The organism is Gilliamella sp. wkB112 (assembly GCF_001690685.1).
Lineage (GTDB): Bacteria > Pseudomonadota > Gammaproteobacteria > Enterobacterales > Orbaceae > Gilliamella > Gilliamella apicola_J.
This window is the reverse complement of record NZ_LZGL01000013.1, coordinates 57,672-115,342: the sequence shown is the minus strand read 5'-3', so window position 1 is coordinate 115,342 and position 57,671 is coordinate 57,672. Positions and strand designations below refer to the sequence as shown.

At 33.2% G+C, this 57,671-nt stretch carries 56 protein-coding genes and 1 pseudogene (2 of these 57 cut by a window edge); 8 read left to right on the top strand and 49 right to left on the bottom strand.

Annotation, left to right across the window (positions count from 1 at the left end; translation table 11 throughout):
* The 4 genes from pflB to A9G12_RS05370 form a co-directional block, all read right to left on the bottom strand.
* A protein-coding gene (pflB, locus tag A9G12_RS05385; RefSeq protein ID WP_065564846.1) for a formate C-acetyltransferase crosses the window boundary here: on the bottom strand, window positions 1–840 show its start. 1,443 nt of this gene lie to the left of the window's left edge; only the first 840 of its 2,283 coding nucleotides appear in the window; its start codon is at window positions 838–840; the stop codon falls past the left edge of the window.
* A gap of 66 nt (window positions 841–906) precedes the next feature.
* Entirely contained in the window at window positions 907–1,755 is an 849-nt protein-coding gene (focA, locus tag A9G12_RS05380; protein ID WP_081299670.1) for a formate transporter FocA, read from the bottom strand.
* Between the two features lie 202 nt (window positions 1,756–1,957).
* Window positions 1,958–3,028 carry a membrane-bound lytic murein transglycosylase MltC gene (gene mltC / locus A9G12_RS05375; RefSeq protein ID WP_065564845.1) on the bottom strand — a complete coding sequence of 357 codons (1,071 nt, stop codon included), beginning with the start codon at window positions 3,026–3,028 and terminating at the stop codon, window positions 1,958–1,960.
* A gap of 9 nt (window positions 3,029–3,037) precedes the next feature.
* Window positions 3,038–3,307 carry an oxidative damage protection protein gene (locus tag A9G12_RS05370; RefSeq protein ID WP_065564844.1) on the bottom strand — a complete coding sequence of 90 codons (270 nt, stop codon included), beginning with the start codon at window positions 3,305–3,307 and terminating at the stop codon, window positions 3,038–3,040.
* Between the two features lie 187 nt (window positions 3,308–3,494).
* Here A9G12_RS05370 and argD point away from each other — a divergent pair, with 187 nt between their 5' ends.
* From argD to A9G12_RS05355, 3 genes and pseudogenes are all read left to right on the top strand, one after another.
* Entirely contained in the window at window positions 3,495–4,706 is a 1,212-nt protein-coding gene (argD, locus tag A9G12_RS05365; protein WP_065564843.1) for a bifunctional acetylornithine/succinyldiaminopimelate transaminase, read from the top strand.
* A 68-nt stretch (window positions 4,707–4,774) separates the two neighbouring features.
* The gene (gene yihA, locus A9G12_RS05360; RefSeq protein WP_442903471.1) at window positions 4,775–5,386 is read left to right on the top strand and encodes a ribosome biogenesis GTP-binding protein YihA/YsxC; all 612 of its coding nucleotides are present in this window, start codon (window positions 4,775–4,777) and stop codon (window positions 5,384–5,386) included.
* Between the two features lie 111 nt (window positions 5,387–5,497).
* Window positions 5,498–6,483 (top strand): annotated as a pseudogene (locus A9G12_RS05355) (serine/threonine protein kinase).
* Between the two features lie 70 nt (window positions 6,484–6,553).
* Here the strand turns inward: A9G12_RS05355 and A9G12_RS05350 are convergent.
* The 9 genes from A9G12_RS05350 to A9G12_RS05305 all read right to left on the bottom strand — a co-directional run bounded on the left by A9G12_RS05350 (window position 6,554) and on the right by A9G12_RS05305 (window position 14,534).
* Complete coding sequence (locus A9G12_RS05350; protein ID WP_065564841.1) at window positions 6,554–6,847, bottom strand: GIY-YIG nuclease family protein; 294 nt, start codon at window positions 6,845–6,847, stop codon at window positions 6,554–6,556.
* A 124-nt stretch (window positions 6,848–6,971) separates the two neighbouring features.
* Window positions 6,972–7,610 (bottom strand): histidine phosphatase family protein, encoded by a 639-nt coding sequence (locus A9G12_RS05345; protein ID WP_065564840.1) that lies wholly within the window; start codon window positions 7,608–7,610, stop codon window positions 6,972–6,974.
* 465 nt (window positions 7,611–8,075) lie between these two features.
* Window positions 8,076–9,104, bottom strand: coding sequence for a zinc-dependent dehydrogenase (locus A9G12_RS05335; RefSeq protein ID WP_065564838.1), 1,029 nt, complete (start codon window positions 9,102–9,104; stop codon window positions 8,076–8,078).
* A gap of 1 nt (window position 9,105) precedes the next feature.
* Complete coding sequence (locus A9G12_RS05330) at window positions 9,106–10,614, bottom strand: FGGY-family carbohydrate kinase (protein ID WP_065564837.1); 1,509 nt, start codon at window positions 10,612–10,614, stop codon at window positions 9,106–9,108.
* 200 nt (window positions 10,615–10,814) lie between these two features.
* On the bottom strand, window positions 10,815–12,161 hold the full coding sequence (locus tag A9G12_RS05325) for a PTS galactitol transporter subunit IIC (protein WP_065564836.1): 1,347 nt from the start codon (window positions 12,159–12,161) through the stop codon (window positions 10,815–10,817).
* Window positions 12,162–12,163: 2 nt separating this feature from the next.
* Entirely contained in the window at window positions 12,164–12,451 is a 288-nt protein-coding gene (locus A9G12_RS05320) for a PTS sugar transporter subunit IIB (RefSeq protein WP_065564835.1), read from the bottom strand.
* Between the two features lie 11 nt (window positions 12,452–12,462).
* A complete protein-coding gene (locus tag A9G12_RS05315) occupies window positions 12,463–12,921 on the bottom strand; it encodes a PTS sugar transporter subunit IIA (RefSeq protein WP_065564834.1) in 459 nt (152 codons plus the stop codon).
* A gap of 20 nt (window positions 12,922–12,941) precedes the next feature.
* Window positions 12,942–13,790 (bottom strand): class II aldolase, encoded by an 849-nt coding sequence (locus A9G12_RS05310; RefSeq protein WP_065564833.1) that lies wholly within the window; start codon window positions 13,788–13,790, stop codon window positions 12,942–12,944.
* Window positions 13,791–13,799: 9 nt separating this feature from the next.
* Window positions 13,800–14,534, bottom strand: coding sequence for a GntR family transcriptional regulator (locus A9G12_RS05305; RefSeq protein ID WP_065564832.1), 735 nt, complete (start codon window positions 14,532–14,534; stop codon window positions 13,800–13,802).
* Between the two features lie 562 nt (window positions 14,535–15,096).
* Here A9G12_RS05305 and A9G12_RS05300 point away from each other — a divergent pair.
* Both A9G12_RS05300 and A9G12_RS05295 read left to right on the top strand, forming a co-directional pair.
* Window positions 15,097–15,801: a lipopolysaccharide core heptose(II) kinase RfaY gene (locus tag A9G12_RS05300; RefSeq protein ID WP_065564831.1), complete on the top strand. Its 705-nt coding sequence runs from the start codon at window positions 15,097–15,099 to the stop codon at window positions 15,799–15,801.
* Window positions 15,802–15,991: 190 nt separating this feature from the next.
* The gene (locus tag A9G12_RS05295; RefSeq protein WP_065564830.1) at window positions 15,992–16,576 is read left to right on the top strand and encodes a hypothetical protein; all 585 of its coding nucleotides are present in this window, start codon (window positions 15,992–15,994) and stop codon (window positions 16,574–16,576) included.
* A 773-nt stretch (window positions 16,577–17,349) separates the two neighbouring features.
* Here the strand turns inward: A9G12_RS05295 and agaF are convergent.
* The 4 genes from agaF to agaB are packed head-to-tail and all read right to left on the bottom strand — an operon-like array spanning window position 17,350 to window position 19,924.
* Window positions 17,350–17,787, bottom strand: a complete 438-nt coding sequence (gene agaF, locus A9G12_RS05290) for a PTS galactosamine/N-acetylgalactosamine transporter subunit IIA (protein ID WP_065564829.1) — start codon at window positions 17,785–17,787, stop codon at window positions 17,350–17,352.
* A gap of 54 nt (window positions 17,788–17,841) precedes the next feature.
* The gene (gene agaD / locus A9G12_RS05285) at window positions 17,842–18,645 is read right to left on the bottom strand and encodes a PTS galactosamine transporter subunit IID (protein WP_065564828.1); all 804 of its coding nucleotides are present in this window, start codon (window positions 18,643–18,645) and stop codon (window positions 17,842–17,844) included.
* Window positions 18,635–19,417, bottom strand: a complete 783-nt coding sequence (gene agaC, locus A9G12_RS05280; protein WP_065564827.1) for a PTS galactosamine transporter subunit IIC — start codon at window positions 19,415–19,417, stop codon at window positions 18,635–18,637. Before agaC ends, agaD begins: the two co-directional genes overlap by 11 nt.
* 15 nt (window positions 19,418–19,432) lie before the next feature.
* Window positions 19,433–19,924, bottom strand: coding sequence for a PTS galactosamine transporter subunit IIB (gene agaB / locus A9G12_RS05275; protein WP_065564826.1), 492 nt, complete (start codon window positions 19,922–19,924; stop codon window positions 19,433–19,435).
* Between the two features lie 745 nt (window positions 19,925–20,669).
* Here agaB and A9G12_RS05270 point away from each other — a divergent pair.
* Entirely contained in the window at window positions 20,670–21,266 is a 597-nt protein-coding gene (locus A9G12_RS05270) for a DUF799 domain-containing protein (protein ID WP_141674109.1), read from the top strand.
* Window positions 21,267–21,474: 208 nt separating this feature from the next.
* On the opposite strand, the gene yfbR is transcribed toward A9G12_RS05270, so the two are convergent.
* The 21 genes from yfbR to A9G12_RS05165 form a co-directional block, all read right to left on the bottom strand.
* Complete coding sequence (gene yfbR / locus A9G12_RS05265) at window positions 21,475–22,068, bottom strand: 5'-deoxynucleotidase (protein ID WP_065564825.1); 594 nt, start codon at window positions 22,066–22,068, stop codon at window positions 21,475–21,477.
* 87 nt (window positions 22,069–22,155) lie between these two features.
* Window positions 22,156–23,070 (bottom strand): UDP-3-O-acyl-N-acetylglucosamine deacetylase, encoded by a 915-nt coding sequence (gene lpxC / locus A9G12_RS05260; RefSeq protein WP_065564824.1) that lies wholly within the window; start codon window positions 23,068–23,070, stop codon window positions 22,156–22,158.
* 65 nt (window positions 23,071–23,135) lie between these two features.
* Window positions 23,136–24,275: a cell division protein FtsZ gene (gene ftsZ, locus A9G12_RS05255; protein WP_065564823.1), complete on the bottom strand. Its 1,140-nt coding sequence runs from the start codon at window positions 24,273–24,275 to the stop codon at window positions 23,136–23,138.
* Window positions 24,276–24,356: 81 nt separating this feature from the next.
* Window positions 24,357–25,610 (bottom strand): cell division protein FtsA, encoded by a 1,254-nt coding sequence (gene ftsA, locus A9G12_RS05250; RefSeq protein WP_065564822.1) that lies wholly within the window; start codon window positions 25,608–25,610, stop codon window positions 24,357–24,359.
* Between the two features lie 21 nt (window positions 25,611–25,631).
* The gene (locus tag A9G12_RS05245; protein ID WP_065564821.1) at window positions 25,632–26,465 is read right to left on the bottom strand and encodes an FtsQ-type POTRA domain-containing protein; all 834 of its coding nucleotides are present in this window, start codon (window positions 26,463–26,465) and stop codon (window positions 25,632–25,634) included.
* A 14-nt stretch (window positions 26,466–26,479) separates the two neighbouring features.
* Window positions 26,480–27,388, bottom strand: coding sequence for a D-alanine--D-alanine ligase (locus A9G12_RS05240; protein WP_065564820.1), 909 nt, complete (start codon window positions 27,386–27,388; stop codon window positions 26,480–26,482).
* Complete coding sequence (gene murC, locus A9G12_RS05235) at window positions 27,388–28,836, bottom strand: UDP-N-acetylmuramate--L-alanine ligase (RefSeq protein ID WP_065564819.1); 1,449 nt, start codon at window positions 28,834–28,836, stop codon at window positions 27,388–27,390. The genes A9G12_RS05240 and murC overlap by 1 nt, the downstream gene beginning before the upstream one ends.
* A 164-nt stretch (window positions 28,837–29,000) precedes the next feature.
* Window positions 29,001–30,053 carry an undecaprenyldiphospho-muramoylpentapeptide beta-N-acetylglucosaminyltransferase gene (gene murG, locus A9G12_RS05230; protein WP_065564818.1) on the bottom strand — a complete coding sequence of 351 codons (1,053 nt, stop codon included), beginning with the start codon at window positions 30,051–30,053 and terminating at the stop codon, window positions 29,001–29,003.
* Entirely contained in the window at window positions 30,053–31,204 is a 1,152-nt protein-coding gene (ftsW, locus tag A9G12_RS05225) for a cell division protein FtsW (protein ID WP_065564817.1), read from the bottom strand. The genes murG and ftsW overlap by 1 nt, the downstream gene beginning before the upstream one ends.
* Complete coding sequence (murD, locus tag A9G12_RS05220) at window positions 31,201–32,535, bottom strand: UDP-N-acetylmuramoyl-L-alanine--D-glutamate ligase (protein WP_065564816.1); 1,335 nt, start codon at window positions 32,533–32,535, stop codon at window positions 31,201–31,203. The genes ftsW and murD overlap by 4 nt, the downstream gene beginning before the upstream one ends.
* Before the next feature lie 24 nt (window positions 32,536–32,559).
* The gene (gene mraY, locus A9G12_RS05215) at window positions 32,560–33,642 is read right to left on the bottom strand and encodes a phospho-N-acetylmuramoyl-pentapeptide-transferase (protein WP_065564815.1); all 1,083 of its coding nucleotides are present in this window, start codon (window positions 33,640–33,642) and stop codon (window positions 32,560–32,562) included.
* Window positions 33,643–33,646: 4 nt separating this feature from the next.
* On the bottom strand, window positions 33,647–35,020 hold the full coding sequence (gene murF / locus A9G12_RS05210; RefSeq protein ID WP_065564814.1) for a UDP-N-acetylmuramoyl-tripeptide--D-alanyl-D-alanine ligase: 1,374 nt from the start codon (window positions 35,018–35,020) through the stop codon (window positions 33,647–33,649).
* Window positions 35,017–36,564 (bottom strand): UDP-N-acetylmuramoyl-L-alanyl-D-glutamate--2,6-diaminopimelate ligase, encoded by a 1,548-nt coding sequence (gene murE, locus A9G12_RS05205; protein ID WP_065564813.1) that lies wholly within the window; start codon window positions 36,562–36,564, stop codon window positions 35,017–35,019. The genes murF and murE overlap by 4 nt, the downstream gene beginning before the upstream one ends.
* 13 nt (window positions 36,565–36,577) lie before the next feature.
* On the bottom strand, window positions 36,578–38,359 hold the full coding sequence (gene ftsI / locus A9G12_RS05200; protein WP_081299668.1) for a peptidoglycan glycosyltransferase FtsI: 1,782 nt from the start codon (window positions 38,357–38,359) through the stop codon (window positions 36,578–36,580).
* Entirely contained in the window at window positions 38,359–38,742 is a 384-nt protein-coding gene (ftsL, locus tag A9G12_RS05195; protein ID WP_081299667.1) for a cell division protein FtsL, read from the bottom strand. The genes ftsI and ftsL overlap by 1 nt, the downstream gene beginning before the upstream one ends.
* A complete protein-coding gene (gene rsmH, locus A9G12_RS05190) occupies window positions 38,732–39,670 on the bottom strand; it encodes a 16S rRNA (cytosine(1402)-N(4))-methyltransferase RsmH (RefSeq protein WP_065564812.1) in 939 nt (312 codons plus the stop codon). The genes ftsL and rsmH overlap by 11 nt, the downstream gene beginning before the upstream one ends.
* A 16-nt stretch (window positions 39,671–39,686) precedes the next feature.
* Window positions 39,687–40,133 (bottom strand): division/cell wall cluster transcriptional repressor MraZ, encoded by a 447-nt coding sequence (gene mraZ, locus A9G12_RS05185; protein ID WP_065564811.1) that lies wholly within the window; start codon window positions 40,131–40,133, stop codon window positions 39,687–39,689.
* Window positions 40,134–40,463: 330 nt separating this feature from the next.
* Window positions 40,464–41,165, bottom strand: a complete 702-nt coding sequence (pgl, locus tag A9G12_RS05180; RefSeq protein WP_065564810.1) for a 6-phosphogluconolactonase — start codon at window positions 41,163–41,165, stop codon at window positions 40,464–40,466.
* 14 nt (window positions 41,166–41,179) lie between these two features.
* Entirely contained in the window at window positions 41,180–42,640 is a 1,461-nt protein-coding gene (gene zwf, locus A9G12_RS05175; RefSeq protein WP_065564809.1) for a glucose-6-phosphate dehydrogenase, read from the bottom strand.
* 198 nt (window positions 42,641–42,838) lie between these two features.
* Window positions 42,839–43,123, bottom strand: coding sequence for a 50S ribosomal protein L25 (gene rplY, locus A9G12_RS05170; RefSeq protein ID WP_065564808.1), 285 nt, complete (start codon window positions 43,121–43,123; stop codon window positions 42,839–42,841).
* 177 nt (window positions 43,124–43,300) lie between these two features.
* Complete coding sequence (locus A9G12_RS05165) at window positions 43,301–44,173, bottom strand: D-hexose-6-phosphate mutarotase (RefSeq protein WP_065564807.1); 873 nt, start codon at window positions 44,171–44,173, stop codon at window positions 43,301–43,303.
* A 201-nt stretch (window positions 44,174–44,374) separates the two neighbouring features.
* Between A9G12_RS05165 and hemW the strand changes: the two genes are divergently transcribed.
* Window positions 44,375–45,508 carry a radical SAM family heme chaperone HemW gene (gene hemW, locus A9G12_RS05160; RefSeq protein WP_065564806.1) on the top strand — a complete coding sequence of 378 codons (1,134 nt, stop codon included), beginning with the start codon at window positions 44,375–44,377 and terminating at the stop codon, window positions 45,506–45,508.
* 221 nt (window positions 45,509–45,729) lie between these two features.
* Here the strand turns inward: hemW and A9G12_RS05155 are convergent, their stop codons facing one another.
* From A9G12_RS05155 to nrdR, 4 genes are all read right to left on the bottom strand, one after another.
* On the bottom strand, window positions 45,730–46,701 hold the full coding sequence (locus tag A9G12_RS05155; RefSeq protein WP_065564805.1) for a sugar kinase: 972 nt from the start codon (window positions 46,699–46,701) through the stop codon (window positions 45,730–45,732).
* 1 nt (window position 46,702) lies between these two features.
* A complete protein-coding gene (locus tag A9G12_RS05150) occupies window positions 46,703–47,524 on the bottom strand; it encodes a DeoR/GlpR family DNA-binding transcription regulator (RefSeq protein ID WP_255306586.1) in 822 nt (273 codons plus the stop codon).
* 419 nt (window positions 47,525–47,943) lie between these two features.
* The gene (ribD, locus tag A9G12_RS05145; RefSeq protein WP_065564803.1) at window positions 47,944–49,050 is read right to left on the bottom strand and encodes a bifunctional diaminohydroxyphosphoribosylaminopyrimidine deaminase/5-amino-6-(5-phosphoribosylamino)uracil reductase RibD; all 1,107 of its coding nucleotides are present in this window, start codon (window positions 49,048–49,050) and stop codon (window positions 47,944–47,946) included.
* 14 nt (window positions 49,051–49,064) lie between these two features.
* The gene (gene nrdR / locus A9G12_RS05140; RefSeq protein ID WP_065564802.1) at window positions 49,065–49,517 is read right to left on the bottom strand and encodes a transcriptional regulator NrdR; all 453 of its coding nucleotides are present in this window, start codon (window positions 49,515–49,517) and stop codon (window positions 49,065–49,067) included.
* Between the two features lie 174 nt (window positions 49,518–49,691).
* On the opposite strand from nrdR, the gene A9G12_RS05135 reads away from it, so the two are divergent.
* Entirely contained in the window at window positions 49,692–50,108 is a 417-nt protein-coding gene (locus A9G12_RS05135) for a hypothetical protein (protein WP_065564801.1), read from the top strand.
* Between the two features lie 40 nt (window positions 50,109–50,148).
* Here the strand turns inward: A9G12_RS05135 and thrC are convergent, their stop codons facing one another.
* The 7 genes from thrC to pitA form a co-directional block, all read right to left on the bottom strand.
* Window positions 50,149–51,438, bottom strand: coding sequence for a threonine synthase (gene thrC / locus A9G12_RS05130; protein WP_065564800.1), 1,290 nt, complete (start codon window positions 51,436–51,438; stop codon window positions 50,149–50,151).
* Between the two features lie 90 nt (window positions 51,439–51,528).
* Window positions 51,529–52,467, bottom strand: a complete 939-nt coding sequence (gene thrB, locus A9G12_RS05125) for a homoserine kinase (protein ID WP_065564799.1) — start codon at window positions 52,465–52,467, stop codon at window positions 51,529–51,531.
* The gene (thrA, locus tag A9G12_RS05120) at window positions 52,468–54,924 is read right to left on the bottom strand and encodes a bifunctional aspartate kinase/homoserine dehydrogenase I (protein WP_065564798.1); all 2,457 of its coding nucleotides are present in this window, start codon (window positions 54,922–54,924) and stop codon (window positions 52,468–52,470) included.
* A gap of 350 nt (window positions 54,925–55,274) precedes the next feature.
* A complete protein-coding gene (locus tag A9G12_RS05115) occupies window positions 55,275–55,604 on the bottom strand; it encodes a hypothetical protein (RefSeq protein ID WP_065564797.1) in 330 nt (109 codons plus the stop codon).
* Window positions 55,605–55,757: 153 nt separating this feature from the next.
* The gene (locus A9G12_RS05110) at window positions 55,758–56,513 is read right to left on the bottom strand and encodes an SDR family NAD(P)-dependent oxidoreductase (RefSeq protein WP_065564796.1); all 756 of its coding nucleotides are present in this window, start codon (window positions 56,511–56,513) and stop codon (window positions 55,758–55,760) included.
* A 179-nt stretch (window positions 56,514–56,692) separates the two neighbouring features.
* Window positions 56,693–57,145, bottom strand: a complete 453-nt coding sequence (gene uspA, locus A9G12_RS05105) for a universal stress protein UspA (RefSeq protein ID WP_065564795.1) — start codon at window positions 57,143–57,145, stop codon at window positions 56,693–56,695.
* Window positions 57,146–57,210: 65 nt separating this feature from the next.
* A protein-coding gene (gene pitA / locus A9G12_RS05100) for an inorganic phosphate transporter PitA (protein WP_065564794.1) crosses the window boundary here: on the bottom strand, window positions 57,211–57,671 show its 3' portion. Its footprint extends 1,054 nt past the window's final position; only the last 461 of its 1,515 coding nucleotides appear in the window; the start codon falls outside the window, past its right edge — the gene reads right to left on this strand; it ends in the stop codon at window positions 57,211–57,213.

The window sequence follows — 57,671 nt, the reverse complement described above, 5'->3', positions numbered from 1 at the left end:
AGTACGACCTAATGACATTGCCGCACCATTTTGTGATTTAACAGCAGCTAAGTAACCAAAGTATGTCCATTGAACAGCTTCTTGTGCTGTTTTAGCTGGTTCAGAAATATCACAGCCATATTTTGCAGCCATTTCTTTGATTTGACCAAGTGCACGATGTTGTTCTGCAATTTCTTCTCGACGTTGCATAGTCATCGCTAAATCAACACCATTTTCAAAATCAGCTTGTAGTGAATTGAATTGTGCGAATTTATCTTTCATTAAATAGTCGATACCATAAAGCGCAACACGACGATAATCGCCAATAATACGACCACGACCATAAGCATCTGGAAGACCTGTGATAACACCAGATTTACGGCAACGAAGAATATCCGGAGTATAGATATCAAAAACACCTTGGTTATGGGTTTTACGATAATCAGTGAAGATTTTTTTAACTAATGGATCAAGTGTTCTGTTGTATGCTTTACAAGAGTTCTCGATCATTTTGATACCACCAAACGGGATAATAGCACGTTTTAATGGTTTTTCAGTTTGTAAACCAACAATCTTTTCTAAATCTTTTTCAATATAACCGGCATCATGAGCAGTGATAGTCGAAATAACACTGGTATCAAAATCTACAGGGGCGTGGGTAGCATTTTCAATTTTGATGCCTTCCATTACTTTTGCCCATAATTTAGTTGTAGCTTCTGTTGCACCAGCTAAAAAAGACTCATCACCCTCATAAGGTGTATAGTTTTTTTGAATGAAATCGCGAACATTGACATTATTTTGCCAATCACCATCTTTAAAGCCTTTCCAAGCAACTGCTTGTACTTCGTTTAAATTACTCATATTTTTTTACCTCAGGTTTTCAAAAATATATCTACCCTTCTTTAAATAAGGACAAATATCATAAAATCAATGGGGCTTGCGTAAATACAAAGCCCAATAAGGCAGTGCTACAGCTAAGCCACCTAGAATATTACCTATTGTTACGGGAATTAAATTATTAAATATAAAATGCTCTATCGTTAGAGCCTGAAATTGATCAGGTGAAACACCAACCGAGAGCCAAAATTCAGGTGACGCAAAATTATTTATTACTATACCCATTGGAATCATAAACATATTGGCAATACTATGTTCAAAACCACTAGCAACAAACATTGCAACAGGTAGAACCATGACCAGCATTTTATCCAATAAGCTACGCCCAGCATAACTCAACCAAGCAGCTAAACAAACCATTAAATTAGCCAGTAAACCAAGAAACACCGCTTCGATAAATGTATGGTGTAATTTATGATCAGCAGTTTGTAACACATTCAAACCCCATAATCCATTGGCTACCATATACTGACCAGAAAACCAAATAATTGTTACGAATAGTATAGCACCAATAAAGTTACCAATATATACTAAAATCCAATTACGAAACATTCTTAACCAGCTAACTTTGTGAGTCATTTTTGGTAAAATTGTTAAAACTGTAGAAGTGAATAAATCGGAACCACAACAAACCACCAGCATTAGCCCTAGGGAGAAACAAATTCCACCAACAAATTTTGCTAATCCAAACGCAACCGTAGCTGTGCCAGTTGTTACAGTAATATAAAACACAAAAGCGATAGAGATATAAACTCCGGCGAGTATAGCAGAAAGGATGGTACTACATGGATGTTTATTTACTTTGTAATTGCCGAGTTCTTCAGCAATTTGTGTCATTTGTGCAGGAGAAAATGAATCTACAATTTTATCGGTACTCAAAACTACATCCTCAAAAAAACTAGGGTTTTATGAGACAGATAGTATACTCAAAATTTGAAGTAGATCACCTTTTTTTTATTAAAAACTTTTAAAATTACGAAAAGTGATTACTTATTAGTAAAATAGTTCTATATTAACACCGTTAGTGATCATGCTTACATCACGTGATTAAGCTGCAAATGACTAATATCTAGATAGACTCTTATTTGTTATCTAATACTTTACTAACTTTAACCAAATAATTACGTGATTCTTGTGATACATGCGAAGTAACTAATTTACGATAGACTTGCTGCGGTGTCATAGAATTAATTATATTAATTGCTTCGTTGCGATCATTCGAAAAAGTCCTCAGAACACTACCTGCCCCACCATTATATGAAGTAATCATGGCGTATCTTAACGAAATTGGATTATTAATTCCGGCTAAATATTTAGTTTTTAATAATGACAAATAAGCAGTCCCCATATCCACATTATTACGAGGGTCGAGTAGGAATTGCCTACTAGGTTCTCCTGATTTACCTCGTAGTTTAAAAATATCACGCCCAGCTGTATGTTGTTGAACTTGCATTAATCCAAGGGCATCAGTACGACTCACAGCATACGGGTTAAATGCTGATTCAACTTCCATAATTGCCAAAATTAAGCGTTCATCAATAAAATAACGATTGGAAGCTGCAGTAACTAGTGGTAAAAATTTTCGAGCTCGTTGATTAATATGATTTGGGACAAGTTTAATTTCAACATAAGTAATACGATGGGAACCAGATGAGCGAGTTTTAATATTATTGGCAAGAACATAATCAGCAAAACTATTAGCCCTACCACTCCAGCGAATAGGTTGCCTCTCTTGATCTAGCACCTGATTATATAAAAAAGGTTCTTCGGATAAATTCTGGCCTATTTTGTCATGTTTTCGAATGATATCTACAGGTTCAGGCATTAATAACGTAGCAACTATAGCATCTTTTAAATTTTCTATTGGGGTATCAGACAAAGTTTCAACAGTAATTATTCCCGATACAAAATTGATATGTACTCGTGTTTGTAAATTATCTTCATATTGAACATAATCTTTCGGACCGGCGATAAGCACTTCTTTAGGTCCCCAGATTTTCTCAATATTATTAGCGTATTGGCCAATTAATATATTAAATGCATTGGTATCTTTTACATACCAATCATCGTTATCAAGAGATTTTTTGCTAGGACAACCAGTTAATATGCTAACTGCTATCAGTAGTGTAATAATTTTTTTATTATTCTTCATTTTGGATCTCTAACTTTCTGGTTTATATCCACCAATAACAATATCTTCACCCTCAAATAGAAATTTTACCATTTCGGTTTCAATTTTTTTACGATGTTCCGGGTTCATCATATTGAATTTATTTTCATTAATTAGCATAGTTTGTTTTTTCATCCATTCTTGCCAAGCAGGTTTGGAAATTTCATTAAAAATACGTTTGCCAAGTTCTCCAGGATAAAGCTGAAAGTCAAGACCGTCCGCCTCTTTTTTTAAATAATGGCAATAAATAATTCGACTCATATTTATCCTTTAATAGATTTAATAAATGATTAACTGCTTATTATACATCAAAATAATTAAAGAAAATAAAAAAATTATCGCTCATTTAAATTGAATATTAATTCATTTATAATGAATAATTATTTACTTTACTCTAGCAGTAATTAGCATAAAATAGATTAGAAATAATTACTATAAGGATCTGCAAATGAAATCACAAATTACGCGTGCGCTATTTGATAAAGTCATTTTACCTATTTATGCACCTGCCAATTTTATTCCTGTTAAAGGGAAAGGTAGCCGTGTTTGGGATCAAAATGGTGAAGAATATATCGACTTTGCTGGGGGTATTGCTGTAAATGCATTAGGTCATTGTCATCCTAAATTAATCCAAGCGTTGCAGGAACAAAGTGAAAAATTATGGCATGTAAGTAATGTTTTTACTAATGAGCCAGCATTACAACTAGCGCAAAAATTAATTGAGCATACCTTCGCCGACCGTGTCTTTTTTGCTAACTCAGGAGCCGAGGCCAACGAAGCCGCATTGAAGTTAGCACGTCACTATGCTATTGAAAAATATAGTCCTTATAAAACTAAAATTATTGCTTTTTATCAAGCTTTCCATGGACGTACTTTTTTTACTGTTTCAGTAGGCGGTCAAGCTAAATATTCTGATGGTTTTGGTCCTAAACCAGCCGACATTATTCATGTCCCTTTTAATGATCTAAATGCGCTTAAAGCAGTTATGGATGACCACACTTGTGCCGTTATACTTGAACCTGTACAAGGTGAAGGAGGATTAACATCAGCAACACCAGAGTTTTTACAAGGGGTACGCGAACTTTGTAATGACTATAATTCACTACTTATTTTCGACGAAGTCCAATGTGGAATGGGACGAACAGGTAGTTTATATACCTATCAACAATATAATGTAATTCCGGACATTTTAACATCAGCCAAAGCTCTGGGCGGTGGATTTCCAATCAGTGCAATGTTAACCACTGAAGAAATTGCTTTGGTTATGCATCCTGGCGTTCATGGTACAACTTATGGAGGTAACCCACTTGCTTGTGCCGTAGGTTGTGCTGCTTTTGATATTATTAACACTCCTGAGGTAATAGAAGGTATACAACAACGCCGTGCTATATTTATTGAACAACTTGAAAATATCAATGATAAATTTAAAGTGTTCCGAGAATATCGTGGTAAGGGGTTATTGCTTGGTGCCGAATTACAGCCTCAATTTCATAATAAAGCCCGTGATTTTTTAAATGTTGCTACTGATTTTAAAGTAATGATTTTAAATGCGGGGCCTAATGTACTACGCTTTACTCCTTCACTAATTATAACTGAAGATGAAATCAATGAAGGAATGATACGATTTACAAAAGCGGTGGAAAAAGTTGTCAATTCTTAAGTTTTTCTATACAGTAACGGCATTTTAACCGATTAAGTGCCGTTACTGCACTTAAAGGATAGCTATTTATGAATGATATTAGTCCTTTAAACTATGCCAAAACGCATTTTATTTTAAGTGCTCCTGATATTTCTCACCTCCCTGTTGACACAGGTGTTGAGGTTGCCTTTGCTGGGCGTTCTAACGCCGGCAAATCTAGTGCTCTTAATACTTTAACTAATCAAAAAAGTTTGGCCAGAACCAGTAAAACCCCTGGGCGAACCCAATTGATTAATCTTTTTGAAATCGAAGATAACTGCCGTTTAGTCGATTTACCCGGCTATGGTTATGCCCAAGTACCAGAAGCAATCAAACTTAAATGGCAAAAATCTTTAGGTGAATACTTACAAAAACGCGAAAGTCTTAAAGGATTGATTGTATTAATGGATATTAGACATCCCTTAAAAGATTTAGATCAACAAATGATTGAATGGGCAGTGTCTGTCAACATCCCGGTAATGTTATTACTTACTAAGGCCGACAAACTAGCATCGGGTGCACAAAAAAAACAAGTTAACATGGTAAAAGAAGCTATTTTACCTTTTCAAGGTGATATTACTGTTGCCCCATTTTCTTCACCAAAGCGAATCGGTCTTGAGCCATTAAAACAAAAATTAAATGAATGGTTTAATCTCCAATAATTTTTTTATTTTTGCTAACTAGCTTATATGCGTTAAATTGATATTTATTATTGGATGATAAATGATTGCTTTATCATAACTTAATATATAAACAAATTAGGTAAACATCTTATGCATAATTCAGCATTTGCATTCCATACTTTATCACCAGATCTTATTATTGACAGTCTAGCCTCAATTGGTCTTAATGTAGATTCTGGCTTAACTGTACTGAATAGTTATGAAAATCGTGTTTACCAATTTTTAGATGACGAACGTAAACGTTATGTTGTTAAATTTTACCGACCTCATCGTTGGAGTCGGGAACAAATTCTTGAAGAACATCAATTTGCTACCCAACTATTGGATGCCGAAATTCCTGTCATAGCACCACTAACCTTTAATAGTAGCACTCTACATAAGTACCAAGATTATCTATTTACAATTTACCCAAGCGTTGGGGGTCGGCAATACGAAATAGATAACCTTGAACAAATGGAATCGGTGGCTATGCAACTAGGTCGTATTCACCAAATTGGTGCTCAACAATCCTTCACCTACCGACCAACTATTGGACTTGATGAATATCTTTACCAACCACAAGAAACTTTATTTACTTGTAAATTTATTCCTAAAAAGGTTCAACCTGAACTTAAAACAACATTGAGTGCATTAATAACCACCGTGCAGCAACATTGGCATAATGACTGGCAAGCAATTCGTTTACATGGTGATTTTCATGCCGGTAATATTTTATGGCGAGATGAGGCTATGATTGTCGACTTTGATGATGCTCGCAATGGTCCAGCAATTCAGGACTTATGGCTACTTTTATATGGTGAACGCCAAGAACAACAGTTACAATTGAATATATTAATTGAAATATATCAAGAATTTTATGAATTCGATGTTAACCAACTAAAACTCATTGAACCTCTAAGAGCAATGAGGATGGTTCATCATCTAGCATGGATTATTCAACGCTGGCAAGATCCAGCCTTTCCTATTGCATTCCCTTGGTTAACTGATTTGGATTTTTGGCATCAACAATTAGCAACATTTAAAAAACAAATTCAAGCTATAAAAGCCCACCAGTGCAGTTAATGTCAGGAATGTGAAATAGAAATATCTAAGTAATCACTATTACTAATAGCTATTGTTTTTAAAAGAAACATTATCTATATTAAATTAATCTAATAATTTCAATAAAATAGGAAGTTCAGGATTTTGTGCAATCAGTTTTTCTTTTTGTTGTTTGCTAAGTTGCTTGATTTTGTATTCAAGTTTAAGTGCGGTCGAGCGATCACCCACCATAATTTGATAAACCACTGTCAGATCGCTATGGCCTTTTAAATGTTTAGCACCTTTATTATTCTGATGTTGATACAAACGCCTCGCTACATCAGTTGTAATACCAGTATATAGAGACTGTTTAGCCGTTCTAATAATATATAGAAACCATATTGATGTATTAGTTATCATAAACTCAACATATCAAAAGATATTAATTACTTATAAAAAATAAGGGAACAGAAATATATTTGTGTTTTGTAATCAAAGTTAACTCAAAGTATATCTAGAAAAATCATCTAAAAATAACAAAAAATTATTTTAAATGATCTTTTTGGTTCAATAATTCGAGTGTAAATTGACCATTTGAATTTAAATTATACTGTTTATAATTAATAATGCTGATACTTGTATTTTCTAATTTATTTGTGTTTTGAAGATGATCCTGCCATTTACCTCCAGAGAGAACATAAATAAGTTGTCTTAAAACTGAACCATGAGAAACAATTAATATATTACCTTCATTATGTTTTGTGATAATTTCATTGATTGCTTTTTTAGAACGATTAAATACATTTTCAAAACTTTCACCATGATTGTTGGCTGTAGAATAGAGTTCAGCGTTATTTTCCAAATAAACAAAATTAAGGTCGGTATAATAATCAGGTACGAATTTCCCTTCCCATTCTCCAAAGTGGATTTCTTTTAAGTCTTCATTAAGAAATAATGGAATATTCCTATTTCCAATAATATATTTAGCGGTATCAACCGCTCTTTTTTGAGGACTAGTATATGCTATATCAAAGTTAATTTTATTTAATGCTTTTCCTGCTAATTTAGCTTGGTTAATTCCTTGTGAGGTTAAAGGAGAATCAGATGAACCTTGAAATAGTTGCAATTTATTCCACTCTGTTTCACCATGTCGAATAAAATAAAAGTTAATATTTTTCTGCATAAATTAAGAACCTTTAGATATTTCATAACCAAAATATTTTTTTATATAATGTGATTTTGTAACATAAATAAAAAAAGAAAAATAAATCAAAAAATATGCGATATTTATTTTTGTACCCATCCCATTAGAAGATAAATAAATAATTTCCGCAATAGTCGTTATTAAACAAAGGATAAAATAATAAGACAAATAAATAGGGGTTTTTACATTCCTAGTAATAACAAAATAAATAAGCATTATAATAAATAACAATATTACACAGTATAAAAGTACTGAAAAAAAATCAATTTTGTATTGAGTAAAATTTAGAAATAAAGTGTAATTAATAGTCAAGAAATTAAAACCTAACACTAGTAAAATCAGTATAATCGGTAGTTTTTTCATCGAGCTAACCTTACTTTAAATTCCACTCAGTACCACATTAAACAAGACATTAAATCTATTTAGTATGTATCTTATTAAGATTCATGATTTAATAATAACCTTTAATACTGATTCTTTAGGATTTGTTGATAAATTAATAGCTTCACTTAATTTATCTAATGGAAAAACATGGGTAATCATTTCTTTAGTATTCAATTTTCTCTTTTCAAGTAAATCTAACGCTTCAGGAAACTCGTAAGGCGTAACAGAATAAGTACCAACTATAGTAATTTCATCTTTAAAAAAGCGACTAGCGTCAATTTCAACCAATTTATTATTATCAAATCCAGAAAATACTATTATTTTTCCAGCTCTCCTTACCAAATTCACAGCATCTGATAATAAAGAAGATACTCCCGCTGCAATAATAATTACATCAACACCTTGGTTATTTGTTATTCTCTTTATTTCATCAGCTAAATTCTTTTCTAAAATATTAATAGCATAATCACAACCTACTTTCAGTGCTTTTTGTAATTTGTGCTCTGAAATGTCACTAATAATAACTTTATTCGCCCCTTTAATTTTTGCTAGTTGTGCGTGCAATATACCTATAGTCCCAGCCCCCATGATTAATACACTATCATTAGCTCTAATATCAGCTTGTTTTAGCCCATGTAAACAACAAGCAATGGGTTCAATTAATGTGGCTTCTTCGTCAGATATATTATCAGACACTTTATGAGTTAAATGCTTTAAATGTAGCTCTGGAATACGTATAAACTCAGCAAATCCACCTGGATCTATGTTATTTGTCCTAAATTGTTCACAAATGGTATAATGACCTTTATTACAATAATGACAGGTAAAACAAGGGACATGTATTGCTGTAATAACTCTATCACCTAAATTAAATTTATTAACATTTTTCCCTTTTTTTATAATTTCTCCAACTACTTCATGACCCAATACTGTTGGTTTTTGTACCGAATCACCACGTATTTTTTGAATATCTGTACCACATAAACCACAAGCAAGCATTTTAATCAGCACTTCATTATCAGAAATTTCTGGAATGGGTAAATCTTCAGTTCTTAGGTCATTTTGTTTATAACAAACTGTTGCTTTCATTTTATTTATCCTTCTTATTATTGAATTCTAAATTCGTTTTTAAATCAAAAAATGGTTTGTAATATTGTTTAAAAATCTCATCATAATATTTTGTCAATTTTTGATTAGGTATATAAGTTGCTATTTGCATATCAGTTAAACAATCCGCTGATTTATCTAAATAATTGTTTTTATATCCTGCTAACACCACAGCCCCTTTACAAACGGCTTCTTGAATATTACAAGATAATATCTTCCTACCTAGAATATCTGCTTTTAGTTGTAACCACAGTGGGTTCTTTGCTGCGGCTCCGATAACCTTTATGATGCTATGATGTGTTAAAGTTAATTTTTCAATCGTTTCTAACGTATTTTTTAATTCAAAACATAATCCTTGAAAGATACTTAGCAAAATATCTTGTAGAGAACTATTTTCACCAAAACCATACCATAATCCTTTAGCAACAATATTCCTTTTAGGAGGACCACTACCACGTAAATGAGGAATGAACACATTTAAATTGTTTTTTATATAATCAATATTAGTCAATTTGGGAATTAATGATTCAATTAATAAATTAAAGTTTTCATCATTTACAGAAAATTTATTTTTAAACCATTCTATACAATAACCTGCAGATGGAAGCGAAGCATAAATTGTGTATAAATCATCAATGACATAACGACCATTAGATAAATTATTTTCTAAAAAAACTTTACTAAAATTTGCTTTTTTCTGTAATAAAAGAAGGCCTTCAGTTGTCCCTGTAGAATTAAGAATTTCTCCCTCCTGCAATTCTGCTGCAATGGAACCACACATATGATCATGCCCACCTATTGATACATAAATAGGATCCATAATATTTAATTTTTCAGCTAAATATGGTTTTATTTTTTCAAAATTTTTTCCTGATTCGACAAAATTAGCAAACAAATGACTAAGTGCAAATGTAGATTTAATCGCTTTAGACCAACAATTATTTTTTAAATCTAAAGCTAATGTTCTTGAAGCTAATGATAGCTCAGCTTTGCTTTTGTTGGTTAGTTTATAGGCTATATATTCAGCCAGACATAGCCACTTTACTTTTTGTAATTCAATATGACAATTGTCCCTTATCCATAAGATTTTTGTCAGACTATAATTACTATGAATGGGTATACCTGTAATAGAATATAACTCTTCATCTGTAAACTTCTTATTAATTTCATTCAAAGTAATTTTAGTCCTTGTATCGTACCATGTAATCGCAGGACCGACTGTATTCCCTTTTTCATCAATTAAGACGCCAGATTCTCCAACGCTAGCTATAACAATATTCTTTACTTTTTGAGGTTCAGCTAGAGATGTTATTGTCTTAATAATTCCGTGTTCTAATTGATTATATAAATCTATAACATCAAAATCATAACCATATTCAGAAGTGATTTTCGGAGTAACAAACGAATAACTGTCAACTAATAGTAATGATGGCAATTCAAAAACACACAATTTACAATTTGTTGTTCCGATATCAATCCCAATCGAATACATATTAATCTCCTTATTTACCATTTATTTATATCTTTCGATTAACAAAAATAGTATATACCCAAAATTAAATTAATATTATTCAATTACTTATATAAACAAAAGGGTCGTTCTATCCCTATTCCGATAATTACAATTATCAGTTAATTTATTTATAGGTTATTAATAGATTAAGTAATATTGAGTATATGTTTTTTTACTTTTTAAGTAAGATCCCACGTCTTCTTAGTATGTCGATATAATAGGAAACAAGTAACAAAAATAATTGGAATTAAAGCTAAGGCAATATAATTCCCTTCGAAAACTTTTACAGCCCAGAATCTATATGGATTACCACCATCTAAAAGACTTGAGAATTCACCATCAGTTTTTACCGGGAAATTAATACTTCTGGCAATATTTGTAATAATAGGAGCTACTGCAGATGCTACATAAAGATTAGCAATTAAGCATGGTATACCTATTATAAAAGATCTAACTATATTTCCTCTACAAGCTAACACAACCATAGAAATAGGAACCCAAATATTAGTCAAATCTCCTAATGGCAATAATCTATTTCCTGGTAAAAGAATTGATAACACCAGACCTACAGGAATAAGTAATAGTGCCGTAGATAATACGGAAGGATGTCCTACTGCAACAGCAATATCTAAACCAATATATAAGTTCTTTCTATTAGGAAATTTTTTACTTAAAAATTGTTTCACTGCATCTGATAAAGGTAATAAGCCTTCCATTAACAATTTAACCATTCTTGGCATAATTAACATTACTGCACCCAAGTTAATTGCTAAGTTAAGAATACCTTTTATATCATAGCCAGCAGCGATACCAATTGCTGCACCGATAACAAATCCAATCATCATTGGTTCACCAAATATACCAAATCTTTTCTGAATTGTTTCTGGATCAGCATGTAGCTTTTGTAAGCCTGGTATTTTATTTAATATAATATTGCCTAATACTCCTATTGGGAAAAATATAACTGAGGATAATGTTGGTAATGAAATTCCTGGAAGTTCAAAATATTTTTGAATCATAGGTGCACACCAATCGGCAAGTATAAATGTTATTACGGCAGTAACACCTGCAATAATTAACCCATACATAAAATTTCCTGTGCTGCTATAAACCAAAGCTCCTACAAAAGTAAAATGCCAGAAATTCCAAAGATCAATATCTACTGTTTTGGTCCAATTAACTGTTAACATAATAATGTTAATGATAATAGTCATTGGAATAACGAATGGAGCAATTGGAGATGCCCAAGCAATTGCAGCTAATGGAGGCCATCCAAGATCAATAACGGGTAAGTGAATTCCAGCGTGTTCAACTAAATCTGTAGTTGCACTTCCTAAACTAGTACCTAGTAAATCAAAAATAACAAATATACCTACAAATCCCATACCTATAGTTAATGATGAACGCAAAGCCCTACCAATTTTAACACCTAAACAAATTGCCATTATAAATATAACGACAGGTAACATAACAGTAGGACCAAAACCTAATATATATTGTACAACTTCAAGCAATTTATCGGCCATAATCAATTCCCTTTTAGAATATTAACAATTTGAGCTAAGACTTCTTCTTCGCCAATTGTTGTTATTAATGGTACACCATTAATAATAGGTGTTTTTTCTAGCTTATAACTTACTTTAGAAGTAACAATAACTAAATCAGCCATACCATCTTGAGATTGCACTGTTGCAACATCTGATTGAATATTATCAACTTCAATACCATGTGCTGCACAGTAATTTTTAACTTTTTCTGTTGCAATAGTTGAGGTTGCAATACCACTGGTACATGCAAAAATGATTCTTTTTTTCATGATATTTCTCCTTATTTTAAAATATCTTTTAAAATATTTTTGATTTCAACTTTGCTATTACTTTCAACTATTTTTTGTAAAATTTGGTCATTTCCAAATGATGATGCTAATTTCATTAAAAAGTTCAAATGAGTGTCTGATTGTTTAAGTAATAGTCCAAAAACGATTTGAACAAGAACATTTTCATCATTTTCCGCATTTTTGAATAAAATTCCTTTCTTACTAGTGATCAAAAACATTCCATTTTTTTTTACAAATTCAGAGTCAACATGTGGCATAGCTACATTTATTGTTTTTAACTTAAATCCTGTAGGATGGTTATTTTCTCTATAAATAACTTTTTCCAAATATTGTCCTGTAACATAACCATTTTTTAATAATTCATTACTGACAAATTGAAACATTTCATCTCGATCATAGAAACTTTGATTTAAAAATATTATGTTGTCATCCAAATGTTCTAATTCCATAATTACCACCTATTCCTTATTTAACGATGGATATTTAGTAAATTCATAGATAAAATCTTATTATAGACAACCTGTTGAACATCTCCTTTTGCCTTAAGCAAAACTTTAATTAGATTGTATTCACTATTATTAGCTTCATACTGTTTGCCAATTGAACGAATATAAGCTCTTCTTAAGTCGCCACCTATATTAAGTTTGACAACGTTATACTGACTAATTTTTTGCAAAGTTTTATCATCAATACCTGAACCACCATGAATAACTAATGAAACTGGAGAAATTTCAGATAATTTTCCTAATAAGTCAAAATCAATCTTAGGTTGTTGTTCAAAACCATGGACATTACCAACAGAAATAGCTAATGTTGCACACCCCGTTCTTTTGACAAATTCAAGTACTTGATTTGGATCAGTTTTGCGATCAGCCTCATTAACTTCATCATCTTCTTTACCAGTGATCGCACCTAATTCAGCTTCTACAGGAATATTATATCCTCCACAAAAATCAACCACTTCTTTAGTCAATTGAATATTTTCTTCAAAAGGTAAATGTGAGCCATCAATCATAATTGAAGTGAAACCAGCTTCTACGGCTTGTTTAACATCTTCAAATGTTTTCCCATGATCCAAGTGTAAACAAAAAGGTGTTTTCATAGCACTAGCTCGATTGCGAACCATATCGACAATATATTTGTAACCTGATAATACAATATTAGTTGGAGCAATCTGAATCATACTAGGGATATTGCTCTCCTCAATTGCATCTAAAATCGCTAGAGTTGTTTCTAAGTTTGTTGTATTAAATGCGCCGGCTAATGTCTTTTTCTTTTTTGCTTCGCGTAATAAAGTATACCCATTGACTAGTGCCATAAATAACCCCTATGTTCGTCTAAGTGTTGTTCCTAAATAGTTTACATTTGACTTTAACCATACATTACCAAACTCAATTGGAGAACCATCGTCAAGGTAAACTAATTGTTCTAAATGCAGAACGGGTGATATATCACTAATATTTAATATATCTGCTCGTTCTTTTCCGACCACTCGAGCCGAATATCGGCATTCTGAATGATCAATCTTTTTATTAGTAATTCTCTCTAATTCATTGAATAAACTATATTTATTAAAATCAATATATTGTATTTCTGGACACAACTCTAAATTAATCCTATTTTCAATAAACATAATTCTTTCGCTATTAACACTACGTACACGTTCCATATAAAAAATATTTGTATTGACCGGAACCTGTAATTTATTACTAATATATTCGTTTGCTTTTTCTACCCTTTTGGTAATTAGCTCCGTGGTAAACGAAACATGCTGCATTTCTAGTGATTCAGCAAATGACTGCAAACCATACCCTAACTGATAAGATATATTTTCAGATTTAACATAAGTACCTTTACCTTGAATCTGTTCTAATACAGATTCATTAATAAGTAATTCAACAGCTTTTCTAACAGTACCTCTGCTTACAGAAAGTATATTCATAATTTCATTTTCCGAAGGAATTCGATCTCCAGCTTTCAAATCTTTACGGTAAATTTGATTTCTTATCCATTCTTTTACCTGTACATACAGTGGGGTGCTAGAAAATTTATTTATATTCATTTGTTACCTCAAATATAAGTTAGGTTAACTATACATCTATAGACGATTATGTACAACTATAGACAACTATATTTTAATTAAAATGTGAGTAATATCACATTTTAATTTTATCTAATATTCTCTCAACCAGTAACTACATTAAATATTAAAGTTGATTCAAAAATTGAATTCATTGAATGATGCTTTTAAATTGTTGAATAAACTAAATAATTTTGCAAACAAAATATTAGGATTTTTACAAGTTTTTTTAACTAAATCTATTGTCAACGAATCAAAATTAATAATTCGGTAATGTATTAAAATAGAATTTTAATATTTATAAACATATTTTCTTTCAATGAAACGTCTATAAAGACTAATAATCTATTATTAGAACTAGATGGTAGGTAACTTTATAAAAATAAAAGCTATATTGAATAGGAATTAAAAAATCAACTTTTTATAGTTAAGCTGTATGGTTTACATTTTACAATAAGTGCTAACACTACTGTTCCGTTTACTTTGCAAGAGATAATGTTTAAGATAGATTAATTTTTTTTAAGGTATTTTGAGGTTATTAGTTTTGAATAATTTTGCAAAAATTATTGAAATGCAACGAGGCGATATTAAATTTGCTTACGTTCAAAATGATGAAATAAATTATCTTGGTCTGTTTGATCAATTTTTGGCTGAAGAAGGTCATCACGAAATACTAGATCCAAGTGATAAGATTGAAAGGTATACTTATTTGATCAATCACAATAACACCAAATTTATTTTTAAAATTGATGGTGGCGTTGAACACCGTTTAGAACGAAAAATTATTGCTAAAATTACTGGTGATTTTTATTTTAATTTAATTTATAAATTAGCCAAAATGTCACTGGACAAATGTGATGTTGCTTATGAACTTTATTTGGTTGCCTTTGATCAAAAAACCAAACGCCACTACATGATTTTTAACTTTATTGAAGGCCGTTCATTGAAATGGGAAGAAATGAAAACTTATGGCAATCAAATAAAAAATTGTGTTGAAAAACTTCATAGTTACAATTTAGTATCTAATGATATTCATGGTGGTAATTTTATTTTAACTCCTGATGGCAAAATCAAAGCAATTGATTTGACTAATTCTGGTTTTATTTGGCTCACCAAAGCTAACGATGCAATTGAGTTACGCGATCGGTTTAATATCAAAATTAAAGTTCCTTTTTTAGCTATGGCTTTTAAAGAATTTGCCCATGGATTTAAACGATTATCGCGTAAACTGCGTGGCAAAGAAGACTAGAATTCTAAAAAGATGAGGAATTAATTCCTCATCCTAATAATCCCGTTAATTAATAATAGTAACCCCATACCTTATTTAAGGTATAATAACTTTTCTAAGCTAATTAAATTTTCAGTTATCCCTTCCAAATACTAGCAAATCATTTAGTAAACAGATAGAATTAATTATATAAACCTAAAAAGGATGTGGTATGAGAAAGTTTATTGGGCTTGCTTTAGCATTTACAGTACTAACTGGTTGTGTATCTCAAAAAATGGCATCAATTTACCAGATGAAAAATATTGAAATAACTCAAAATTCATCAGGTACTGATATTATAAATAAATATAGTATTTCTCGTGCAATCACTACTCTACACTCTTCGTTATCACTTTGTATTGCCCAAGAACTTGACAACAGCCCGGTCGTACTTACTAGCGAAAATTATTTTGGGTCACGTTGGTGGTCCTACTATAGTATGCCTAGCCAACAAGCGATTACCGTGAATGGTGGTGAAACAATTAAATTAGTAGAAGGTAATAATGTAGTTGCTAATGCGGTAACGGACTATCAAAATTATTCGAAATATTTTATTAGTTATACTTTAACAGCAACGCGTAATCAAAATGATATTCGTTATTTATTTAGTAATATCAAACAAGCGCAGCAATATACCGGATCAGTGGTCAATGATGGTTTTGAAAACGTAAAAACCCTTCAAAGTGCTCATCCAGACTTAGTTATTGATACACTAAACAAAGAAGTTGATAAAATTCAAGCTTGTTTATTGCGATAAGAAATGGTTAAAAAGGTATAGCCACATATTGTAAAGATCTTTCAGGTCAGCTATATGTTTCAGTATATTATTTAAGAAAATAAACTAGTCATTATTTGATATTGACTAGTTTTATTTCAATAAATATGAAGTAACTATAACTTTTAAAAAACAACTTTTAAGCAATATTCTATAGTCAAATCTTAATCTGTTTCAAAAAATACAGCTAAATCAGGATATAACATATCATTATTAATGATATAACTACCATGATCATGGCCTGCAATAATGTAACTGGAACACAACAATATTTTATCTATAATATCGACAGCTTTACGATAATGAAACTGGTGATGATCATGTTATAGAGACACAAAAGTGATTAATAAATTAATTAATTGATCCAAAGTTTCAGCTTAAATTTAATCAAATTAAGGGTTCAATTCCAGCTTTTATTAATGAAACGTTGACTAATTTGATGTCTGTGCCATAAAATCATATTGAGCGTTTAAAACAGCGCATTCATTTAACCTTTTACGTCCAAGTATGGCGCATTTAATGGGGTTAACGTACCGGCTTTTAGAACTATTAATAACTTCTTTACTCATTCAAAATAGACACCAGAACAAGCTATCAAAGAGTTAAATATGAAATTATTAGTAGTTAAAAATTAGGTAATTTGATCGATAAATTCGCATAAATTAAACAAAGTAAAGTCCAATAATTAATTGGAATAAAGAAACGACAAATTGGGGGTTGTTGTTGTAAAAATAATGAAACTTTATTATTCTTTTTTATATCCCTTCACCCCCTTCTTGTCGTTGAGTATCGGCATTTTTTTTATGTTTAAAACTTAAAATGCCTTGTTTTCCCCATCCCAAAGCGACAGTAGCAAGTTCTGTTATCGTTTTATACTCATCTTTTTCCATCAGAACTTGCGTCAACATTTGTAAATTTGTACCGACAATTACCTCGCACCCTTTTCGCTGCATAGCTAATTCAACACTAGAACGAAATGGTGAACCACCTAATAAGTCGGTTAGGAATAAGATCTCACTCTCTTTTGGTAATTGATTAATCGCATGCTGTAATTGTTCACTAAGCTCATCAGTGCTCATTTCTTGAGTAAAATCGACAGTTTTGAAATTTTCCTGTGGACCAACAATCAGCTCGGCGGCACTGTATAAACCGAAAGCAAATTGACCATGCCCCGTCAAAATAATACTAATCATATTTCACTCCTTTGCTGACTATCCCGCCACTAATATGGCGGGCGTCACTGACAACTATAAAATACCTAACCAGGATAAAAAGATGGTTAAACCAAAGGTTGCTAAAATAAGCGTAACCGGATTCACTTTACGCATACGTAAAAAGTAGAACATCACTAAAGTATATGTTAATGGTAATAAATTAGGGAAGATTTTATCAAAAAATGCTTCCTGAAAGGACATAGTGTGTCCTTCAGTAATTGCAACTTGAGCAATCACATCCAAATGAACATAGGAAGCGATCAATCCACCCACTACTGTAATACCTAAAATAGTCGCTGAACGAGAGATGACCCCCGAACTACTGCGTATTTTATCAATGGCTTTAACCCCTAAGTTATAACCTAAATGGGTCCAGACAATACGTAGAAAGAAAATACCTAAATAGATAAGAAAAAATAAAATAGGTCCTAATAAACTACCTTGACTAGCCAATGAGGCGCACACACCGGCAACAATCGGCAGTAATGTAAACCAGAATATCGCATCGCCAATCCCTGCAAGTGGGCCAAATAACGCAACTTTAAGCCCTTTAATCAGATCTCGATTCTCTTTTCTCTCTTCCAGTGAAATCAATAATCCCATTAAGAAACCAACTGTGTTAGTATTGGTATTCATAAATTCCAGATTATCTTTTAACGCTGCCGATAACGCGGGTTTATCCTTACCATAAATCTTTTTTAACAAAGATGCTTGTGCTAAAGCAAAACCGATTGCCTGCATACGTTCATAGTTGAAGCCAGCTTGTAGTATGTTGGCTCTGAACCCTAACTTTGTAATATCACCTTTAGTAAGTTTTTTATCATCATTAGATTCCATCTTGAGTATCCTCCAGAGCAGGTGTCGATGTTGCTTTTCGTTGAGAGTTGAAATACTCGTAGATTGCAAATGCAGCCCCAATTAAAGCAACTGGTAACAAGTTTTGCATTGGAATAAAGGTTACGAATAAGAATCCCACAATAAAAAAAGGCACAAATTGTACTTTTAACATTACTTTTAACAATAGACCAAAACCAACTGCTGGCAATACTCCACCGGCAACTTCAAAACCATGAGTTAACCATTCTGGCATTGATGATACAAGAGTTTGCATCAAACCTTGAGCTAAATAAGCACATAAGAAGGTCACCAGTCCATAAGTAACAGCAACGATACCAGTTAATAAACAGCACAACCTAGTAAGTCCACCTATATTGGTTTCTTCTGCATAGCGGTCAGCTTTTTGCATAAAGAACGAGAACATAGAGTAGTAAAAAAGAATAATATATTGCATCAAAAAACTAAATGGTAAACCAAGACCAATAGCAGTTTTGGCATCAACACCTGTTGAGTGGGCGATTACAGTAGTCATAATCCCTGCCATAACCGGATTAGGTGGCTGGGTACCACCAATTGGAGTAAGCCCAGTAAATGCTAATTCGGTCAATGCGCCAGTAATTAAACCTGTTTGCACATCACCTAAAATAATACCGGTCAAGGTACAAACGATAAGTGGTCTAAAAATATAGAGGGTCTCTAACCAAAAATCGATACCGACTACCAAAGCCATAATCGATAACATTATGCCTTGTATCAACGTGATATCATTCATATAACAACCTCGCTGTTACTGATTTTTTAATAAACTCTCAAGGCTATCTTTTCTATCGCCCGGAGTATCTTGTACAAATATATCATTTACTTTTATCATAATGGCTTTAAAGTCGGTGACATCTTTATCATCAACATAAACTTTTTTAGTTAATGCTTTTTTACCTTCTGAAAAATGCATATTACCAACGTTAATACTGTGAATCGGTACACCACCTTCGACTAAGGTTCTGGCATCTTTTGGCGTTTTACACACAATAAAGATTTTTTGCGACGGTGAAGCTTTGGCAATAATGTCGATAGTTTTTTGTAAGGTAAAAAAACGAATTCCTACCCCAACAGATTCAGCAGTCATTGACATGAGTTCTTGTTGTAATTTATCTTCTGCTGCGACATTATCTGCAACAACTAATAAATTAGCACCCAATGCACTTGTCCAAGCCATCGCAACTTGCCCATGAACCAGACGGTTATCAATTCGCAGTAAAAGAATATTGGGATCTGCCATATGTAATCTCCTCTTTAGCTACTTCAAGTAGATATATATACTTCCATCATTGAAGTTGCTGTTTTTTAGAACAGTATTGCCTGTAGGTTGGTTTTAAAGGCATTCCGCGGCCCTGCGTCATAGTCGGATGCTGCCCAGCTAAAAGAATAAACTTATCAACACCACATTCACTAAAACAATTTCAATGTTAATGAGTATAGGTTAAATAATTTGTAAAGCTTAAGGATAGCATTGTGAATTAGTTTAAATAATTTGTAAAGCTTAAGGATAGCATTGTGAATTAGTTTAAATAATTTGTAAAGATTAAAGGTAACATTGTGAAATATATTTCTTAACGATTTATAAAATTTGAATTGGAATGTATTAATTTTGTAATATATTCATTCCACTTGAAGATATAATTTTAGTTAAAGTATAAATTTGACATCAGTTATAAGAGGTTTACAGTCTTAGCCTCCATTTTTTATAAGGAAACTTTACGCCTTTAAGAATAACTCGGTTTTTAAATATAGTTATTGATACATATATCTCGATTATCGTCGGTCACAGGCCTACTAATAAAACATTTCGACGTTGAATCAAAGGGGCTATTTTCTAGCCAGTTCAGTAAAAAATTATGCTGCTGTAAAGAAAGTATAAATTTAAGTTTATGTCGTCTCGCATAAAAATCATGTTGTTCGAAACTAATCTTTTGAAAACCATACCAATTAGGAAAATCCATAATATTCTAATTACCTTGTAAAATATAGCCAAACTCTATGATTATACTGCATTTAAAGAAAGTAAACCCTCTTCTATTCTAGTTTTGCTTCCAATCAATCACTCAAACGAAGCCAATGCAAGCTTCGGTGTTTTATCACAACTAACATTCCCTTTGGCTGAAGCTGGATATTATGTTTTCCCTGTTAATCTAGCCAATGAAGTTTTTAAACAAAATGGCTTAACAGTGGCTAATGATATTCATTCTGTAAATTTAGCTAAATTAAGAGAAACCTTTAATACTGATGCAGTCTTGTATATAAATATCAAAGATTATGGTACTAATTATCAATTAGTTCAAAGTGATACCCGAGTAACATTAGAAGCTAAATTAGTTGATGCTCGTACAGTTAAACTACTTTGGACTGGCACCGCCACTGCTTCTAGCCTCGAAACCCAACAAACAAGTGGCAATTTGTTTTCAATGTTAATTTCTGCTGCTATTACTCAAATTAGTGATTCCATTAGGGATCGTAGTGTTGCAATTTCAGCTTTATCAGCAACAAGACTATTTACTCCTAATCCATTAAAATCTAATGGTATTCTATATGGTCCTTATGCCCAAAAAAGTAGTTCTAATTAAATCGATATTTATTTGAAATATAATAGATAACTGATAAATAATAAAACTAAGGCGGTAAATATTACCGCCTTAGTTTCTATTCATATTATTATAAATTTTACACATTGTTAATTTATATACATACATGCTTTTTTAGCTAAAAAGTATTTTCTTATCAAGAATAACTCAACATATATTAGAACTAAATAAAAATCATAGTAGTTAAATATTATTTTTCCATTGTTATCTCATCTAATGACAAACTAAAACTAGGTACAAATACATCTAAAAAATAATCCATTTCGGAACTAGCTCTCTCTGATAATGTTTTTTTTAAACGTTGTTCTGCTAATTTGAATTCTTTGTTACCAGCACTTAATTCTTCAATAGTTTTTAGGTAAGCACATAATGCATCAGCTTGTTTAACAATATTTTTTTCATCTTCAGTATAAAAATCATCATCAATTAATGTTCTAAAGTCATCTTGTAATTCTTTAGGTAACATATTAATAAGCTTATTTTGAGCGATCTTTTCTATCTTTTTATATTCAGAAGTTATTTGTGGATTATAATATTTAGTTGGTGTCGGTAAATCGCCAGTCAATACTTCTGATGCATCATGGTACATTGCCAATAGAGCTATCCGTTCAGGATTAACTTTACCATTAAAACGTTTATTTTTTATAATTGCTAAAGCATGTGCTACAAAAGCCACTTGTAAGCTATGTTCTGATACATTCTCAATTATAACATTACGCATTAAAGGCCAACGGTTAATTAACTTCAGGCGTGATAAATGAGCAAAAAAATGACTTTTATTCATATATAACTCTCTACGATTATAAAAATAAAAAAACGCTTCCATTGTTAATGGAAGCGTTTATAAATAAATTTTCTTTAATAAAAAAATTTACGCTAATACAAGCTGCTGAGTGCTTAAAGCAACAGGAACCGTTTGTTCTTCTGTAAACGTTACAAATTCCCAAGCATCTTGTTTTGCTAATAATGCCTGTAATAACTGATTATTAAGTGCATGACCTGACTTATAACAAACCACTTCACCAATCATATTATGGCCACTCATGTATAAATCACCAATAGTATCAAGCATTTTATGACGTACAAATTCATCTTCAAAACGCAAACCATCTTCATTCAATACTTTATAATCATCCACTACAATAGCACAATCTAAACTACCACCTAAACATAATCCTTTTGACTGTAAAGCTTCAATGTCACGCATAAAGCCAAAAGTTCTTGCTCGGCTGATCTGACGAATAAAAGATTCTGATGAAAAATCAAGTTGATAACGTTGCGAACTATTATCAATAGCAGGATGTTGGAAATCTATAGTGAAATCTAGTCTAAAACCGCTATATGGTCTAACTTCTGCCCATTTATCACCGTTTTCAACACGCACAGTTTCTTTGATTCGAATGAATTTTTTTAATGCATTTTGTTCAGTAATACCTGCATCAAGTAGTAAATAAACAAAAGGGCTTGCACTACCATCCATAATCGGGATTTCTGGTGCATTAACTTCAATAATAATATTATCAATACCTAATCCAGCTAATGCAGAATTAATATGTTCAACAGTTGAAATGCGAACATTATCCTCATTAACTAAACAAGTACAAAGCATAGTATCACGTACTGATTTTGCATCGACAGGGAAATCAACACAAGGTTCTAAATCGGTACGACGATATATAACACCTGTATTTTCAGGTGCAGGACGCAACGTTAAAGTAACCTTTTTGCCGGTATGCAAACCAACACCAGTTGCTTGTATTGTCTTTTTCAATGTTCTTTGTTTCACTTTGCACCTACTTTTCTATTTGTTTCTACTGTTATATGACAATAAAAATTCAAATAAGTTCAATCTTAGTTCGCCTGTTTACGGATAAAAGCAGGAATATCTAAAATTTTATTTTCCTCAAGAGGAGATATAACTTGTTCATTCACTACTTTAGCCAATTTTTCTTCTTGTTGTCCTATCGGATTACTTTGACTAAATAATGAATTTTGAGGAACAGATTTAGTAATTTTAGCCTCAGGGCGTTTTTCCATTCCAATACCTGTTGCAACTACTGTAACTCGAATTTCATCTGACATGTCAGGATCAAAAGTAGTACCAACAACAACAGTTGCATTATCAGAAGCAAAAGCTCGAACAGTACTACCTACAGTTTCGAACTCTTCTAAACCAAGATCTAAACCTGCGGTTACATTAACTAAGACTCCACGAGCACCTGATAAATCAATATCTTCTAGCAATGGACTTGAAATTGCCATTTCAGCTGCTTCTTCTGCTCGATTATCTCCACTAGCACGACCTGAACCCATCATAGCATATCCCATTTCCGACATCACTGTTCTTACATCAGCGAAGTCCACATTAATATGCCCTGGTTTGGTAATTAATTCGGCAATGCCTTGCACGGCACCTTTTAAAACTCCATTGGCTGCTGCAAAAGCATCTAATAATTTAACACCTCGACCCAACACTTTTAATAATTTATCATTTGGGATTGTGATAAGTGAGTCAACATGCTTGGCTAATTCAGCAATACCTTGCTCAGCAAAAGCCATACGCTTCTTACCTTCAAAACCGAACGGTTTAGTTACTACCGCTACAGTCAAAATTCCTAATTCTTTAGCTATTTCCGCAACAACTGGAGCCGCACCAGTACCTGTACCACCACCCATTCCTGCCGCGATAAACACCATGTCAGCGCCTTCAATCGCGCTACGAATAACTTCGCGATCTTCTTCAGCTGAATTCCTACCCACTTCTGGATTAGCACCAGCACCAAGTCCTTTTGTAACATTAGTACCGATTTGGATAGTTTGACCAACCTTAATTCTTTTTAAAGCTTGTGCATCTGTATTTGCCGCAAAAAACTCTACTCCTTCGATGTGTTCAGCAATCATATGCTCAACCGCATTACCACCGCCACCACCGACACCAATAACTTTAATGACTGCTGCTGGTTCATCATCTGCAACCATAGGCTCAAACATAACTTATCTCCAAATTTACGATCTTAGGACATTGTACAGATAACCGTCGACAATGTCCACGAAGTTCTTGAAATATATTAGCTAAAATTCTTTTTTAAACCACCCTGTCAAACGTTTAGCTATCCCTTTTAATGATGACTTATTGCTATCTTTAGCATCATCATTCAATAAACTTTGTTTTCCGTAATGCAATAAACCTACCGCCGTTGAACAATAAGGTTTCTGCACATAATCAGTTAATCCTGAAATATTCAATGGTTGCCCAACACGCACTTGATTCTGAAAGACTTTTTCTGCACACTCTACCATGCCTTTAATTTGCGCCGCACCACCGGTTAACACAATACCTGCTGCTAATTGGTATTTGACATTTTGTTTTTTTAGTTCATCTTGCAAAGTTAACAATTCTTTTTGCACTAATGACAATAACTCTGAATAACGAGGTTCAATTACATCAGCAAGCGTTTGCCTTTGTAAAGATCGTGATGGCCGACCACCAACGCTTGGCACATCAATCACTTCATCCTTACCAATTAACGATCCTACTGCACAGCCATAGCGAATTTTTATATTTTCAGCATCCATTGGTGGTGCACCAAATGCATAAGCGATATCACTGGTTACCACATTACCGGCATAGGGAATCACCACTGAATGGCGTAAAGCTCCACCAGTATAAACAGTAACATCCATTGTACCACCACCCATATCGATTACACACACACCAAGCTCTTTTTCATCATCAGTTAACACGGCATCGCTAGAAGCCAGGCCAGAAAAAATGAGTTGATCCACTTTTAAGCCACAACGTTCAACTGCCTTTACAATATTTCTAGCCATATCATTGTGGCAGGTAACTAAATGAACTTTAGCTTTCATTCTAACGCCAGAAAGACCTATTGGATTTTTAATACCTTCTTGCAAATCAATAGAATACTCTTGTGCTATCACATGTAATATGCGGTGTTCATCTAGAATTCTAACTGATTTGGCGGTATGTACAACATTCTCAACATCTTCTGCTGTAACTTCTTCTTCAGAAATTGGCACCATACCTATTTCATTTTGACAACGAATATGTTTTCCAGAAAGACTTAAATAAACAGAAGAAATTTGACAATCGGCCATTAATTCAGCTTGATCAATCGCACGTTGGATAGATTTAACTACTGACTCAAGATCATTAACACCACCTTTATCTACACCTTTGGATGGGCAGTGACCTACTCCAATGATATTAACAATACCATCCGGCAAAACTTCACCAACCAGTGCAAGTACTTTTGATGTACCGACTTCTAGACCAACAACCAATTTTTTCTCTGTTGCTTTCATACTTCAGCCTTTATTCTTTCCTTACTGCATTATTTTTTCTCTTTGTACTGAAATACCATTTTCATAACGTAAATCAGCTACCACTATTCTTTCATTTGCTGGCATTCTTAATTGAATTTCAGGAAATAATTTAATAAATTGTTGATATCGTTGCTCAATATCCTCAGTTCCTAACATTAACTTTATTTCTTGATTTTCAAGACAAAATCCAGCAATACATTGTTTTACCATTAATTGCCAAGCATTACGTTCATCAGTCTGTGCAGCTTTAATCTGTAGTGCTAATTGACTATTAGCGAGTTTTTTAGAAAGATCATTTAATTTATGATACGTTTCTAATACAGTTTTTGCTTTACCTTCTGGCCCATAAAGCCTTGGTAATTGTATTTCAGCAATACGATCTAGTGGGATACTGAACACATTGCCATACATATCAAGCAAAAATAGATCATTCCAATAAAAAGCAGGTTTATATTCTTCAATATAAACAATCAATCTATCTGGCCACTGTTTACGTACACTAGCCTGCTTTACCCATGGAAATCTTAAAACTTCTTGCTGTATATCATCAACATCTTGCCCTATATAAGTATTAGGTAATCCCAACCCTAAAATTGCATTACGTATATCATCTTCGGTTGTAAATGTGTGTTCACCATTTAAAATTAATTGTGATAATACCATTTGTTCTGGATTATCCATCCAATTTTTTACACTTTTAACAACCCAAATACTAATTAAAGTTATCGCAATAAAGAACAAAAATCCTATTAATTGTTCTTTACTACGAAAGAAAAGCAGCCGTCTTCTGTTTTTATCTTCTCGCCTTTGTGCTGCTTGTCTAACTTGTCTCATATAAATAGAGCCATTTATACTGTTGCCAAATTTAAAATGCGACTAACAAGATCACTAAATGACCACCCATATTGTTTCGCCGCCATTGGTACCAAACTATGATCTGTCATACCTGGTGCTGTATTAACTTCAAGTAAATATGGTTCTTGATTAGCATCAAACATAATATCTACTCGCCCCCAACCTCTACAACCGACAGCTTTATACGCATCTAAAGCTAATTTACGAATTTGTTGTTCTTTATCATCAGGTAAACCACTTGGACAAAAATATTGAGTTGAATCTGACAAGTATTTAGCATCATAATCATAAAAATTAGCAGCTGGTTTAATAAAAATTGATGGTAAAACTTGTTCACCAACAATAGCTACCGTAAATTCCGGACCAGCTAAAAAGGATTCAACCATTACATTATTATCATATTTAAAAGCAAGCTCAATAGCGGCATGTAGTTCATCTGCTTTATTAACTCGCGTCATACCAACACTTGAACCTTCATGGCTAGGTTTAACAAATAATGGTAATCCTAATTGGTTGATGATTGAATCAACATTGAAAGGTTGATTTTTATCTACCATAATAAAATCAGCTATAGGTAAACCAAGAGCCTTCCAAATTAACTTAGTTTTTAGTTTATCCATAGTCAGTGCTGATGATAAAACATCACTACCAGTATAAGGAATATTTTGATAAGTTAAAATTGCTTGCACAGTTCCATCCTCACCACCTCTACCATGCAAAATTACAAAAGCCTTTGTGAAACCTTCTTTTTTTAAATTTGTTATTGGATGATCTTTAGTATCAATAAGATGTGCATCTACACCATTTGCTAATAATCCTGTCAATACCGCTTTACCCGATTTAAGCGACACTTCTCGCTCAGCTGAAGTACCGCCATACAAAATAGCAACTTTATCCTTCATTATAGTTCCTCTTTTGAAAACAAATGAGCATTAGCTAACTGACGAGCTATACGGCTAACACTACCAGCACCTTGAGTCAACAATAAATCATTACCGTGCAAAATCTCTTTCATGATTTCAGGTAATTGTTCCAAGTCCGAAATATAAATTGGATCCACTTTACCTCGATTACGAATAGACCGACATAAAGAACGACTATCAGCACCAGCAATTGGTTGTTCGCCAGCGGAATAGACATCTAACATTACTAATGCATCAACTTGTGACAGCACTTGCGCAAAATCATCAAATAAATCTCGCGTTCTGGTATATCTATGTGGTTGAAAAAGCATAACTAAACGCCTTTCAGGCCAGCCATTTTTTGCTGCCTGAATTGTAGCATTAACTTCACTAGGATGATGGCCATAATCATCAACCATCATAATATCGCCACCATTAAAATGAGGGAAAAATCCTATTAAGTCAAAGCGGCGACTAGTGCCCGCAAATTTAGCCAAAGCATTAATAATTGACTCATCATCAATACCATCTTCAGTGGCAGCAATAATTGCTGCAGCAGAATTTAAAGCATTATGTTTACCGGGCGCATTTAATTCTATCTTTAAATCATTATGGTTTGGCCGTGAAACAGTATAGTAGCTGATACCACGTTCTTGACGATAATTTTTAATAATGACGTCCGCTTCTTCACTGAAACCATAAGTAATCACTTTTCGCCCAACAATTGGTAATAACTCACGATTAATTGGATCGTCATAACACATAACAGCTAAGCCATAAAAAGGTAAATTACGTAAAAAAGAAATAAATGTTTGTTTAAGGTTTTCTACATTACCTTGATAAGTATCCATATGGTCAGGTTCGATATTAGTTACAATAGAAACCATCGGTTGTAAGTGAAGAAATGATGCATCACTTTCATCCGCTTCCGCGATAAAATATCGACTAGTTCCTAATTGCGCATGAGTACCTGCAGCCTTAACTAAACCACCATTAACAAAAGTTGGATCAAGTTTAGCTTCAGCATAAATAGCTGTGACCATAGCGGTTGTTGTGGTTTTACCATGTGTCCCTGCAATAGCAATACCATAGCGAAAACGCATCAATTCAGCTAACATTTCCGCGCGTTGAATTACTGGGATACGTGCCTCTCGAGCTGCAACTACTTCTATATTATCTTGAGAAATAGCAGAAGAAATAACTACGACACTTGAATTGTATATATTTTCAGCCGAGTGACCAATTACAATTTTTGCTCCTAAGGTTTCTAAATGCTGAGTAACTGCATTCTCAGCAATATCTGAACCACTTATTTCATAACCTTCATTAGCTAGAACTTCGGCAATTCCCCCCATTCCCGCACCACCAATACCAACAAAATGGATATGTTTAACACGTTTCATTTCGGGAATAATTGCTCTTATTTTAGCTAATTCCTTTGTATTCACTATCTAACCTCTACTTTATTTCTGTTATTGTTTTAGAGTTTTTTGTTTTATTAGTTATTTAATAAAATTTATATCACTTTGTTATGTTTTATAATTTACCAAAACATATAGTTAACCTGAAACATCTTGACAAGATTATTACACAAAGTCATATCAAAAACTAACTATTTTATCACTGAATTCAGTATTTCTGCTACCCTTTCAGTTGAATTATTAATCGATAAACTTTTAGCTTTTGCTGCCATTATTGCTAATTGTTCTCTATCTAAGTTTATTAGTAGATTTTCCAGTGATTCAACATTAAAATCAGGTTGTTCTATAATTCTAGCTGCTCCAACATCAGCTAATGATTTCGCATTCCAAAATTGTTGGCGATCTTTATGCATGAATGGAACAAAAATAGCTCCAATGCCAACTATTTCTATCTCGCTAACTGTTAGTGCTCCACTACGACAAATGACTATATCTGCCCAACTATATGCTTCGGCTACATCTGAAATAAATTCCGTTACCTTATTATTGACCATATCGCAATTTTTATAAGATTCCAAAACCGAAGTTAACATTCCTTTACCTGTTTGATGCCATACAGCATACTTATTGCCTAATTTAGTTATCACTTGAGGTACAATGTCATTAATAATCTTTGCACCTTGGCTACCACCCATGACTAAAATTCTTATTGGTCCTTGTCGATCTTTAAACCGTTGCTCTGGTTCAGCAACAGTCAAAAGATCCTCACGGACGGGATTACCCACCACTTCAGCATTAGGAAATGCAGATGGAAATGCTTGTAAAACTTTAGTAGCAATCTTTGCTATATATTTATTAGTTAACCCCGCAACTCCATTTTGTTCATGTAAAACGATTGGAATGCCAAGTGTTTTAGCTGCAATTCCACCTGGGCCTGAAACATATCCTCCCATGCCTAAAACAACATCAGGACGATAAGATTTTAATATTTTTCTTGCTTGAAAAACTGCTTTTAAAATTTTATACGGCGCTTTTAACAACGCAATCTTACCTTTACCTCGTAAACCAGATATTTCAATAAAATCAATATCAATACCATTATCAGGGACTAAATGTGCTTCCATCCTATCGGCTGTGCCAAGCCATCTGACTTGCCAACCTTGTTTCATTAAATAATGTGCAACAGCAATACCCGGAAAAACATGGCCACCAGTACCACCCGCCATCACTAATAATTTTTTCATTATTTTATTAACCTTATTCTTGCTTGTGCTTGTTTTTGTCTAAATTCAAAATCTATTCTAAGTAAAATGGCAACTGCAACACTCATTACAATTAAACTTGAACCACCATAACTAATGAATGGTAATGTTAAACCTTTGGTTGGTAGCATCCCAGAAGTTACACCAACATTAACAAAGGTTTGAAATCCGAACCAAATACCAATTTGACATGCTAAATAACCAGAAAATTGTAAACCTTCATTTAAGGCTCGATAACCGATTGCCAACGCTTTAAAAGTTAAGAAAAATAGTAGAGCTAATAAAGCAAGAATTCCAATATATCCATATTCCTCAGAAATTATCGAAAATATAAAATCGGTGTGACATTCTGGTAAATAACCTAACTTCAGGATCGAATTTCCCATGCCTTGACCTGATACCCCACCACTGCCTATAGCCATCAATGAAGCAACTAACTGATATCCAGACCCTGTCGCATCTTGCCATGGATCAAGAAATGTCAACAATCTAGTTAAACGATAAGATTCATATAAAATTAGCGTAATTACGGCTGCAAAACCAGCTAACAAAATAGCTACAAATTGCCATAATTTAGCACCAGCAATAAATAAAATACCAATAGTTACCATAAACAGAACAATAACTGTACCTAAATCTGGTTGTAAGAGTAATAAAATAGAAAGAATAGCCATAACTACCATTGGCTTAAAAAATCCCCAAAAACCACTTTTGACTTCTTCTGATTTCCGAGCTAAGTAACCGGCTAAAAATAAAAATAAGGCTAATTTTGATAATTCTGCAGGTTGGAAGTTAAATACTCCTAACGGAATCCAACGTGCAGCTCCATTAATTGAGGAACCTATACCTAATACGGCAACTAACATAATAATAGCGATTATTAACAGCACGGTTGCAAACTGTTGCCAACGTTCAATTGGAATATAAAGAGTAATAAACATTAAAAACAAGGAAATACCAATTTGAATCAATTCACGTTGAGTATAGAAAAAAGGGTTACTTTCGCTAAACGACATTGACGCTGAGGTCACCATTATTAGACCAAATATCATTAATCCTAATACTGTCCAAAGCAATTGATTATCAAATGGAATATGTGGATTAACTTGTTTTTTTAGTAAAAAGAGTGTCATAGTTCACTCCTTGAAGTAAATTGTTTAGCAAGCTTCGCAAATTGATTTCCTCGCTCAACATAATTCTTAAACTGATCCAAACTTGCACAAGCCGGTGAAAGTAATACTATATCTTCAGTAACGACTTTATTTGCAATAATTTCGATGGCTTCAGCAAGTGTTTCAGTAATAGTTGTAATGTTAGGTGCTAATTTAGCAAGAAGTATGCGATCTCTACCAAAACAAAAAATTTCAAGTTTTCTATTTTTTAGATAAGGAATTAATGGTGAAAAATCTGCTGATTTGCCATCGCCTCCAAGCAATAGAAATAACTTACCATTACAAACTATACTATTTAAGGCTGCTTCTGTACTACCGACATTAGTTGCCTTAGAATCATTAATCCATTTCACACCATTTTTTTCTAATACTAATTCAAAACGATGCGGCAATCCTTGAAATGTAGCAATAGTTGCTAAACTCGACTCTCTAGGAATCATTAACTTATCAGCAATTGCTAAGGCAGCTAATGCATTAAGATAATTATGACAACCAATTAGTTTTAATGTTTTAGTGGCTAATACTGGTTGTTCTTGAGCAACCAAATAATCATAATGAGTATCTAAATGATAATCACCTTTTTGTAAACCAAATGAAGTTATATTTTTATGATTATCTGTAGGGATAGTTAATTTATCATCATGATTAATAATACAATATTTTGCATTAATGTAGATACGTTGTTTAGCTTGTACATATTGCATTAAACCCTGTGGATATCGATCCATATGATCTTCTGAGATGTTCAAAATTGTCGCTACTGTTGCGTTTAAACTATACGTTGTTTCTAGTTGAAAACTGGACAGTTCCAGAACGTAGACATCACATTCTTGAGTTAATAACTTTAAAGCTGGCTGCCCAATATTGCCGCCAACAGCAACGTTAATATCTGCAGATTTAATTATTTCACCAACTAAAGAAGTTACAGTAGTTTTACCATTTGCGCCAGTAATAGCAACAATTTTTTTATTACCTTGCAGATTAACTTCACGACAAAAAAGTTCTACATCACCAACAATTTCTATACCTTTTTCTGCGGCTTTTTGTAACTCTGGTGTAGATAATGCAATACCAGGGCTGACCACAATTAAATCGGCTTCAAGTAACCAATCAGTATTTAATCCACCTAAATGATAAACAATACGTTTATCTAGAAGTTCTAATCCAGATGGTGATGATCTAGTATCTATTACTTTAGGAATCACTTCTTGAGCAAGAAAATAATCGATACAGGAAAGTCCTGTAATACCTAATCCAATAATAACGATATTTTTGCCCTGATAATTAATCATGATTTAACCCTGATCTATTTTTAATCAACGTAATTTTAATGTTAACAAACCAATTAGTACCAACATCAGCGATATAATCCAAAAGCGAACAATAACGCGTGGCTCAGGCCAACCTTTTAATTCATAATGATGGTGAATTGGGGCCATACGGAAAATTCGTTTACCCCTTAATTTAAACGATCCTACTTGCAAAATAACCGACATGGTTTCGATTACAAATATGCCGCCCATTATCAATAATAAAAATTCTTGCCTTAATAAAACTGAAATAATCCCTAATACGCCACCTAAAGCGAGGGAACCGACATCCCCCATAAACACCATAGCTGGGTATGTGTTAAACCAAAGGAAACCTAATCCCGCACCGATGATCGCCGTACAGACAATCATTAGTTCACCGCTAAACTTAATATAAGGAATATGTAAATAAGCAGCAAAATTGACATTCCCTGTGGCCCAAGAAACTAAAGCAAAACCAGCGGCTACAAAAACAGTAGGCATAATCGCTAAACCATCAAGCCCATCAGTTAAATTTACGGCATTACCGGCGCCAACAATGACAAAATAAGTTAATAAAATAAATCCTAATCCTAATTGAGGCATAACATCTTTAAAAAATGGTACTACTAATACTGTTACTGAACTGTCTTTACCATAAATATAAAGACCAAATGCTACAATTAGGGCAATGACTGATTGCCAGAAATACTTCCATCTTGCAATAAGGCCTGCTGTATTTTTACGTATAACTTTCAGGTAATCATCGGCAAATCCGACAATACCATATCCAATTAGTACAAATAATGTTGTCCAGACATAAGGATTACGCAGATCTGCCCATAAAAATACTGATAACGAAATTGATACCAATATCAAGGTACCACCCATAGTAGGTGTTCCTTTTTTGCTCAGATGGGATTCAGGCCCATCATTACGTACAACTTGACCTATTTGTAGTTTTTGCAACCAATCAATAACTTTTTGTCCCATTAATAATGAAATAGCTAACGAGGTTAATAAACCTAAAATTGCTCTTACTGTTAAATAAGAGATAACATTAAAAATGCTAAAATATTTAACTAAATATTCTGAAATCCACACCAACATAATTTTAATCCTGAGTAACTTTAAGTTGTTTAATTTTAATTTCTTCTATGATTTCTTCCATTTTTGCACTACGTGAACCTTTAACTAACATAGTCAAGACTGGATACTGATGTAAAAGTGTTAACAGGTAAGTTACAGCATCTTGCTTATTACCAAAATGATGACCTACGCCACTAGATTGACTGATAAATTGACTTAACTTGCCTACACTTACTACACAATCAAGTTTTTGTTGTCGAGCTAGTTCACCTATTTGCTGATGATACTTTTCTGCTTCAGTACCTAATTCAGCCATATCACCCACAACTAGAACTCTATAACCTGAGTGTTGTGCTAAAACTTTTATTGCCGCAGACATTGAACCAACATTAGCATTATATGAATCATCCCAAATTAATTGAGTTGCATTTAATCTAATTGGGTAAAGCCGACCTTTTACAGATTTTAAGGTTGCTAACCCATGTTTAATTTGATTTAAGTCCGCACCAACAGACATAGCTAATGCTGAAGCAGCTATCGCATTAGCAACGTTGTGTTGACCAACTAAAGGTAATGTAATTTCACATTCACCTTGACGTGTATGTAATATAAAATTGCTAGACTCACCTATTTGAATATTAGAAGCATAAAAATCTGCTGTTTTTTTATCTAATGAAAAAGTCCAAACTTTTTTATCGGTTACATTAATAAACCACTGTTCCGAGTAACTATCTAAATTTATAATCGCGATACCATCTTTTGGTACTCCTTGAAAAATTTCACCTTTTGCTGTTGCTACCCCAGCTAGTGAACCAAAACCTTCAATATGAGCTTCAGCAATATTGTTAATTAATGCACTTTGTGGTTTAACAATATTAGTTGTATAGGCGATTTCACCAATATGATTAGCACCTAATTCAATGACTGCAAACTGATCCTGCGGCGTTAAACGCAATAATGTGAGAGGCACACCAATATCATTATTAAAATTACCTTGTGTGTATAATGTTTGCCCACAATTCTGTAAAATTGCAGCCGTCATTTCTTTGACCGAAGTTTTACCAGAAGAACCTGTAAGGGCGACAACTTTAGCTAAACTTTGCTGCCGAATATAAGCAGCAATTTTCCCTAATGCTTGGCGAGTATCTGCCACTACAATTTGTGGTATTAAACTGTCTAGTTTGTGGTTAACAATAACTGCTACAGCACCACTTTTGATAGCTTGTTCGGCAAACTCATGACCATCGAAATTATCACCAACAATCGAAATAAACAGCGATTGTTTAGTAATTTTGCGCGAATCAATATCAATTGAATTAACCATTAAAACTTCATCGTTAATATGATAAGGTTCACCATTTATTAATGTTATAATTTTTTTAATAACTAATGGAATCATAATGGATTCTCTACTCCTAAAAGCTGTTTAACAGTTTCTTGATCAGAATAATGATGTTTAGTTTTACCAATAATTTGATAATCTTCATGACCTTTGCCCGCAATGAGAATTACATCATTTACTTCTGCTTGTGAAAATGTTTGAGTAATGGCTTGAACTCGATCAGTAATAACCTGCACTTTTTTACTATTTAATAAACCTTGTTCAATGTCATGAATAATTGTCATTTCATTTTCAGTACGTGGATTATCATTAGTAAGTATAATTTTATCGGCAAATTGATCTGCTATTTCACCCATTAATGGTCTTTTACCAGAATCTCTATCACCTCCACAACCAAAAATCACCCATAACGTCCCTTTACAGTGGATGCGACTTGCCTGTATTGCTTTTTGCAATGCATCAGGTGTATGTGCATAATCAACAATAACGGTTGGGGAGTCTTTGGCATGTAATACTTCCATTCGTCCACAGATAGGTTTTAGGAAAGATGCCATATTGATTACAGCAAAAAAAGGAAAATCAAGAGTCAACAGTGTAGCAACTGATAGCAATAAGTTTGAAACATTAAATTCACCTAGTAATCGGCTATTAATAACGGCATTTCCCCAACTTGACTCCATATGAATTTTGGCTCCTTTATCATGATATTCAATCATTGATACACCAACATACGGTTTATTTAATGTTTTTAAATGACGCAACGATTTTGGTTGGCATGACACAGCTGTTACATGGTCAAGTTTTTCAATCCAACGTTTACCATAACTATCATCATAATTAATTATGCTTTTACCTGAATCTTCAACTTGCTTCTCTTTTTTATCTTGACTGAATAATGCCCATTTTGCCTTAGCATATTTACCCATGGTTTTGTGGTAATCAAGGTGATCTCGACTCAAATTAGTAAATACTGTTGCGACACAACTCAATCCTTTAACGCGATTCATTGTTAATCCATGTGAAGAAAGCTCCATGGCAACAACTTTAACTTGTTCTTTTACAAAATCAGCTAATAATGTTTGAATATCTATTGGTGAAGCAGTGGTATTTATTGATGGCTGTAAATGGTTATAAATACCATTACCTATCGTTCCTAAAATGGCACTTTTTTCATTCAATAATGTTGTACATTGCGCTATAAGTTGGGTTACAGTGGTTTTACCATTTGTGCCCGTTACCCCAATAACCGATAATTTCTTCGAAGGGAAACCATAAAATTCACTAGCAATAACAGATAATTGTTTCGTTAAGTTAAAAACTTTTACTTGTGGTATGAGCTTTTTATTTTGTTTTATATAATTAATTTTTAAGTTATCTGATTTTCTAGGGGTTTCGATTAAAATCACTACAGCACCAGAATTAATAGCTTGGGGAATAAAAGTCTGACCATCAACTGTAATACCCTTAATCGCAACAAACACATCATTTTTAGCTACCATACGACTATCAATGCGTAGATGATTAAGAGAGATATCTTTGATCACTTGATCATCACTCCCGCCCAATAAACGAAATAATGTTTTAAATGTAGATGTTGCCATCATTTACCACCTATTAATAAATAATCATTTGTCCATCAACTTGACGATCTGGTTTTACATTCATAGTTCTAAGCACTCCACCCATGATGCGACTAAATACAGGAGCAGAAACCGAACCGCCATAGTATTGACCCGCTTTAGGATTATCGATAACAACAACTAGTGAATATTTAGGTGCTGTTGCTGGCGCAATCCCTGCGGTATAAGCCAAATATTGATTAACATATCGACCTCCAGCTAATTTTTTTGCAGTACCAGTCTTAACACCCACACTATAACCAGGAACCGATGCTTTTGTACCACCGCCAGTAACAGCGACTGCTTCCATCAATTGGACAACAGTTTTAGCTATCTTTTCTTGAACTACTCTTTCGCCTTTAACCGGTTCAGTTACTTTTACAATTGAAACTGGTCGATAAATACCATAGCTACCTATAGTTGCATATGCTCTTGCTAGCTGTAGAGGAGTTACACTTAGTCCATAACCAAAAGCAAAAGTAGCTCTTTCAATATCAGCCCACTTTCTAGTTCTATCTGCGGCAATTGAACCACTTACCTCTCCACCTAAACCAAGACCTGTTGGTTGTCCTAATCCAAATCTACTATAAAATTCGACAACATCACCTGATTCCATTTGTAAAGCTAATTTGCTTACACCAACATTACTTGATTTTTCTAAAATACCAGCTAAATTCAACGCTTTTTGATATGATACATCTTTAATTTCGTAACGATTTACATAAAATGGTCTGGTATCTATAATCGTGTTTAAATTGGCAATTTTCTTTTCCAATGCAGCCATTACCACTAGAGGTTTAACAGTGGAACCAGGCTCAAAAGCGTCAGTTACTGCGCGATTTCTTAATAAATTATAGTCAAGTGTAGAACGGTTATTTGGGTTATAAGAAGGACTAGTTGCCATCGCTAAAATTTCACCGGTATGTACATCAATTAATACCGCTGTTCCACTATCAGCTTTATTAAACTCCACTGCTTGACTTAATTCACTGTATACCAGTGATTGTAAACGTTCATCAATACTCAAAGTTAAATCCGAGGCAGCCTCACTTTCTGTTCGTTCTATTTCCTCAATAACACGACCAACTCGGTCTCGTCTTACAACTCTCTGTCCTGACTCGCCAATTAACCATTTATTAAAGCTTTTTTCGATTCCCTCAGAACCTTTTTCAATGCCATTTTCATCAATATCTGTTAATCCAATTAACTGAGCTATATTTTCAGCTGCTGGATAATAGCGCTTTGAAGTTTTAGCAAATGAAATTCCAGGTAACTTTAACTTTTTTAAGTAATCCGATATTGTTGGTGTGATTTGCCTAGATAAATAAACAAAACGCATTGATGGGTTACTTAATTTTTGTTCAAGCGTGGACATTGGTATGTTTAATGTATTTGCTAATCCTTGCCATCTAACATCATTTACTTTTACACCGCCTTTTTGAACTACAATTTTGGGATCAGCCCAAACATCATACATTGGCACACTAACAGCTAATGCCCGACCATTACGATCAGTTATCATAGCTCTGGGTGCATCCATATCTTGGTAACGAAGAGATCGTTTATTACCTTCGGCAATTAATTTATCTGGTTCAATTATTTGTAAGACTGCCATTTTGACTATTAAACAAATAATCGCAAAAATAATAAAACCATACACCACATAAAATCTATTAGGTGTGAAAAATTGTTTTTTATTATTCGGCTTATTTACTTTAATTGTTTTAACTGCCCTAATAGCCTTTTTATTTTTCTTATTGTTATTAATTGGCTTCATTATTTACTCTTTATTACAATAACGGTTTCATTCTGTGGAGTAACAGAAGTCATTCCTAATTGATTTTTGGCTTTATCTTCAACCCGTTTCGGATCGGCAAGTACATTTTCTTCAATTACTAAATTACGCCATTCACTTTCTAACACATCTTGTTCGAGTAATAATTGCTCTCGTTCGAACAACTGTTTACGAACTTGTTGAGTCGTTATTAATACCGCGCCGGCTGAAATAATAATTAAAATTAGCAGGAATAAAGAAAATTTTTGACGTCCAAATAAATCACTAATAATTAATCCAAATAAACTTTTACTTGGTTTTTTTTGATTGTCTATATCACTATCAATATTATTATGGTAGTTATCATTATTTGGGTTACTGTTCATTTTTCCTTTCTGCTACTCTTAATATTGCACTTCTAGATCTCGGGTTATCATCGATTTCAACAGCACTTGGTTTAATCTTACCAAGTGATTTTAGCTTAGGTCCACCATATCGTTTTAATTGTTCCTCAGTTAGCGGTAAGCCTGCAGGAAGTTGAGGTCCTTTACTCTGTTTATTGATAAACTGTTTAACGATTCTATCTTCCAAAGAATGAAAACTGATTATCGCAAGACGACCATTGTCAGCGAGTATTGATAAACTACTTTTTAATGCTTGCTCAACTTCCTCTAATTCACTATTAATATAAATACGAATTGCCTGAAAACTTCGTGTTGCTGGATGTTTATTTTTGTCTTTTTTAGGTATTGCTTTTTCAATTAAACTAGCTAATTCCAAAGTACGTGTTATTGGTGAAATTTTATTTTGTTCAACTATTGCATGAGCAATGCGTTTTGCAAATTTTTCTTCACCAAATGTTTTGAGTACCCATGCTATATCATCAACTCCACTATCCAATAACCACTTGCTTGCTGGTATACCTTTAAGATTATTCATACGCATATCAAGTGGCCCATCACGCATAAACGAAAACCCCCTTTCAGGATCGTCTAATTGTGGCGATGACACTCCTAAATCCAACAAAAAACCATCAACTTTTCCCAATAATTGCAAATTATCAATATATTGGTATACATTTGAAAATTCACCTAAAATAAAAGTAAACCTAGGATCTTTGATTGACAAAGCTGCTTGCTGAGCGCGGTCATCGCGATCAATTGCAATTAATCGTCCTTTTTTTCCTAGTTGTTCAAGAATTAACTTAGAATGTCCACCTCTACCAAAGGTACCATCAACATAAATACCATCTTTTTTTATATTCAATGATGTAACAGCTTCATTTAATAAAACTGTTTTATGTTGATACCCCATCAATCTTTTACTTCTCCTAAATAGTTAAACTTTTTAAATTATCAGATAAATTTTCGATATCTGTCGGTAATGCAGCGATATCATCATTAATTTGTTGATACCAGATCGCTTCATCCCAAATTTCAAATTTATTAGATTGACCAACAAACATAATACATTTTTCTAATTTTGCATAAGTCCGTAATGTTGGTGGTAATAATATTCGTCCGGAATTATCCATTGGACACTCCGTTGCATAGCCCAATAATAATCTTTTAATTCTACGTTCAGCTTCAACAATTGTAGATAATGTAGAAAGTTGTTGTTCAATATTTTTCCATTCAGACATGGAATAAAGTGTTAAACATTCATGATATAAACCTATCGTACAAACCATACCTTCAGACAAAGATTCTCGGTAACGAGTAGGAATAGCCATTCGCCCTTTACTATCTAAATTGACTATAATTGCACCACTAAACATAAAAACACCATTATGTATAAATTTTATTATTTTTTAATTAATAAAAATCAATAAATTAAAAAAAGCAGATATTTTCACCACTTATTCCCACTTTTTACCACAAAAGTAAAAAAAATAATAGGTTTTTGATTAATTTATTTATAAAATATTAAAGTTATACTATGAGCTACTTTTGGAAGGCGGAAATTATAATAATTAAAAATTTATTGGATTAGAAAATAAGCATGAAGGCAAATTGAGAATTATAATTGAAAATAAGATAGTTAAGAAAGTTGTAGTGTTTATCAAAAAAATTTTGCTGGCACATGCCAGCAAAATCCAATACAAATATTAATCAACAGACCAAAATCCTATCACATTAACTTTATCTTGGTGTATGATGGCACGAATTGGCATTTCATTAACATTATTACCTTTTTCTGCTTGCTCTAACACATCCATTTTAGTTTGTCCCATTAAATGTAAATAGATATTTTTACTGTCTAAAATGGTTGGTAATGTTAATGTAATACGATCAAGTGGAGCAGTTAATGGCTTCATTCCAATAACTTTTCGTCCAGAATTCATATCCAAACCTGCCATCAAATTAGCTGCACCGGGAAAAAGTGATGCGGTATGCCCATCATCACCCATTCCTAAAATGAGTACATCGAGTGGTAGTGGAATTTTGGTGGCTAATATTTTATCAGTGATTTCGGCACCATCAAACGGATTATCACAACTATTTTTTAGACCAACAAAATTTGCAAATTTCGCCTTATTTTGTAATAAATAAGTCATAACAAGTTTTTCATTACTAGCATCATTTGTATCATCAACCCACCTATCATCTACTAAGGTCACATAAATGTTATTCCACTCTATATCTTGTTGGCTAAGAAGTATAAATAAAGGAATCGGTGTTTTACCACCAGAAACAGCTATAGAGGCATGCCCTTTTTGACTAATTGCATGTTTTAGATCTCGAACTATATTTGCAACTAAATCTTCTATCAATAATTGACTATTTGTAAATTTCTTTAATGTAAACATGTTTAGACTCCTCATTATTCAAATTCGTGCCACGAATACCCATCTTTAGTTATTAAAGCTACTGAAGCGACTGGCCCCCAAGTACCGGCTTGATAAGTTTTGGCTGGTTCATTATCTGCATCCCATGCATGAATAATTGAATCAACCCACTGCCATGCAGCTTCAACTTCGTCACGATGCACAAATAATGCTTGGCGCCCACGCATTACCTCAAGTAATAAACGTTCATATGCATCTGCACTATGTTGATGAAAAGTTTCACTATAGCTTAAATCAAGCTTAGTTGTTTGTAAGTTATGAGTACTATCTAATCCTGGTACTTTATTTAAAATTTCGATATCCATACCATCTTCTGGTTGTAAACGAATAGTTAATTTATTCTGTGGTAATTGCGGATAAGAGTCATTAAATAGATTAAGTGGTAATGATTTAAAATAAACCACCACTTCTGAGCATTTAGCTGGTAACCGTTTTCCTGTGCGTAAGTAAAATGGTACACCAGCCCAACGCCAATTATCAATATCAACTCTAATTGCAACAAAAGTTTCCGTATTACTTTCTTTGTTTGAACCGTCTTCTTCTAAATAACCGGGAACATTAATACCATTAACAAAACCAGCAGTATATTGGCCACGAACAACTTTCTCCCGAACATTACTTTTATCAATTGGTCTAAGCGCATTAAGTACTGCTATCTTTTCATTACGTAGACTATCATCTTCAAGATTAGCGGGAGGAGACATAGCAATCATAGTCAAAATTTGTAACAAGTGATTTTGTACCATATCTCGCATTTGTCCAGCTTTATCAAAATATCCCCAACGACCTTCAATACCAACTTGTTCTGCCACGGTAATTTCAACATGATCAATAGAATTACGATCCCAAAATGATGCAAAAAACGTGTTGGCAAAACGTAATGCTAATAAGTTTAAAACTGATTCCTTACCTAAATAATGATCAATCCGATAAACCTGAGACTCATCAAAAAATTTAGCAACTGAATTGTTAATTTCACGCGATGATTGTAAATCTGTACCAAGTGGTTTTTCCATAACTATGCGATTTTTTGCTTGATTTAATCCTGCTTCGGCTAAGCCTTGACAAATAGTACCAAAAGCTCCTGGATGCATAGCAAAATAGAAAATTGCGGGATAATTTTTATCAAGCTTTTGCTTTAAACCTTCAAAAGCAGATGTTTCATTGACATCTAATTTGTGAAAATTAAGTCGTTGACTAAATTTTTTCCAAATTTCATTATCTAATGGTTCCGACATAAATGTAACAAGTGCATCTTTTGCTATTTCAGCATAAGCAGCATGATCCCAATCAGCACGACCTACACCTAAAATTTTTGTTTTATCAGGTAATTTCCCACATTTTTCTAATTGATATAAAGATGGTAATAATTTACGTCTAGTCAAATCCCCTTTGGCCCCAAATATAACTAAATCACAAGCTAGAATATCAGGCATTCTTTTCTCCCAAAATGGTATTAAATAATATTTATTATGTTAGATCGTAAGAGTAGATCCAGTTAATTATATAAATCATAATAATAGGCATCAGCCTTAATTTATAATTACTTTCAAGTAGAAAAACAAAAGGTCACCTATTTAGGTGACCTTTTTAACTAGTATATTCATTGGAAATGACTCCAATGAAATAAAAAATTAAACGCGAATAAAGTCCATATGAACTAATTTTGGTTTAAATGGATGGCGTTGTACTGCTTGTACTTTGACTTTAACCGCTTTACCGTCAATTTCAACAGTTAACACCTCAGAGTAAAACTCCGGTTTTTCTTGCATATTAAAAATTTGATTGTGATCAAAGATCACTGAGATTGCAGGTTCATTTCCACCATAAATAATGGCTGGGAATTGACCAGCGTTACGCAGGCGGCGGCTCGCACCCTTACCATGCTCTTTTCTAACTTCTGCTTTTAATGTAAACATGTTTATTTCTCTTAGTTTTTTTAATAAAAACCAATTACAGGCGACCCAGTAGTTGGCTATCAAATTGGTGCTTTAAAAAAGCGTGAGCGATTATAAAGCCATCTCTTTGTAAACGCAATCAAATAATCAGTTTCTATTAATATATAAACTAAATACATAGCTATATTGTAGCTAATATTAAATAATTTCGATTTTAAATCCAAACGTTGTTGGATTGGTTGGCGACAATTTTAATATTTTATTAATACAACTAGTTTCAACACAAACCATGGATTTATATTCTTCATCAGCAAAATCTACCATCGACTTAGCCTTCTCTATCCATGGATTCCAAGTGACTACATCACTTGCATTAGTATTTGTTAGTTGGATTGTTCGATGACCATCAGTAATAGTAATTATATGATTGGCATTAGTATAGATACGATCAACTTCTTGATTAAAAATCAGTTCTCCTACAACTGAAGGTTTATTTTCAACAACCAAACGTTCTTGATATGTTTCACCAAGACCTTTTACGACAACATTATTAATATTATTAATCCCGAAATAAGAATGTAATGCACTGGTTGCCTCAAAATCACCTCTACAACTTAATGTTACTTGGCAAATTTTTCCAATATGAATTGTAAGACAAACATTAAATGGTTTTGTGAAAAATGAGTCCGTTTGTTGATTATTAGTTAATGATAAAACTAAATCAACGCCATTGTCGTCTTCTTTACATGATTCTAATGTCCACTCGACAAGACGAGCAAAACCATGCATAGGATCGCCTAATTTACCAAACCAAGGCCAACATACGGGTACACCACCACGAATTGCCTTCCCTTTTTTGAAAAAAGTATTTTTACTTAACCAAATAACAGGCGTTGATTCTGTCACTGGTTGCCAAAATAAAAGATGAGCGCCTTGAAGTGCTACTGCTGCCGAACAGGTTTTGTGAGTAACGGTTAAGATCGGCAATTCACCAAATTGAGCTTGTTTAACTGATGGACTTAATGATTTTCCTGACGCACTACTCTCTAATATTTCTTTTACTATACTCATACCTTTTCCTCACTAATAAATTTCAAAAAATTATAAAATAATAGATTTAATATTGAGCTGATTTTACTCTCTTTATATTAATTGTAACAATGGTAATGCGTGTAAAAGAGATTTTTTTTATTAATTAAGATAAAATAGTAAGTTATCTTTAATAGCGAATCAATTAATCCGCTCTCTTAGCAAAAGTTTCAGGAAAGGCACATGTTTCAGTATAAAATCCCAGTAAGTTTGTATATTCATATGCCTTGGTGTGTACAAAAATGTCCTTATTGTGATTTTAATTCACACACTGTAAAACAAACGCCAGACTATGATAACTATATCAATCATTTAATCAAAGACTTACAAAATGATTCTATATTTTGCCTTGACCGCTCGATACACTCTATTTTTATTGGGGGCGGCACTCCTAGTCTTTTTTCTGCTGAACATATTGATCATTTATTATCTAGTATTAACAATATTATATCGATTGAAAAAAATGCTGAAATCACAATTGAAGCGAATCCAAATTCAGTTGATGCTGAAAGATTTAATGGATATCAACAAGCAGGTATTAATCGAATATCTTTGGGAGTACAAAGTTTTCAAGCAAATAAACTCTTGAGTTTAGGAAGAATTCATAATCCGCAAGAAGCTATCGATGCGGCCGTAATTGCACATAATTTAAACTTGCGAAGTTTTAATTTAGATTTGATGCATGGTTTACCAAATCAGGGTTTAAATGATGCTTTGTATGATTTAAAGCAAGCAATCACTATTAATCCGCCACATTTGTCTTGGTATCAATTAACCATTGAACCGAATACTTTATTTGGTTCTAAACCTCCTGTTCTACCAGATGATGATAAACTCTGGGACATTTACCAACAAGGACATCAACTATTAACTAATAATGGTTATCAGCAATACGAAACGTCTGCTTATGCCAAATCTAATTATCAATGCCAACATAATTTAAATTATTGGCGATTTGGTGATTATTTAGGGATAGGCTGTGGTGCTCATGGCAAACTAACACAACCTGATGGAAAAATTATACGTACGGTTAAAACTCGTCACCCTAAAGGATATTTAGATGGCCGTTATTTGGATAATTCTTTTATTGTGACCAGCAATGAGCTTGCATTTGAATTTTTCATGAACCGTTTTAGATTATTTGAACCTTGCCCCAAACTTGAATTTGAAGAAAGAACGTTTTTACCTTTACAAACCATCAATAAGCAAATAGATCAAGCCATGGAAAAAAATTATATAACTGAAGATTTGCATAATTGGCAAATAACAGAACATGGAAAACTATTTCTAAATTCTTTGTTAGAAATTTTCTTATAATATAACATATTGATTAAATTAAAGTTTTATTTAATCGGGTTATCCTTTACGATTGTTTAACATATTAGATACAAACTATTTAAGCAATTATTGGTATACCCTTACATACATAAATTACAAAATAGAGCATACTATATTTCACAATGTATTTATTTCATTGTTTTCCTATTCCTTATGCTTTCCCAATAACACTGTTATTGGGATTTTTTTATATACATTTTTTAAATGTGACAGGCGGATCGTGAGAGGACTTTTTCTAACTCAATTAACGTAGAGGCCCCTTCCATTGAACCTTTCTTTGATACAGCTAGAGCACCACTAGCATTAGCATATATTAATGCATCCTTAACTGGATAACCCGCTAACATTAAACTCACAAATGTTGCATCAAAACAATCCCCAGCACCTGTAGGATCTACAGAGTGCATTTTTAATCCATCAACATGTATCATTGTAAATTTATTTTGTTCATTAAGTCCATAATAGCTAGCACCATTGGCACCTTTTTTTACTACAATATGCTTGATACCTTTTTTTAATAAGGTTTGCATTGTTTGCTGTTCACTTTCACCTATGCTATGAGCAAAATAACTTACTTCATTCTCACTTGGTAAAAAAATATCAGTATACTCCATGATATAATCAAACGATTGTTCCATCTCTTGAATATCAAACATTTCTTTACGTAAATTAGGATCGAAAGAGATTGTTCCTCCTTTACTTTTAATAATATCTAATGCTTTACGCATTGCATCAATTGCACGAAATGAATAAAGTGATGAACCCATGACGTGTAAGTGGTTACAATCTTGTAATAAATTTTCATTAATATGATTAAATGATAATAAACCACAAGCACTATTTGGAATATTAAAAATGAAATCTCTCTCACTACTATTTTTATAAGAAACAAAAGCACTACCTGTGTTAGCCTTACTATGTGAAGTTATACCATCGATTATAACTCCATCTTTCTTAAGTCGATTAATGCACATCCGCCCAAATAGATCTTTGCCAACACAACTAAAAAAAATGACTGAAAAACCCAATTTCGCCACTTGATCGGCAAAAACGGCTGGAGATCCTCCAGGAAAAGGACCGATAAATTTTCCGGTTTGATCAAATCGCTGATTTTGTTCTTTAGCTAAAAATTCAACAATTAACTCACCGATAGCACAAATCTTGAAAGTCATATTATATCTCCAATCCATTGTGATAAGTGACACAGTATCTATTTATATCAGATTGCAGAAAATTAGAGTCTAATAATTGTTGATGATATTCAGTAACTGCTGGTCTTGACAATATTACAACATCTACATTCTTTAGTTTGCCAATGCTATGATTATCATTAAATATATTTCTTTGAGGTAAAACTCCAATTATATGTTTAGCATTTTTTAAAACATGTTGATAGGTTTTTTGTTGTTCAATATTATCAATTGTTAGTTGGTTATCATTATTAATTGCAGCCAATTCAACTATAAAATGAGATATGGTAAATTGATTCGAAATAAAATTAATAACCTTGTGATTTTGTAAAACATTACCTTCAAGTAATACACCACCAATAAGGATTACTTCCGCATCCGAAAATTCTTTAACCAACTGAGCATTATAAATATCATTCATGATCAATCTTAATGATTTTTTATTATGCAGAAATGGAATAAGTTTGCGGATCAAATTGCCATGGCTTAAAAAAATTGTATCACCATCATTAATATAATTAAGACAATTTACTACTAAACCAATATCATGACTATCACTAAAACTACTTGTATAATTTGGAGAGATTATTGTGGTACTACTTTTAGTTGAACCTTCAGGAGCAATATAAATAGCCCCACCAAAAGAACGTTTTAAATAACCTTGTTGCTCTAAATATGTTAAATCTTGACGAATAGTTACATTGGAAACTCGAAGCTTTTCAGATAATTCATCTACTTTTACTTCTCCATGTTTGCGTACCAATTCCGCAATGTCTAATCGACGCTTTAACAGTGCTGAAGACACTCTAGCCAATTTTTATTTCCTATATAATTAGATAAATATTAACAATGGTAATAATTTAACATCCATGCCATTACCATAATATCACCACTCAGATTTAACCTTATGAATAGTAAAAATACTTATCAGACATCCTAATATATCAGATACACAGTTAACCTTTAAAACAAAACTTTAGCAAATAAATTTATTTTTTAGGAAAAATAAAGTCAATAATTGTGATCTATGTCACGTTATTGACAGTAACATATCTTTCGTTTTGAAAGAATAATTTATCAAAATTACTTTCAAGTAAAAAATTGTTATCACAGAAAATTCATTACTAGCAATATTCAAATTTAAATAGCCAAACACTATCAGATTTATTTCACCATATTGATAATATTTTTATTGAAAAATAGTTTATGACTTATTTTGCAAAATTATCTTTTTAAAATAACTCGCAGATCTTCACCAATCATTTTAGTCGATTCAAATCTAAAATGTGGTGCTAATGAGAGTGCATGTAAGTTAGGAAGTACACACATATCTAATGCATTATGCCCAAGTAGTTTAGGTGCATAATAAATAACTAATTCATCGATTAAATCTTGTGCAATTAATACCCCTGCAAACTGAGAACCCGCCTCAACCCAAACAGAATTCATTTGCTTTTTAGCCAATATTTTTAACAAATTAGTTAGGTCAATATTATTGTTGGTTGATGATTCAACTATTAAACTGGTATTTGGTAAATTAATTGGAGTATTTTGCTTTCTTACAACCCATGTTTCGCCTGTTTGTTTAAAAATATTTTCATCGCCAGTTAATTGATGTTTACTATCAATAATCACTCTAATTGGTTGCCTAATCTTTTCCGTAGGATAGATTTTCTGTGTGTCATCGGGTAATTGGTGACGTCTAACTGTTAAACTTGCATTATCTGTTTGTACTGTTTTACGGGTACTTAATATACAACTGGCTTGAGCACGAAACTGTTGTACATCTTCTCTGGCTTTGCTAGAAGTAATCCATTTACTTTCGCCTGATGCCATCGCAATTTTGCCATCAAGTGAAGTTGCCAATTTAAGTTGCACATATGGTAAACCAGTACGCATTCGTTTCAAAAAACCTTTATTGAGTGATTCAGCCTGATCTTTTAAAATTCCAACACAAACCTCTACGCCAGCATCACTTAATCGTTTAATCCCATTGCCAGCTACTTGCGGATTGGGATCTTGCATAGCAATAACAACACGTTTAATACCTGATTTAATTAGAGCATCTACACAAGGTGGTGTTCGACCAAAATGACTACAAGGTTCTAAAGTCACATAAGCAGTACTGCCGATTGCATTATTACCAGCCATTTTCAATGCATAAACTTCTGCATGTGGTTCCCCAGCTTTTTGATGATAGCCTTCACCAATAATTCTATTATCTTTAACAATTACACAACCAACATTAGGATTTGGTGTTGTTGTAAAACGACCCAGCTTAGCGAGCTCAATAGCTTGCTGCATATAAAATTGGTCTTTATCACTTATCATAAATATATAATTGATTATTTTTGTTGTAACTTAGCAATTTCATTACTAAATTGTTCAATATCGTCAAAACTAAAATACACTGAAGCGAAACGAATATAGGCAACTTTATCAAGACTTTTAAGTTCTTCTATTACATAATCACCGATTAATTTAGTTGGGACTTCTCGTTCACCAGTGGCTCTAAGTTTTGATTTTATGCGAGTGATAGAATCTTCAATAGCGTCAAAACTGACAGGACGTTTTTCTAATGCTCGCTGCATACCACTACGCAGTTTATCTTCATTAAATGGTTCACGCACTTTATTACTTTTAATAACATTTGGCATAATTAATTCTGCAACTTCAAAAGTAGTAAAACGTTCACTACATTCAACACATTGACGTCTACGACGAACTTGGAATCCTTCCCCTACAAGACGAGAATCAATGACTTTAGTATCATCAGCATTACAAAATGGACAGTGCATAAGGATATCCCTATAATGATATAATTTATATTACAATAGCCGAAATTATTGATTTAAACAATATCTTACTATAAGCAATATTTATTTTTATGTTCATCCATATATAAAAAAATGGACATAGATATGTAATAAAATATTTATCATCAATTGCAAAATTTAAAAGGAATTTAAAGGATGCTCAAAAAGTTTATATTATTAACCACATTATTACCTTTTATTACCGTTGCTCAAGAAGTTCCCAAATATGTACAAAAAGCAGAAAATTTTTTAGTTGATTTTTATGCCAAACGCGATCTTGGGGAAACGGAAGAACACATAGCTAAATGTGGACATTTCCAATATGAGGGAATGTGGATAATTGGTTGTTATTCACCAGCAGAGGCAAAAGCAAAAAAATTTACTGAGCCGAAATTCTTTTCCATACAAAATAATAATGATGTATATGGTTTTTCAATGTCTTATTTAAACTATCGGAGTAAAGTCGTTAGCTTTGTCATAGACAATGTAAAAATTGATGACGCAGAAGATTCTGTCGATATAGGGAAATTAACCGATAAATTAGATAATTTAAATCTATTTAGTTCTCACTAATTTAAATATTTCGTCGTCAAAATTGACGACGAAAAAATATTTACCAATCTAAATTAATTAAGAAATTCCTCAACTTGGCGAAGTTATCAGGCATATAATGTGAGAGTAATGTCATATCTTTTCTCTCTGCCAATGCTGTTGGTAGCGAAATTGATTTGCCTAAAATATCTTCTACAACTTCCTTAAATTTTGCTGGATGAGCAGTTCCTAAAAATAGACCGTATTCGCCTTCTTGTAGCTGATCTCGTAAAGCTCGGTAAGCAATAGCACCATGTGGTTCAGATAAATATCCCTTTTGATCAAGTTCTCGTACAGATTGTTTAGATACCTCATCCGATACTGCCGCATATCCTAATGATTTCAATGCCCAACCTTCTCTTTTATAGATTTCTTCAATACGAGGCCAGTTATTCGGCTGACTTACATCCATTGCATTAGATAGAGTGGCTACAGTGGCATGAGGTTCCCACTTACCTGTTTCTAAATATCGAGGGACTGTATCATTTGCATTAGTTGCAGCAATAAAGCGCTTAATAGGTAAACCCATAGTTTTAGCCAGTAAACCAGCCGTAAGATCACCAAAATTACCACTTGGAACAGAAATAACTAATTGTTCACGCTGTTTAGGTGTTAACTGAGCAAAAGCTTCAAAGTAATAACATATTTGCGCAAGCAAACGGCTAATATTAATCGAATTTGCTGAATTTAAACCAATTGTTGTTTTTAACTCCTCATCATCAAAAGCTTTTTTGACCAATGATTGGCAAGCATCAAAGTCACTTTGAATGGCAATAGTGTGGATATTGTCACCAAGTGTACAAAATAGCTTTTCTTGTAAAGGACTAATTTTTCCTTCGGGATATAAAATGACTACCCGAATATTAGGCAAATGATAAAATGCATGTGCAACGGCGGCACCTGTATCACCTGATGTAGCAGTAAGAATAGTGATTTTTTTATCCGCCGCTACTTGCACTAAAGCTTGTGCCATAAATCGTCCACCAAAATCTTTAAACGCAAGTGTAGGGCCATGAAACAACTCAAGTGAACCAATATCCGATGCTACTGATTTAACTGGTGCCGGAAATTGAAAAGCATTTTGAACCAACCGAAACATATCTTCTGCACTTATTTCATCACCAACAAAAGCCGATAAAATTTTGGCACTTCTGGTTATAAAATCTAGTTTTAATAGTGATTGTATTTCATCAGCAGCAAATTTAGGTAAATCTTGTGGAAAAAATAAACCCTGTCCTTTTCCAAGTCCTTGCTGTACAGCTTGAGCAAAATTAACCTGCTCTGAATGATCTTTCAAATTGTACAATTTCATAATATATTCCAATAATCTTTAGGTATAAACTGCTTACAGTTGTTATTAAAAGTTGAAATTAATCCAACATTCCCATATATCAAATTAAACTCAAATAACTCTTGCTCCTTGAGTATCTATTTTACAAATATGAGTAAAACCATCTTCATTTTGTAAATAATAACTTTTGAGCAGTGCTTCAATTTGTTGTGCTGTTTCTAATTTATCTGCAATTACAAACATTGTTGGTCCAGATCCTGAAATCCCCGAAGCCAAAGCGCCAAGTTGTTTCACTCGCTTTTGAGTTTCATCAAAATTAGGTAATAATTGTTTACGATAAGGTTCTGCAATATTATCGCACAGCATAGTTGCTGCTAATTTTGGTTGTTTGGTATAACAAGCATGAAGAAAACCACCCACATATCGACCATGCGCAACACAATCTGCTTTTTGGTATTGAGCTGGTAAAATAGCTCGTGCTTCTGCAGTTGAAACTTTAATACCAGGGTAAGCCATTACCCAATACCAATCTTCAAAATGAGGTATTGATTGACTAATTACGCCCATTTCATCAAGAATTAATTGCATCCCCCCTAAATAACAAGGCGCAACATTATCATAATGAACACTACCAGAAATACGGCCTTCAAGCTCTCCCATCATGGAAAGCATTTGAAACTCATTGAACGGTCTATCAAAAAACTCATTTAAAGCTACAAATGCACCAACCACAGAACAAGCACTTGAACCTAAACCAGAACCAATTGGCATATTTTTTTCAAGTGTGATATTTACCGGAAGTGTTTTACCTATTGCTTGGCAAAAACGCTGCCAACATTGATAAACAATATTGTATTTAGGATCGCGAGGTAATTTTTTTACAAATTGACCTTTGCTAGTAAGATTAAATTTTGCAGATGATTCCACCGTAATACAATCACCTAACATCACACCGCTAATCGGATGAATGGCTGCACCTAAAATATCAAAACCGACACTTATATTAGCCATTGAAGCTGGTGCATAAACAGTTAAAGATTTTTGATTCATTTAACCCCCAATCTTACCTGAAGTAGTACGTAAAATATCAGCAAAAACACCAGCTGCTGTCACTTCATTACCTGCACCATAGCCTCGTAAAACCAAAGGGATCGGTTGATAATAACGGGTATAAAAAGCTAAAGCATTTTCACCATTTTTAACTTTATAAAGCGGATCTTCGCTGTCAACCATTTCAATTTTTACACTACATTGATTATTTTCAATACTACCAACATACCGTAACACTTTACCTGATTTTGCAGCTTGTTCTGATTTCGCTTTGAAAGCACTATCTAATTGTGGCAATTTAGCCATGAATTCCTCAACACTACCTTGTGAGTATTGTGCCGGTAATACTGACTCTATTTTTATTTGATCAAGTTCTAATTGTAATCCAGCTTCACGAGCTAAAATCAACAGTTTTCTAGCTACATCTGTACCTGATAAATCATCACGAGGATCTGGCTCAGTAAAACCTTTTTCTTTCGCAAGTTTAGTCGCTTCTGATAATGACATGCCTTCATCAAGCTTGCCAAAAATAAAAGAAAGAGAACCAGATAAAATTCCTGAGAACTTAATAAGTTCGTCACCAGCATTAAGTAAATTTTGCAGATTTTCGATAACTGGAAGACCGGCACCAACATTAGTATCATATTGGAACTTACGCTTACTTTTTGCTGCTTCCTGACGTAAACGTAAATAATATGCCATAGAACTGGTATTCGCTTTCTTATTTGGTGTAACTACATGGAACCCATTAGCTAAAAAATCAGCATATTTATCAGAAACTTCGCTACTAGATGTACAATCAACTAAAATTGGATTAAGAAGTCGATTATTTTTAGCAAATTCAATAATAGCATCTAGTGAATAAGGCGTTTCACTTTGTTTAATTTGTTCACGCCAATGAGATAAATCGATACCATCTCGATTGATAACACTGTGTTTAGAGTTAAATAAGCCACAAACATGTAAATCAATCTGTTTGTTTTTAAGCCATTTTTGTTGACGTTCTATTTGGTCAATAAGTGCTCCCCCCACACCCCCGACACCAATAACAAAAACATCTAACATCTTATCTGTTCCGAATAACATTTGGTGAGCGACACGCACTCCCATTACTGCAACATCATTATCAACTACTACCGATATGGAACGTTCTGACGAACCTTGGGCAATAGCAACAATATTAATATTAGCTCTTGCAAGTGCAGTAAAGAAATTAGCCGATAAACCACGTAAAGTACGCATACCGTCACCAACTACAGAAATAATAGCTAATTTTTCAATTACTTCAATTGGTTCAAGTAATCCATCTTTTAATTCTAAATAAAATTCATCACTTAATGCTTCTTCTGCGCGGTACAGCTCTGTTTGCGGCACACAGAAACTTATACTATATTCAGATGATGATTGAGTAATAAGTACTACCGAAATACCAGCATAAGACATGGCTGAAAAAACACGTGCCGACATACCCACCATGCCTTTCAAACCAGGGCCAGACACATTAATCATTGCCATATTATTTAAATTAGTTATACCTTTTACAGGGGTAGTTGAATCAATAACATTGGCGCCGATTAATGTTCCTGGTGCATCCGGATTATTAGTATTTTTGATTAAGCAAGGAATTTGAAACTGTGCAATAGGTAAAATAGTTCGAGGATGAAGGACTTTAGCACCAAAATAAGATAATTCCATAGCTTCTTGATACGACATAGTTTTAAGCAATTTAGCATCAGGAACAATACGTGGATCACAAGTATATACTCCATCAACATCAGTCCATATTTCACAACAATTAGCTCGAAGACAGGCTGCTAAAACGGATGCTGAATAGTCAGATCCATTACGTCCTAACACCACTAGTTCCCCTTTTTCATTGCCTGCCGTAAAACCAGGCATTAAGACAATATCTTCAGATGGAATATGCATTTCATCAATACGATGAGTTGATTCGGCAATATTTACTGTTGATTCTAAATAATCACCATGAGCAAGTAACATAGCTACAGGATTTATAACTGTAACAGTATGTTTTTTCGCCTTTAGTAATTCATTCATAATAGCAATATTTAGTTTTTCACCGCGACAGATAATTGAAGCATTAATACTATCTGGACATTGCCCTAGCAAACGGATTCCTTCGAGTAATTTCTTTACATGATTTAACTCTTTTAAAGCAAAACGCTTCATCTGATCGTAAGCAAAATTTGGTTGCGCTTTGGAAATCCCTTCTAACAAATCTGCAAATATTTTTTCAGCATCATAAATATTGCTTTGAATATCTTGCCCAGCAACAGTTTTTTCGACCATGGCAACTAAATGATTGGTAATTTTTGCTGGAGCAGATAAAACAGCAGCAGTTTGCTCTTGTTTTGCATTATTTTCAATAATCTCTGCAACACGCAAAAAACGTTCTGCGTTGGCAACAGATGTTCCTCCAAATTTTAAAACTTTCATATCACACCTTTTGTTATTATCTTAATTAATGCCATTAGTCTTTTTAGTGACCTTCACCCAAACTTTATCAATAATTATTGAATTAGAAATTATATGCTTTTAATCTTTATAAGTTATTAATACCCTTTACTGATTGTTATTTTTAAACATATCCATTTCAAATAAAAAACCCGCCTTTGGTGGCGGGTTTTTTATATTTTAGGAAAATATCAACCCGCCCTACATTGAATAATAGTGCCAGTGGTAATAATAATGCCCATAATAAACATAATTAATTTCATCATTGTTCCTAAATTTACTTATACACTTCTAAACAAAACAGCCCAACATTTTCATGTTAGGCTGCAATTTTAAAAAACTTTTTTACTATTTTCGTATTCGTTGACTACTTTATTCAATGCTTGATAGATGCTTTCCGCATCTTGTTTCTTTAATGCTTCATCAAGAACATTGAGATAAGATAACATTAATTTTTGGTTATCTTCGGCAAATTGCGGTGATATTTCTTGATCTTCATATAACATGACATAGGTGCGTGCAAAACCAAAGATCAAAAAATACACAGCAGCATTTTTAGGATCATTTTGTATTAATGTGCGCATTGCTTTACGCAATTTTACATAACTATCAGTACCAGGCAAGCTAGATGCAAAGGTTTTAGTTACTTCAGAAAATGTCATTGCAATAAACCTCAATCCAAAATCACAAACAAGAAGGATAGCAATCCATCACTTTAAGTGCAAGTGTATTTTTGTTTAGCAAACATAATTTTTTATGTTCAAAATAATTATATCGGCATCGCTAATGCAATACCGATATAATATTCCACATTCTTAATTAGTTTCCTTATAAACAGCAAGTCCAGCTGGAACTTGCGCAACAGGCATTATTTCTAATGAATTAACATTGAAATGGGTAGGGGTATTAACTAGCCATGAAACTGTATTAGCTATATCTTCAGGAGTTATATATTCAACACCCTTATATACATCTGCTGCTTTTTCAGCATTACCATGAAAGCGGACATTCGAAAATTCTGTACCACCACATAAACCCGGTTCAATATTTGTTACTCTTATTTTTTTTCCAAGTAAATCCGTACGCAAATTAGCACTAAATTGCTTTACAAATGCTTTAGAGGCTCCATATACATTACCTCCTTTATAAGCATAAGTCCCTGCAACAGAACCAAGATTAATAATATAACCAAAATTTCGCTCAACCATACTAGGTAAAATTTGGTGAGTTAAATGTATTAAGCCAATAATATTGGTTTCTATCATAGTTTGCCAATCATTATAATTAGCTTGATAAGCAGGTTCTTGACCAAGAGCTAATCCTGCATTATTCACTAAAATATCAATTGGTTGAAAATCTTTAGGTAGCTGTAATAAGATTGATTCAACAGCATCTTTTTTTGTGACATCTAATTGCATTGGGAAAAAATTGTTACCAAGTTCCTCTGCTAATTGTTGTAACTTGTCTAGCCGGCGACCTCCACCAATGACCTTATAGCCATCTGCAATGAGTTTACGACAAATAGCTCGACCAAAACCAGATGAAGCACCTGTAACTAAAGCAATATTCATAATAAAACTCCTTATATTCTGAATTATGGTTTTAGTATATTTTTACGGTACTTGGAAGTGTAAGGAAAAGAGCATTTATAAAAACATACTTAAACGTATAGCTGACCTGAAACATCTTTACAGATGTAATAGATAAAAATATAAAAACCCGCTAATTAAGCGGGTTGATGATTAAACTTTCATTTGGCAGCTTCTTCTACTGGTTCTTCGTCTTTTAATGGCACAATTAGTGTATCAATATGAGTATTATTAATAAGTTGACGAGCAGAAGACATTAGTTTACTCCAGAAATCTTGATGGTGACCACAAACCACCAAATCAGCGCCATATTCTTGTATAGCTTCGATTAAAACCTGTCCAAATTCACCATTACCAGAAAGAGTATGAGCAATAGGATAACCAGCATCATCTGCAAGTTTATTTAATGCAATATGTGCATCTTCGGTAATTCTATCTTTCATATCATTCATATTAATATCAACCAAACCGGTATAAAGATCAGAATAATTAATACCAACGTGAATCAATGATATTTGAGCATTATATGGTCTTGCCATAGAAACTGCTTTTTCGACAAGAACTTCACTTTCAGGTGATAAATCAACTGCGACTAATATATGTTTATAAGCCATGATACTTTTCTCCTTCCTCTTTAGACGTCCCGGTTAAGTTTAAATTTAATACTATATTTTTACTACTAAATTAGTTTTTGAGCAAGCCAAAAAAGTGACGCAGATAACAAAATTGAAATAGGAAGTGTTAAAACCCATGTCAACGCAATATTTTTTATAGTTTTACTCTGGACTCCCCCACCATCAACAATCATTGTTCCAGCAACCGAGGATGAGAGTACCTGTGTAGTTGATACAGGCATTCCAGTAAAGCTAGCAATACCAATTGATAACGCAGTGGTAATTTGGGCGGAAACACCTTGAGCATAAGTCATGCCTTTTTTACCTATTTTTTCACCAATAGTGATAGCAACACGACGCCAACCGATCATAGTACCAACAGCCAAAGCAGAAGCAACCGCGATAATAATCCAAATCGGTGCATATTCAACCGTTTTTAGAAGATCATTATTTAGTGACTTTAGATATTGCTTATCTTGCGATGCAACATTAGGTTGTTTAGCAACATGAGCAACGGTATCAGATA

Coding starts and splice junctions, on each gene's coding strand:
- pgl (WP_065564810.1), bottom strand. CDS start 41,165: ATGTTTACATTAAAGAAATTTACAAATAGTCAATTATTGATAGAAGAT.
- A9G12_RS05245 (WP_065564821.1), bottom strand. CDS start 26,465: ATGAGACAAGTTAGACAAGCAGCACAAAGGCGAGAAGATAAAAACAGA.
- ftsW (WP_065564817.1), bottom strand. CDS start 31,204: ATGACACTCTTTTTACTAAAAAAACAAGTTAATCCACATATTCCATTT.
- agaD (WP_065564828.1), bottom strand. CDS start 18,645: ATGGAATCTAATGATGATAAAAAACTTACTAAAGGTGATATTACAAAG.
- ribD (WP_065564803.1), bottom strand. CDS start 49,050: ATGATAAGTGATAAAGACCAATTTTATATGCAGCAAGCTATTGAGCTC.
- mraZ (WP_065564811.1), bottom strand. CDS start 40,133: ATGTTTAGTGGTGCAATTATAGTCAATTTAGATAGTAAAGGGCGAATG.
- A9G12_RS05165 (WP_065564807.1), bottom strand. CDS start 44,173: ATGAGTATAGTAAAAGAAATATTAGAGAGTAGTGCGTCAGGAAAATCA.
- nrdR (WP_065564802.1), bottom strand. CDS start 49,517: ATGCACTGTCCATTTTGTAATGCTGATGATACTAAAGTCATTGATTCT.
- A9G12_RS05335 (WP_065564838.1), bottom strand. CDS start 9,104: ATGAAAGCAACAGTTTGTTATAAACAAAATGACCTAAGAACTGAAGAT.
- murD (WP_065564816.1), bottom strand. CDS start 32,535: ATGATTAATTATCAGGGCAAAAATATCGTTATTATTGGATTAGGTATT.
- A9G12_RS05110 (WP_065564796.1), bottom strand. CDS start 56,513: ATGAATATTGCTTTAGTTACAGGTGCTTCATCTGGTTTTGGTCGAGCT.
- uspA (WP_065564795.1), bottom strand. CDS start 57,145: ATGGCTTATAAACATATATTAGTCGCAGTTGATTTATCACCTGAAAGT.
- A9G12_RS05240 (WP_065564820.1), bottom strand. CDS start 27,388: ATGAAGGATAAAGTTGCTATTTTGTATGGCGGTACTTCAGCTGAGCGA.
- A9G12_RS05155 (WP_065564805.1), bottom strand. CDS start 46,701: ATGACTTTCAAGATTTGTGCTATCGGTGAGTTAATTGTTGAATTTTTA.
- A9G12_RS05315 (WP_065564834.1), bottom strand. CDS start 12,921: ATGGAATTAGAACATTTGGATGACAACATAATATTTTTAAATCAAAGT.
- yihA (WP_442903471.1), top strand. CDS start 4,775: ATGAATGATATTAGTCCTTTAAACTATGCCAAAACGCATTTTATTTTA.
- agaC (WP_065564827.1), bottom strand. CDS start 19,417: ATGAATGATATCACGTTGATACAAGGCATAATGTTATCGATTATGGCT.
- mraY (WP_065564815.1), bottom strand. CDS start 33,642: ATGTTGGTGTGGATTTCAGAATATTTAGTTAAATATTTTAGCATTTTT.
- ftsZ (WP_065564823.1), bottom strand. CDS start 24,275: ATGTTTGAGCCTATGGTTGCAGATGATGAACCAGCAGCAGTCATTAAA.
- A9G12_RS05310 (WP_065564833.1), bottom strand. CDS start 13,790: ATGGCACTAGTCAATGGGTATACTTTATTACGCGAAGCAAAAAAGAAA.
- hemW (WP_065564806.1), top strand. CDS start 44,375: ATGTTTCAGTATAAAATCCCAGTAAGTTTGTATATTCATATGCCTTGG.
- A9G12_RS05135 (WP_065564801.1), top strand. CDS start 49,692: ATGCTCAAAAAGTTTATATTATTAACCACATTATTACCTTTTATTACC.
- A9G12_RS05345 (WP_065564840.1), bottom strand. CDS start 7,610: ATGCAGAAAAATATTAACTTTTATTTTATTCGACATGGTGAAACAGAG.
- ftsA (WP_065564822.1), bottom strand. CDS start 25,610: ATGAAAGCAACAGAGAAAAAATTGGTTGTTGGTCTAGAAGTCGGTACA.
- A9G12_RS05320 (WP_065564835.1), bottom strand. CDS start 12,451: ATGAAAAAAAGAATCATTTTTGCATGTACCAGTGGTATTGCAACCTCA.
- A9G12_RS05295 (WP_065564830.1), top strand. CDS start 15,992: ATGAGAAAGTTTATTGGGCTTGCTTTAGCATTTACAGTACTAACTGGT.
- mltC (WP_065564845.1), bottom strand. CDS start 3,028: ATGAAGAATAATAAAAAAATTATTACACTACTGATAGCAGTTAGCATA.
- A9G12_RS05350 (WP_065564841.1), bottom strand. CDS start 6,847: ATGATAACTAATACATCAATATGGTTTCTATATATTATTAGAACGGCT.
- murE (WP_065564813.1), bottom strand. CDS start 36,564: ATGGCAACATCTACATTTAAAACATTATTTCGTTTATTGGGCGGGAGT.
- A9G12_RS05370 (WP_065564844.1), bottom strand. CDS start 3,307: ATGAGTCGAATTATTTATTGCCATTATTTAAAAAAAGAGGCGGACGGT.
- rsmH (WP_065564812.1), bottom strand. CDS start 39,670: ATGGGGTATCAACATAAAACAGTTTTATTAAATGAAGCTGTTACATCA.
- murF (WP_065564814.1), bottom strand. CDS start 35,020: ATGATTCCATTAGTTATTAAAAAAATTATAACATTAATAAATGGTGAA.
- thrC (WP_065564800.1), bottom strand. CDS start 51,438: ATGAAATTGTACAATTTGAAAGATCATTCAGAGCAGGTTAATTTTGCT.
- agaB (WP_065564826.1), bottom strand. CDS start 19,924: ATGGCAGATCCCAATATTCTTTTACTGCGAATTGATAACCGTCTGGTT.
- A9G12_RS05115 (WP_065564797.1), bottom strand. CDS start 55,604: ATGACATTTTCTGAAGTAACTAAAACCTTTGCATCTAGCTTGCCTGGT.
- ftsI (WP_081299668.1), bottom strand. CDS start 38,359: ATGAAGCCAATTAATAACAATAAGAAAAATAAAAAGGCTATTAGGGCA.
- zwf (WP_065564809.1), bottom strand. CDS start 42,640: ATGCCTGATATTCTAGCTTGTGATTTAGTTATATTTGGGGCCAAAGGG.
- thrA (WP_065564798.1), bottom strand. CDS start 54,924: ATGAAAGTTTTAAAATTTGGAGGAACATCTGTTGCCAACGCAGAACGT.
- argD (WP_065564843.1), top strand. CDS start 3,495: ATGAAATCACAAATTACGCGTGCGCTATTTGATAAAGTCATTTTACCT.
- thrB (WP_065564799.1), bottom strand. CDS start 52,467: ATGAATCAAAAATCTTTAACTGTTTATGCACCAGCTTCAATGGCTAAT.
- murG (WP_065564818.1), bottom strand. CDS start 30,053: ATGAAAAAATTATTAGTGATGGCGGGTGGTACTGGTGGCCATGTTTTT.
- A9G12_RS05330 (WP_065564837.1), bottom strand. CDS start 10,614: ATGTATTCGATTGGGATTGATATCGGAACAACAAATTGTAAATTGTGT.
- A9G12_RS05325 (WP_065564836.1), bottom strand. CDS start 12,161: ATGGCCGATAAATTGCTTGAAGTTGTACAATATATATTAGGTTTTGGT.
- rplY (WP_065564808.1), bottom strand. CDS start 43,123: ATGTTTACATTAAAAGCAGAAGTTAGAAAAGAGCATGGTAAGGGTGCG.
- ftsL (WP_081299667.1), bottom strand. CDS start 38,742: ATGAACAGTAACCCAAATAATGATAACTACCATAATAATATTGATAGT.
- A9G12_RS05305 (WP_065564832.1), bottom strand. CDS start 14,534: ATGAATATAAATAAATTTTCTAGCACCCCACTGTATGTACAGGTAAAA.
- agaF (WP_065564829.1), bottom strand. CDS start 17,787: ATGATTAGTATTATTTTGACGGGGCATGGTCAATTTGCTTTCGGTTTA.
- yfbR (WP_065564825.1), bottom strand. CDS start 22,068: ATGAATAAAAGTCATTTTTTTGCTCATTTATCACGCCTGAAGTTAATT.